A 57,671-nucleotide genomic window follows, 5' to 3' on the forward strand; every position below is an offset into this window, starting at 1 on the left:
TAAAACCCTCAGCTTCTTCAATCGGGTTCAGATCTGCACGCTGCAGGTTTTCGACCAGAGCTGCAGCCATTGCGCTGACAGCATCAAGGTCGCGCACATGAACCGGTACGGTATGACATTGCGCCAGTTGTGCTGCACGCCAGCGACGCTCACCCGCGACAATCTGATAATAACCCTCTTTATCAGGGTTAGGCCTGACCAGAATGGGCTGAAGAATACCACGCAGACGAATAGATTCAGCAAGTTCCTGCAGGGCATCCGGATCGATATGCTGGCGTGGCTGAAAAGGACCAGGCTCAAGCATTTCTACCGGCAACACACTTGCCGGGGCAGACACAACAGGAGCTGCGTTTTGTTGTGCCACTGCCTCGCCTTCAGAACGCGTCATAACCGGAGGGGCTGTATCACCTAAAAGAGCTGCAAGGCCACGCCCAAGTTTAGGACGCATCTGAGGTTTACGAGACATTATTATGCCGTCCTTTTACTAACTTCCGCAGCCAGAGCACGATAAGATGCTGCACCACTCGCTTTTGGGTCATAAATCATCACAGGCTGACCATAACTCTGCGCTTCTGAAATGCGAATGTTACGCGGAATTACAGTTTCAAGAACATCATCACCAAAGAAGCTACGGGCGTCAGCACCGACCAGCTCAGAGAGATTATTACGACGGTCATACATTGTCAGCACAATGCCGGTTATACGCAGGTCAGGATTCAGTTTTTTCTGAACACGATCAATCGTTTTAACCAGGTGCCCCAGCCCTTCGAGTGCGAAAAATTCACACTGCAATGGCGCCAGAACACCATTAGCGGCAACCAGAGCATTAAGTGTCAGCAGGCTGAGGCTCGGTGGGCAGTCAATAATAATATAGTCCATCTGCCCGGTCAGGGGCTGCACAGCAGACATCAGACGATTTTCACGCTCGTCCGCATCAACCAGTTCAATTTCAGCACCGACCAGCTCAGTATTAGCTGCAATCACTGACAGGCCGTCAATCTCTGTCGGCTGTAGCAATTCTTCAGCGGGCTTTTCATGCATCAGCAGTGTGTAAGCTCCCCCCTGCCGGGCGTCATATCCAACACCCAGCCCCGTTGAAGCGTTACCCTGTGGGTCCATATCAATCAGAACGACTTTTTTGCCCGCCTCAGCCAGAGCTGCAGCCAGGTTAATGGCGGTTGTGGTTTTACCAACACCACCCTTCTGATTTGCAACGGCCAGAATGAAGCATTTGCCGTTTTTTTTGTTCATATCAGACACGTTTAAGATTGCTCACTTCCAAAATCAATCCGTCATGCCCTGTCATACCAGGGTGACAGCGAATAGTCATCTGCCAGAACGACTCAGCATCTTTAATTTCATTGATAGCGTTCTGACCTTTAAGAAAAACTGCCCGGCCTTCTTTTTTTAAAAGTGGCGCTGTCCACTCAAGCAACTTTGGCAGTGCAGCAAGGGCGCGGGCTGTCACCACATCTGCCGGGGCAATATCCACTTTCTCAATACGTTCAGCCAGCACCGTAACCGGAGCTTCAGTCAGGCGGGCAGCTTCACGCAGGAAAACTGCTTTGCGCTGATCAGACTCAACAAGCGTTGCCGGAATACCGGTTGCAATCGCGGCAACGATACCCGGAAAGCCACCCCCTGAGCCCAGATCTGTAAAACTTTCCGCTCCGGCAAGCAGAGGCACAATCTGCAGACTATCCTGCACATGCCGCTCCCACACCTGATGGATATCTTTGGGTGAGACCAGGTTAATACGCGGGTTCCACTTCAGCAAAAGCTCGACAAAACACTTCAGGCGTTCTTCTGTTTCACGTGAAACAGAGATGCTGTTACCAGACTTCATGATGCTGCCACGCGCTGACGAACGTGAACAAGCAACGCCACAAGAGCGGAGGGTGTCATACCCGGGATTCTCTGAGCAGCACTGAAGCTCTCCGGGCGAGCCTGTTCAAGACGCTCTTTCATTTCTGCACTCAGGCCACCAATAGCACCAAAATCCATCTGTGCAGGAAAGCGTATTTCACCATCAGCTTCAAGCTGCTTAATTTCTCGCTTCTGCCTGACCAGATAACCTTTATAACGGGCTTCGGTACGAACATGCTGAAACGCTCTTGGCGGCACCGTCGCCAGCCAGGGCGCTAACTTTTCAACCACATCCTCATCCGTGCCATAACCAAGAACATCCAGCAATGTTCTGCGCCGTCCATCCTGCGCCACTCTGACGCCTGACTGTGCAAGAATGTGAGCCGGCCAGCTTTCCTGCTCTGCACGCAGGGTCAGTTCATTAATAGCCTTACAGTCACTTTCAAACACAGCCTGACGTTCAGCACCAACACACCCCCACTCCACACCGGTGCGGGTCAGGCGCATGTCAGCATTATCTGCACGTAAGGTCAGACGATACTCAGCACGCGATGTAAACATACGATATGGCTCACTGACACCCTGTGTCGTCAGGTCATCAATCATCACACCAATATATGCTTTACCACGATCAAGCGTAACCGCAGCCTGCCCGCCAGCTTTGCGCGCCGCGTTTACTCCAGCCAGCAGACCCTGAGCACCGGCTTCTTCATAGCCTGTTGTTCCGTTGATCTGCCCAGCAAGGAACAGATTAGGGCATTTTCTCAACTCAAGAGAGGTCGTCAGCTCACGCGGGTCTACATAATCATACTCAACCGCATAACCAGGCTGTACGATCACCGCACGCTCAAGACCAGGAATTGTGTGAATCATCTCCTCCTGCACATCGGCAGGGAGACTGGTTGAAATACCATTAGGGTAAACAAGATGCCCGCCTTCATGATCGGGCAAGGCTTCCGGTTCAAGAAAAATCTGATGGCTGTTTTTTTCAGAAAATCTGACAACCTTATCCTCAATTGACGGACAGTAACGCGGCCCCTTACCTGAAATGGCACCACCATAAACGGCTGAAAGATGCAGATGTTTATTAATAATCGCGTGTGTTTTTTCAGTCGTAGCCGTAATCGCACAAACCATCTGAGGGTTTGTAATGGACTGTGTCAGACGACTGAAGCATTCCGGTGTTTCATCACCTTTATCTTCAGCCAGAGCCGCCCAGTCGATTGAACTCCGCAACAGGCGGGCCGGGGTACCTGTCTTGAGCCGGCTGATCGCCAACCCAAGGTTCCTCAGCCGTTCAGACAGAGCCACTGAAGGTTTTTCACCTGTACGGCCAGCAGGCTCTGAGTGATGACCAATATGAATAACACCACCAAGAAACGTGCCTGTAGTCAGCACGACAGCACCCGCATCATAACGTGTACCATCTTCACAGATCACACCTGTCACTTCACCCCGTTCATTGGTCAGGAGGTCACCGGCGGCACCTTCTCTGCACTCAAGACCCGAAGTTTCAGCCAGAAGCCCCTGGATAGCCTGACGATATAAAAAACGATCAGCCTGAGCCCGTGGCCCCTGCACAGCAGGCCCCTTGGAGCGGTTAAGCAATTTGAAATGAATGCCCGCACGGTCAGCAGCACGTGCCATAATACCATCAAGCGCATCAATCTCACGCACCAGATGCCCTTTACCGATACCTCCGATAGCGGGGTTGCACGACATGGCACCAACCGTGCTTTTTTTATGGGTCAGCAACAGTGTATGCGCACCACACCGTGCAGCAGCCGCGGCAGCTTCACAGCCAGCATGCCCACCACCAACAACAATCACATCATAACGCTGAGTCACCACATCAGGCCTTTTTCACCGCAGTTATTTTCCAATACAAAACTGCCCAAATATCGCATCAAGCACATCTTCAACTCCAACCAGACCTGTAATACGGCCCAGAGCACGCATAGCAAGCCGAATTTCTTCACCACGCAGCTCCGGCCACTGCTGCTCAAGCGCTGCAGCCAGACTCTGCTGTGCCTCCTGCACCCCAGCACGATGCCGGGCACGCGTCAGCAACGGGGCGCTCCCTGGCAGGCGGGCTGTCAGGCTTTCAACCTTACGCTCCAGAACATGCCGCAGGGCCTTCAACCCCTCTCCTGTTTTCAGACTGACGGGGATCACTTCATGCCCATGAACCTCTGAGGGAACCGGGATCAGATCAGCTTTATTTCCTATCAGTATGGCATCAGAAAAAACCTCTTCCGGTATAGTCGCTCCGGGGAACATCTGCAAAACACAATCTGCATGTTTCACGTGAAACAGTGCCCGCCTGACCCCTTCAGCCTCAATAATATCCTCAGTTTCACGCAAACCAGCTGTATCGATAAAAGTCACGCGCACACCTGCCAGTGTGCCCCCGACCTCAATCGCGTCACGCGTTGTGCCCTCTACTGAAGAAACAATCGCTGCATCGCGTTCAGCCAGCCAGTTAAGCAGGCTGGATTTGCCTGCATTAGGTGGCCCGGCAATAGCAAACACGACACCCCGACGAATACGCTCCCCTTTTTCACCATCCTGCAAATGGCTTTGCATTTCTGCAATCAGGTTACTGATCTCATCTGTTAATTTCTGCTCTGTTTCCTGTGGCAGATTCTCATCAGGAAAATCAATAAGCGCTTCCTGATAAGCCAGAATGTATTTCAGACGTTCGCGCCAGTTCTGATACAATTTGCTCAAAGCGCCATCTGACTGCGCCAGAGCCAGTTTACGCTGACTTTCTGTTTCAGCGGCTATAAGGTCAGCAATCCCCTCCGCCTCGACCAGATCCATCCGTCCGTTAGTAAACGCTCTGCGTGTAAATTCACCCGGCTCGGCAGGTCTTGCACCACTCTGCACAAGGGCTTCAGCTACCGCACTGATAATAGCAGGCCCGGCATGAAGATGAAGCTCAAACCCATCCTCCCCGGTATAACTCTCCGGGCCAGGAAACCAGAGCACAACAGCTTCATCGAGCAGGTTATCCTTCACAGCGCTGTCACGCCAGACACGCCGCAACACAGCGCGCCTGGGTGCCGGCAACGTGCCGCATAACTGCTGAAGCAAAACAGCACTCCCTGCCCCGCTGACACGCATAACCGCTATAGCTGCACGCTCAAGCCCTGTAGACAGAGCAAAAATGGTTTCGTTATGCTGATAAGCCATATTTTGCTTCATCCTCTCTACAGCCCCGTCACTGCACCGTTCATCTATTCCGGAGGCCAAAAAAGCAACATAAAATCTGACCAGACGGTATAAGATACCCAATAAATACTCTGCCTTACAGGCCTCGCTCCGTCTTACACAGGATATCTCTGATGCCTCAGCTCTCTCTTCACTCCCCCCTTGGGCCACTCACCCTCACTGAGGAGGATGGTAAGCTTATCTCTCTCGACTGGGGGTGGGGTCGTGACCAGACTGAAAACCCACAGCTCTGCGAAGCACGTGACTGGCTTGATCAGTGGTTTGATGACCCAAAAACAGCAAAGCCCTTCCCGTTACCTCTGGAACCTTTTGGTACCGTCTATCAGAAGAAAATATGGGCTGCATTATGTGATATCCCGGTCGGAACAGTCATAACCTATAAAGAACTGGCAGAGCGTGCCGGTGGCAGCCCGCGCTCTGCCGGACAGGCCGTGGGGCGCAACCCCATTCCTATTCTTATTCCCTGCCATCGTATCGTTAGTTCAACGCATCCAGGAGGCTATTCAGGGGATGGTGGCATTGATGATAAACTCTGGCTCCTGGAACTTGAAGAGGCCACCCTCCCCTTTACTAAAAAATAAAATCTCTCTTTAGCGTGGCACACAGCTCTCCGTCATTGAATTGAAAACGCGCCCTGCACTGCACCTGACAACATCTGATGGGGCAGCATAAGCCGGAGGCGCATAGGTTGAGGCCGCGGGCGCAGGGCTGCCCGCATAATAATCCGGCGTCGCGTAGTAGCTCTGATCAGCATAATAAGAGCTGTCTGCCACCGGCATAGCAGATGCCGCGACCAGCCCTCCGGCAACCAGCCCTACAGCGGAACCGACAAGAAACGGCGTTTGCCAGCCCCAGCCCCAACCCCAGCCGGGGCCTCCCCAGCCCCAGCCAGGACCAACCCAGCTCCAACCATAACCACCACCCCAGCCAGGGCCTCCCCACCGTGGACCGCCCCAGCCGGGACCAGGACCACCCCATCGAGGACCACCCCAGCCAGGGCCGGGGCCTCCCCACCGGGGACCACCGCCGTGAAAACCTCCGCCAGGGCCACCACCGTGAAAACCTCCGCCAGGGCCACCACCGTGAAAACCTCCGCCAGGGCCACCACCGTGAAAACCTCCGCCAGGGCCACCACCGTGAAAGCCTCCGCCAGGGCCACCACCTGGATGTGCAGAAGCACAAACCAGCGGCATAGCAGACGATGTCAGCAACACCAGAGAGGCCATTATATTTTTAAAAATGACTTTTTTACCCATGTCCTGCTCCTGTTCGTCTGCCATGGAAAACCATATTTTTCAGAAATAAGAAGGCAATCTCATGGCGCTGATAAGGCGGGTTACCTTCACCCCGTTCCCCCGCAAAAACTCTAAAACGCATTGACAACATCATTTATTGCGTACTAGCCAGGAGGAGATGGACTCTGCGGGTCTTCTCCTGTGCAGACCATATTTCTGAGTGTCTGCTCTGCTCAGAAAAACGTCAATCCAAAGGCAACTGCTTCATGACGCACACCGCACCAGAGAAGATGCTGGCAGCCTGTTTTTCACGTAACGTCACAACAGCTGGCCGGCAGACTATTGTGCAGGGAGACTGCCTGAAACAGATTAAACGCCTGCCCGATGCCTGTGCTGATATCATCATTACCTCACCGCCTTATAATATTGGCCTGAGCTACAACTCATATGATGACACAATGCCCCGCCTTCAATACCTTAAATGGCTGGCACGACTGAGCGAGCAGCTTGATCGTATTTTAAAAGAAGATGGATCGTTTTTTCTCAATGTCGGCGGCACCGGTGCAGATCCGTGGCTTACCCACGAAATTGCCTCAGCTTTCAGGCATGAGTTTATTCTGCAAAATAACATTATATGGGTAAAGTCGATCAGCATTGATGAAGAAAGTTTTGGCCATTTTAAACCAATTAACAGCCCACGCTTTCTCAACAATAATTATGAGCATATTTTTCATTTTACAAAAACAGGCACAAATACAATAGACCGCCTGGCAGTTGGCGTGCCTTTTAAAGATAAATCTAACATTTCCCGCTGGGGTCATACGCGCGATAAACGCTGCGCAGGGAATGTGTGGCACATCCCTTACAAAACAGTCCTCTCAAAAACACAGAAATTTAATCACCCGGCAAGTTTCCCTGAAGAATTACCCATACGCTGCATGAAACTGCACGGAGGGGACAATCTTACCGTTATTGATCCCTTCCTGGGGTCTGGCACGACACTTGCCGCAGCTGAACAGCTGGGCCACTACGGCACAGGTTTTGAGATTGATGCTGATTATATTGAAACCTGCGTTGCGCGCATAAACACAATAGCAGAGAGCCGGAGGGCTGGTATGCCAGTCAGAAAACTCAGCCGGCGCCAGCAAATCATACAAAAAAATAGCAGGGGATAATTTTACCCCCTGCTCTGCTGGCCACACGCCTTTAATCAGGCAACTCTTACCTGAATATGATGCTTTTTGCCTGACGAGAGGCGAATTGCGCCATCAACTGTATCCTGACGCGTAATCAGCTGATTTTCATCTTTCACAGCAACCATGTTAACCCGTGCACCACCACCGCGAATTAAGCGGCGGGCTTCACCGTTGGTTTTAACAAGACCAGATTCAGCAAGCAGGCGGAAAACAGGAATACCCTCTGCCAGATCAGCTTCAGAGACCGTATAGACGGGCAGATCATCTGCAACAATCTGCCCCTCCTCAAAAGTCTTACGTGCGGCCTCAGCCGCAGCCTCGGCAGCCTCACGGCCATGGCACAATGCCGTTGCCTCTGTTGCCAGAATTTTCTTGGCTTCGTTAATGTCTGCGCCCTCAAACGCAGCCAGACGCTCACACTCATCCAGAGGCAGTTCGGTAAAGAGGCGCAGAAAGCGACCTGTGTCAGCATCTTCCACATTACGCCAGAACTGCCAGTAATCGAACACCGGTAAACGCGCCTCTGACAGCCAGACGGCACCGTTCGCTGTTTTACCCATTTTAGCGCCGGAGGACGTGGTCAGCAGCGGTGTGGTCAGCCCCATGACCTGCGTCTGGTCTGTACGGCGCACCAGATCAACACCTGAGACAATATTACCCCACTGGTCTGATCCGCCAAGCTGCAGGGTCACACCATGACGACGGTTGAGTTCACGGAAATCATATGACTGAAGGATCGAGTAATTAAACTCAAGGAAAGTCAGCCCCTGATCGCGGTCGAGACGATTTTTAACTGAGTCAAATGCGAGCATACGATTGATCGAGAAATGCACTCCGACATCACGTAGCAGGTCGATATAAGCCAGCTTATCAAGCCAGTCTGCGTTATTGACCAGTCTGACATCAGACGTATTTTCACCAAAGCGAAGAAACTGCCGCAGACACCCCTCAATACCGGCAAGATTGGACTGAATGATGTCCTCTGTCATCAGTCTGCGTGCTTCTTCACGGAAAGACGGATCACCAATACGGGCTGTACCACCACCCACCAGCGCCACAGGCCTGTGGCCATGTTTTTGCAGCAAACGCAGCATCATAATCTGAATAAGGCTGCCCACATGCAGGCTGTCAGCTGTGGGGTCAAACCCTATATACGCAGCCACAGGCCCCTTTGCCATGGCTTCATCAAGTGCCTGCGGGTCTGTGCACTGGAAAATAAAACCCCGAGCCGAAGCTTCCTGCATAAAAGAGCTGCTATAGCCGTTCTCAACCATTGTCTTACCTTATTCTGTCGCGCTGCATCATGCTGATATTAACAAACCATGCCCTGGCCAGGCCTATGGCTGTGTCAGTTATCAGGCTGTACCACCTACTGTAAGCCCCGTCATTTTCAGGGTTGGCTGCCCTACACCTACAGGAACCCCCTGCCCGGCTTTTCCACAGACACCAATGCCAGGATCAAGCGCCATATCACTGCCGATCATAGAAACCTGTCTCATAGCCTCAGCACCGCTGCCAATCAGTGTTGCCCCCTTAACGGGTGCAGTGACTTTACCATCTTCGATCAGATATGCCTCAGATGCTGAGAAAACAAATTTTCCTGACGTTATATCAACCTGCCCGCCACCAAAATGAACGGCATACAGACCACGCTTGACCGAACGGATCATGTCATCAACTGAAGCCTGGCCTGGCATCATAATCGTATTGGTCATACGTGGCAGAGGCACGTGTGCATAAGACTGACGACGACCGTTACCCGTCGGAGCCATATTCATGAGACGGGCATTCTGACGGTCCTGGAGGTAGCCTGTGAGAATCCCATCCTCGATAAGCACCGTGCGGCCGGCTGGTGTGCCCTCATCGTCGATAGTCAGGCTGCCGCGCCGGTCAGGAAGTGAACCATCATCAACAACTGTAACACCGGGAGCTGCAATCTGCTTACCCATCATGCCGGCGAAAGCTGATGTACCTTTACGGTTAAAATCACCTTCAAGACCATGGCCCACAGCTTCATGCAGCAAAATGCCAGGCCAGCCAGCACCAAGAACAACCTCCATCTCTCCGGCCGGAGCCGGACGCGCATCAAGAGCGACCAGCGCCTGCCTCAGAGCTTCGTCAGCAGCAGACTGCCATGTTTCAGACTCCAGCAGGCGATTGATCTCATAACGCCCTCCCAGACCATGGCTACCACTTTCACGTTTGCCATTCTGCTCTGCGACAACAGAAACATTCAGCCGCACCAGCGGGCGTAAATCAGCCACACGTGAACCATCAGCACGTATAATCTGCACGGCCTGCCATTCACCTGACAATGAGGCCATAACCTGCACTACGCGGCTATCCTTACCACGGGCATAGGCATCAATCTGTGACAAAAGCCCTGAGCGGGCTGCAAAATCGCTCTCACCTAGCGGATTAGCGTCGGTATAGAGGCGTGTATTGGTTGAGCGTGGAGGCAGGGCCATAACCCCTGACCGCCCTGCCCTGACCGCAGATACCGTTTCAGCTGCCCGTTTCAGTGCTGTCTTACTCAGGTCATCTGAGTGAGCAAAACCGGTTTCCTCCCCCAGAACAGAGCGCAAACCAAAGCCACAACTGGTATTAAAAGACGCTGAGCGGATCACTCCGTCATCAAGCGAAATGCTTTCACTTTCACGATACTCAAGAAACAATTCACCATCATCCATACCATCCAGGGCAGAATGAGTCAGACTTTCGGCCTCATTCTGTGCCAGAAGGGCCTCCGGACGCCTGAAAAACAGATCATCTGTAACAGCAAGAGCTCCGGGGCTTGAAGAATGAGACGACATGATTAACACTCCTGAATAAGGATCGTAACGACACACTGTAAAGCATCACTGATTACGAAAAAATATAGCGCGTGCAGGGGGAACATTAAACCCTTCCAAACTCTGCCCGTTTTACTCCAGGATGTGCATACTCTCTTCACCATAACTCTGATGCCGCGAAGAGACACTTTATTGCCGGGAAGACAACAGACTATGAGCATATCGCACCATAAAAAAAACCTTATAAGTTATTCCGCTCTGTCAGCCACAGGCTCTGTGTGCATCACTCTTCTTGCAATATTAAATTCTCCCGTTATGGCAGCACCGGCAGAGACGCCCTCTGCCCCGGCTACGGCGATAGAACATGCAGCCCTTCCCTCTGAACCTCCCGCAGCAGCACCTGCAACTGTTGAACAGGCTACAGGGGCTGAGGCCCCCGCTCCGGCGACGGCAATTCAGCATGCTGCATTATCTGCATCTGCCGGGCTTTCAGCCATATCTGACGAAGTTAAAGAAAGCACAACTGAGACACAGACAGCTGCGGCAGATACAACAACAGCACAGCCGTCACTGCCCTTACCTTCGCCCCAGGCGACTGCAACACCCATTATTTCTCCGATGGTTGTGCCGCAGGATTTAAGACCGCCTTCGGTCTCACTCGGAGATCTTTTTGTTGCGATACATCGTGCCAAAATCTATACAGATCCAAAATCTGCCTCTGATGCGACACCAGACCAGTCTCCTGACTCTCTGGTTGCTTTGTGGAAACAGGAAAAAGATAAACCCGGTTTTGACCTGAAAACATTCGTAACAAAACATTTTACTATGCCCGTGTTACGAACAGCATCCTATTCTCGAAAACCTGATGAAAATGTAAGAGATTATATAAATGGGATGTGGGATGTTTTAACCCGCAAAGCAGATCAGCCTGTTGCCTGGTCATCCTTACTCTCTTTGCCAAATGATTATATCGTTCCTGGAGGGCGTTTTTCGGAATGTTATTACTGGGACACATATTTTACAATGATAGGTCTTTATGAAGATCAGCATATCGACCTGATGCGTAACATGGTAAAAAATATTGCCTCTCTCATTGATCGTTATGGCTTTATGCCTAACGGTAATCGTACATATTATATGGGCCGGTCACAGCCTCCGTTTTTCTCGGTTATGCTTGATCTTCTGGCAAGTCATGACGGACAAATAACATACACCACTTTCCTTCCGGCATTGCGACGTGAATATGACTACTGGACGAAAGGAATGGCTGACCTGAAACCCGGAAACGTATCTCATCATGTTGTAAAACTTGATGATGGAAGCATTATGTTTCGCCCATGGGACGATATGGATACCCCCCGGGATGAAAGCTATATTCAGGATATTGAAACAGCCGAAAAAACAAAGCGTGATAAAGCTGACCTGTGGCGAAATCTGAGAGCCGGTGCTGAAACAGGCTGGGACTATTCATCCCGCTGGCTGTCAGATGGCAAAACACTTTCAACCATTCAGGCAACATCACTGGTCATTATAGAATATAACTGCCTTATGGTACATCTTGAGCAAACTCTTGCTCATGCCTATGCCCTTAAAAACAATAAGGAAGAAGAAGCTTTTTTCACAAGACAGGCTGTTGAGCTTACCAATGCTATTAACACGTATTTATGGAATGCTCAGAAAGGTGCTTATTTTGATTATAACTGGCAGACAAAAAAACAAAGCGATATTTTATCTGTTGCAACAACCGTGCCTCTCTTTTTTCATCTGGCGTCACAAAAGCAAGCTGATGCCGTTGCAGAAACAATTGAAAAACACCTTCTGAAAAAAGGAGGTTTAACACAAACAGATCGTGAAACAGGACAACAGTGGGACTATCCTAATGGCTGGGCTCCTAATGAGTGGATGAGTATTAAGGGGCTTGAACAATATGGTCATAGTAAACTGGCAGAAGAAATTGCACGGCGCTGGATGGAACGTGTTATTGGAACATATGAGAAAAGTGGTGTTCTGCTCGAAAAATATGATGTTGTATCTGAACAAATAAACCCTAAAGGTGGTGCCGGAGGCGGAGAATACCCGATGCAGATTGGGTTTGGCTGGACAAATGGTACACTTCTGGGACTTATGAACCGCTACCCGCAAAAAATGCGTAATATTCTTGATAAAAATCCATTAGCAGACCAGCCGGATCAACAGCCTTTGCCGCCGGTAGATGCCTGGAACGCTAAAGGGCCGGAAATTTCTATTACCGAAAAATCACCTGTTAAAGGTATGCCTCTGTCTGCTCTGCATACTGAACCATCCCCCCAGGTCGTAAATCCACCATCACCGCAGGAAAGAGTGAACTCTAAAGACCCTTCTCCTTAATGGAGAAGGTCTTAAAAACAATATTATATACCGGGAAGTTCATTAACTGTTACAACACGCCAGCCTTCATCAAGACGTTCGAGAATAGTCACAGACAAATTCTGAATTGAAAAATGTAAGGCTGTTTCTATATGAACAGACAATGCATGTGACAGAGCTGCACGAATAGCTCCGCCATGACTGACCGCAATAATGTTTTGTCCCGCATACTGGTGCGAAAGGCGATCAAGAGCGCGACCAGCACGGGCAGTCACCTCGACCATACTCTCACCATCAGGGGGGCACTCAGTCGCTGAAACAGGCCAGAACGGATGTGGCGGCATATACAGATAAGCCGTGACATCACTGTGAGGCATTCCCTGCCAGTCTCCAAGATTTTGTTCAATAAAGCCTGGTTCAACGTCTGCATGCGCCGGACCATAGCCTGCATCCCATATCGCTTCAGCTGTTTTTCTGGTGCGTGAAAGAGGCGTAACCAGCCAGTGTGCCTCCCTCGGCAGGCGTGCTGCGAGAGCTTCATACATCGGACGCTGCGCAATGAGTGTGTCCGGGCATAATGGCACATCAAGGGTGCCATAAAGGTTCATACGCGCATTCTGTTCAACCAGTGCATGCCTGATAAACCAGAAGCGCGTAATCCCCGAAGCCAGCTGTGGGGTATCAAGGAAATTTCCCTGATTAAACTGAGCGGGAGCTGATACATTTTTTTTCAAGGTTATACCACCATCGTGCTATTAGCCCTGATTATGTAGCAAGCCCCCTCTCAGCAGGCAAAGTAATAAAACGATTAAATACCATCAACGGCCTGACGACCAATAGCCGGGTCATCAGTAAAGAAACCATCAAGCCCCATATCGAGATAACGGCGCATTTCAGCAACTGAACCAGGAATATTGCGCGCTGTATCCCCGTCATTGTTACGGAGCTGAAGGGGCAGACAAATATTCTCTGGGCGGCAGGTGTAGGCATGCACCAGTAAACCTGCTGCATGTGCATCATCAATCAGGGTTGTTGGCTTTTGCCATGCACCGTGAGCATCACGCGGGATCAGATCAGTGAGAGACGGACCAATTACGTCAGCATACGTTCTGACATGCTTAAGGCCTTCTGGTGTCATCAGCTGCCCAAAAGTGGTTTTATCTCCTTTAGCCAGCAAATCAGGTGGTATCTGATTACGTTCACCCATCAGAAACATTACTCTGGCCTGAGGGTTAATCTCTTTTACAGCCTTATTGAGTTTATGCAGGTTACCTGTTTCAAAAGACTGCACTTCAAGTGGCGCCTGACGTGTATAATCATGTGCCGCAATCACTTCAAGAAACCTGGTTTCAGGATCAAGCCCCAGAGCATGAAAATGCGTTGAATTTTTTACTTCAGGAATAATACCAATAATCCGTCCGCGCGCTGCAGATTCAGCTGCAACAAAATCAATCATTTCCTCAAAAGTAGGAATATCAAAGCGCCCGTTATAACGAGTATTATGAGGGCGTAATTGCGGCAAACGCTCACGTGCACGAAGAGTTTTTAATTCAGCCAGAGTAAAGTCGGTCGTAAACCATCCGTTTTCCTCTCTGCCATCAATCACCATTGTCCGGCGTCGGTTTGCAAACTCTGGCCGGCTCGCAACATCACTGGTTTCTACAATATTACTTTCATGACGGCAAACCAGAACACCATCTTTTGTTGGCACAAGATCAGGCTCAACAAAATCAGCTCCATCTGCAATCGCTTTTGCATATGAACCCAGCGTATGCTCAGGCCTTTGTGCTGAACAGCCACGATGCGCAAAAACCAGAGGCTTTGGTGCTAAAGACGGAGTGGCCTGAGCTGAACTGGCTTTAAAACCTCTGGCAATGACAGGCATTGCCAGAGTAGCGCACAGTAAGGAACGACGTGAAAAAGAAACCATAACCACGCCCTCTCAGAATGTGCTGCTAATTGTAAGGAAATACATGCGTGGTGCAATCGGGAAAGCCGTATACTGGCCAGACGCATTGTTTGCGTTGATTGTTGACCACCCTTTTTCATTCGTCAGGTTCGTAACATTTCCCTGAATGCGCAGATTACGCACATGAGGAATACCTGTAATGTTATAACCCGCATTCAGGCTAAACAATGCATAAGCTGATGCATGAAGATCGTTTGTAAACGTTGTATAACGCTTACCGACAACATCCCCCACAAACTGCGCATCGAAATTACCCCAGTGGGTCGAAGCCACAAATTTTTCAGTCCAGTTAGGCACGTCAGCAACATTTCTGCCAGCCGTATGCACCACGGTCGAACCAGTTATATAATTATCGTTATAAACAGACTTATTGTAAGAAAGAGCGTTATAGAATGAGAAATGGTTACCAAACTGCGCGGTGAACGAGAAATCCATACCGTCGGTGGTTACTGACCCCACGTTTGTCAGGGTTGTAGCACTTCCTACGATAGAAGACAGAGTTTGTGTTGATGCTACTGCCAGCAAACGGTTTGAGAAATGAACATGATAATATTCAAGCTGACCACTGATGTTTGTCAGAGGACCAAAATGCACACGTCGGTTGGTACGCAGGCCTGTTTCATACGTCCATGATGATTCAGCTTTACCATGACGTTTGAAGTCTTCAAATGCTTCCTGGCTAGTTACACCCCAGGGGGTTGCATTACCATAACCAGCAGCCTGGAATGATCTTACGTTTTCCTGAATATTAGCAAACCACTGCTCATGTTTTGTAATATTCCACAATGCACCAAATGAGGGCAGGAAAGGTTTAACTGTTGAAATTGTACCGCCAGGAACTGTTATCGCTGTTTTAGGTGACAATGAACCCGGGATAGCAGAAACAGGCAGCGTACCATTGGTATAAACCAGCTCAGATTTAAATCCGGCATTTAACAGGAAATTTTTAGTAACCTGCCAGTTATCCTGCAAATGTGTGGTCCAGGTATTTGTATAAAAATTGTTGGTATATTGTTTAATTAACGGATTATGCTGACGGTCATAAGGTGTCGTGGGGTCAGATGCGCTAAATGGATACCAGCGACGGGCCTGCGTGTTGTTATTGCGCTCATACCAGCCACCCAGTTCGATATGATGATGACCAAGCTTATAACTCAGATTGCTGATAACGCCACCACGATTGTCCCAGTACTCTGTTGTTCTGGTCGCAATACCAGAACCACCAAATACTGTTTTCAGATCCTGTCCCGGAAAATATGAAGAAAACATTGCAGGCAGACCAGCAGCGCTGATCGGCCCTGCGACCACACCTTCACCAAGATCATGATGATAGTAAAAACTCGTGTCCCATTTTAAATTTTCACTGAAATCATGGTGCCATTTTGTATACATCAGGAAGTCTTCACGCTGTGCCGCAGAATAATAGTTGCGGTAGTTCAGACCTGCCTGTTTATACTCTGATGAATTATAGTACTGTAATGCCTGGTTAAGATTAGGATACATAAAGGGGCGCACATAAAGTGAGCCACCATTAGGCATCACAATGCCGTCTTCATTAGGCTCAACTTTATTGGACCAGTCGAAAAACACAGTGACTTTGTTTTTCTTATCTTCATGCACAAACTTGGCGTTAACCTGGTTACCACCCTGATGACCGGCAAAGTCCCACGCACGGGCGTCCTGACGGGCCCAGGATACATATGCTGAGTTACCATTGCCAAAGTCACCGGTATCAATACGGGCAAATGTACGAAATGTAGACCAGCTGCCAAAAGTCTGATTCAGCTGACCACCCGCACGGTGCAGAGGGTCCTGTGTGGTAAACTCAAGTGTTCCGCCCAAATTACTGGTTGAAGCCGTACCAAGCGCACCAGCCCCTGTCGCCACAGAAGCTGAGCCTATATTTTCACTAATCGCTGCACGCTGAGGTGAAAGGCCGTTATAGTTACCATAAGACTGATCACCCAGCGGAATACCATCAAGTGTAAAACCCAGCTGGCTCTGATTAAACCCATGTACGAACAAAGACATATTCTGTTCGTTATTACCCCATGGATCGGCATTGTTAAAAACCACACCAGGAAGAATCTGCAACGCCTTCAGCGGGTTAATCCCTGGTAAAATACGCTGCATTTCTGTGTGCCCGACCGTCTGCTCAGAGCGTGTATGGCGACCTGTCGCAATAATCTGTTCAGATCCACCTGAAGCCACCTGTGTAGCACGACGCCTGGCCTGGCGATGAGGCGCCCCGGCCACCAGAGGCATGGCAGCTGCTGGTTTTACCTGAACCTGCGAACGGTTATGTGTCGTATGCGTTGCATGTACATGACGAGTATTACCCGCAGCGTGTGCGACTGATAGTGCCAGTGGCGAGCAAAACAGCCATAGCGCAGCACGATGGAGAGACGGCGATGAAGATAAACGCATTGAAAAAGCTAAGCCTTGCAGGAAATGAAACCTGCCTCATTCATAAAAATGAAAAGCTACAAATAAGAGTTATAGTTTTATGACAACGCCTCAGAACAGGCACTTTGTGTTAAAATAAACACAATTAAGGAGAAAAATGTTTTTTCTATTGTTTCAGTTTTATGACAATAAAAAACATTACTATTAAACAATGAATGCAATGTATAACAGATCACAATAAAATTAGTTTATTATTTTATGTGATATTATTATTTTTAAAGGATTGAAAAACTGGTGGAGCCAATCGGGATCGAACCGACGACCTCTTGAATGCCATTCAAGCGCTCTCCCAACTGAGCTATGGCCCCGTGCAGTCATAAAGCTCTCACATTTGGGAATGGAGAGTTGATGACTGTCAGTTACAGGGAGTTGTAGTCGTTTGCAAGCCCCTTTTTTCAGGAAAAGATGACTTCTCTTTCACGTAGCGCCTGTAACAGCGGTAAGAGAGGCAGCCCAAGTATAGAAAAAAAATCGCCATCTATCTTTTCAAACAATTGCAGACCTGGCCCCTCCAGCCGATAAGCCCCAACCGAATGCAGGCAATGCTCCCCTTCTGTCTCCAGGTAAGCATCGAGAAATGCATCAGAAAAAAAACGCATCCTCAGATGAGACTGAGTAACATGCTGCCAGGTCACAGCGCCATCCATATATAAAGCTACAGCAGTATGCAGCGTATGCGTTCTGCCTCTCAGGGCTTTAAGCTGGTCACGCGCCTCAGCCAGCCCCGCAGGTTTATCATAACAGTCTCCCTCACATGACAGCATCTGGTCCGCACCAATTATACATCCTTCATGCAAGGCCGCGACCGCTGTGGCTTTTGCTTCAGCCAGAGACAACGCAACAGCCGAGGGGGAAAGGCCCTGCTTCATCCCCTCAAGCTTGAGAATATCCTCATCGACCTGCGCTGTATGTACACAAAAGGAGAGCCCAGCCTGCGTCAGAAGTTGTTTTCGGGCTGAAGACCCGCTGCCTAAAATCAGCCTGGCAGGTTCGTTATGCTCAGGAGTCGATGCTGAATGTGAAAATATCATAGAAACGAGTCCCTTATCGGTATGACGTGAAATCTGAGCTGTGTATAAAAAGTTGATAGCTGGGGTACGTGTGGATTGTACGATCTTCCTTTCTTCATTGTACCGAGTACCGTGAATAACAACCAGGAGTCATAAACCGGTGAATTGTACACAGCCCTTCTGTGGAGAATTCTGGATAACTTCAAAAAATGGCTATTTCCCAGTTACATAAAACTTGTACACACTGTGGGAAAGATGGGGTACATTTTTGGAATAGTGGGTACCCCATCATCCACAGTACCCTATAAACTCCACAAAAATTTCTTTTCTTTTTTATATTAAGGGAGGCCATGGACAGAGATGAAAAAGATGTGCAGGACTGCTGGACATGAATAACGAACCTCAAATCCCTTCGACGAAACGTTTGCTCAGAACCTTAAATGGTGAAGCACTCTGGCCCCCTCCTGTCTGGCTTATGCGGCAGGCTGGCAGGTTTTTACCTGAATTTCGTGCAGAACGTGCTAAGGCCGATTTTCTGACACGGTGTATGACACCTGATATAGCAACAGAATTAACGCTTCAGCCTATCCGTCGATTTGGAATGGATGGTGCTATTCTGTTCTCTGACATTCTGATTCTGCCATGGGCTATGGGTCAGTCACTTGAATTTGTAGAAAGCAAAGGTCCTCTTCTTTCTCCCATACGCTCAGAAGCAGATTTTAAGCGTCTTGATCGTCAGCGTATCGCAGATGTAACAGCTCCTGTTCTTGAAACACTTGGTCGTCTGAATAAAATTTTTAACGGCACAGACACAGTTGGTGTTGCAAAACCAGGTTCAACAACTCTGCTGGGCTTTACGGGCGCTCCTTTCACAGTTGCATGTTATATGGTTGAAGGAAAAGGCTCGCGGGATTTTGCAACTGTGCGAAAAATGGCTTTTTCTGAAACAGCTCTTTTTGATCGCTTAATTGCATTACTCACTGAAACAACCACAGAGTATCTCAGTGCGCAGATTACAGCCGGAGCTGAGGCTGTCATGTTGTTTGATTCATGGGCCGGTCTTTTACCACCTTCAGAATTCAGGCGATATGTCATTGAGCCAACCCGTCAGATTGTAGCATCGCTCAAAGCCCGTCACCCTAGGGTTCGTATAGTTGGTTTTCCGCGCCTTGGCGGCATTATGGTGCCTGAATATGCTGAAAAAACAGGAGTGGATGTTGTCGCTCTTGATACGGGGACTGATCTGAAAAAAATCCTGCCACTTCTGCCTCCTTCCGTCGGTGTGCAGGGTAATCTTGACCCGATTGCTGTTCTCGCTGGTGGTGAGGCGATGAAGCGTGAAGCTTTATACGTCAGGGAAGCCGGTAAAGGGCGGGCTCATGTTTTCAATCTTGGGCATGGTGTTTTACCTCAGACACCTGTTGAGCATGTGCAGGAACTGATCAGAACAATCAGAGAAGAGCCATAATAATGCAAACATCTTCAGTGCTGTCTTCTGAAGGCAAACTTAAACTTATTATTTTCGACTGTGATGGTGTTCTGGTCGACAGTGAGACAATTTGCTGTCAGGTCAGTGCTGAAGAGGCCCGTCTGGCTGGTATGGAGGCACCTGAAGAAAAAGCTGTTGAGCAGTTTTCAGGTATGGCATTGTCTCTTATTCAGCAAAAAATAGAGAAACAGACAGGAAAAAACCTTGGCCATGACTGGATCAGTAAAATGCAGAAGCGTTTTATTGAGGCTATGGAAGATCACCTTGAACCAGTTGATGGTGTTTATGACATGCTTAAGAGAGTTGAAAAACTCTCTGTTCCTGTAAGGGTCGGTTCAAATTCATCAGCTCTTGAGATGGATCTGAAATTTAAAAAACTGAATATGACACCTTATTTTCAGGATCGTATTCATTCTGCACAGGATATGGGAAAACCAAAGCCTGCACCAGATGTTTACATTAAAGCTGCATCAGATGAAGGCGTAAAACCTGAAAATTGTATCGTGCTTGAAGATAGTGATACAGGCGCCCGTGCCGCAGTGAATGCAGGTATGATGTGTGTTTTGCTTCGCGCGCCAGGTCTGCCTGTTCCTGACTGGCCAGGCCTTAAAGTTATCCATCATCTTTCAGAATTTTCTGATCTTATAGAAAATACTATAAATATTCAGAAAGAATGAAAAATATGTTTATGTTTCTTTTGCCGTGGGTTTCCTGGCTTCTTGCTTTTCATGTGATGTCTGTCATCGCATGGATGGCAGGTTTATTTTATCTGCCGCGTCTTTTTGTCTATCATTGTCAGGTTAAAATCGGGTCAGAGGAAAGTGCTCGTTTTAAACTGATGGAGAGACGTCTGCTGCGGGCAATTATGAACCCTGCCATGATATCAAGCCTTTTATTTGGTGCTCTTCTGACTTTAACACCCGGTCTTATAGACTGGTCATCCGGGTGGTGGTACTGCAAACTTGTTTCTCTTGTCGGTATGTTTGCTTTTCATGGGTGTTGCGCCCGCTGGAGAAAAGAATTTGACAGTGACAGCAACATACACTCTGAACGATATTATCGTATCGCTAACGAAGTGCCGACAATTTTTATGATTATTATTGTGATTATGGTAATCGTAAAACCATTCTGAATTTATTTTCTGCACATTTTATTAAAAATAAGTGTGCAGAAAATTTATGTTTAAATAAGTTTTTTTGCTTTGATTAATCCGAAAGCTGCCAGTGTAACCATGCATATGATTTCATTGTTTGATATCATATCTTCAAATTTTTCGAGTGGCAATGTTGTACATAGCATATCCTGCTCGGTTTGCTCTCTTTCAGCCACATCCTGTGTCAGTTCTGTTGCAAGGTAGATATGTCCTTTTTGAGTTGAATATCCCGCTCCCTGATAGACCGGGCCAACATAAAGCATCCTGCCTGCGATAAGACCGGTTTCTTCTTTCAGTTCCCCTGCCGCAAGGTCTTCTGGTTTTGCATCCGGCTGTGTCTCCCACATCCCCATAGGAAATTCCCACAGACGTTCCCTTACAGGATAGCGATACTGGTTAACTAATGTGAGGGTAGGTTTCCCGTCTTTTGTTCTGCCTAACGGGCAGATAACAGCAAATTGACCGCGTTCAACAACACCATACAGACCATCTTTGCCATCAGGGCGTCGTATGATGTCCTCCCGCACGCGTGTCCATGGGTTTTCATAAGCAATGCGTGAGGAGAGAACAGAATATCCTCCCGGATCTGGCAGAGGGGCAGTCATAGTTGTAGTCTCCTCGGGTTTTTTCGTTGTCCGTTCATGTTACCATGTTTCTGAAGAAGAAAAGAAAATTAAAGGTTTCTGTAATGTCGTCCGCTCAGGTAAAATCTTCTTCTGCTTTAAAGAGTATTCTGCCAGTCGTTTTGTTTACGCTGTTTTGTTATATCGTCATTGGTCTGCAAATGGCCGTGACACCGCTGTTTGTGCATGAAAAGCTTGGTTTCAGCTCTGCTATGGCTGGTTTTGCAGTGTCAGTTCAATATCTGGCAACATTTGCAACCCGGGCAGATGCCGGCCGCCGCATTGATAGTGTTGGCCCCAAAAAAGTTGTTTTAACTGGTTTGCTGACAGGGGTGTTATGTGGGCTGCTTATTGCATTGTCCGGCATGCTTGCTACCTGGCCTTATATGTCTCTGACCGCTCTTCTTGCAGGGCGTATTACGCTTGGTTTTGCAGAGAGCTGGGTAGCAACATCTGTCATAGTCTGGAACATCAGGCGCGCCGGTGCTGAAAATACGGCGCAGGTTATTTCCTGGAATGGTGTGTGTTCTTATGGTGGTATTGCCCTGGGTGCTCCTGTAGCGATTTTTTTATATTATCAGCATGCTCTGGGCCTTCTGACCGGTTTTGGAATGGTGGGTATTTTATGTGCGGTTCTGATGGGGACTGGTTTCCCTCTGGCTTTTATGAAGCCTGCAGTCCCTCCGATGACGACACAAAAAAAACAGTCATTTTTCAAAACGCTCTCACAGGTCTGGCCCTACGGGGCTACTCTGGCATCAGGCTCGGTTGGGTTCGGAGCTATTTCAGCACTGCTTACGCTTTATTTTGCCCATCGTAACTGGAGCGGTGCCGCAGTCGGGCTTTCTTTGTTTGGTACTCTTTTTGTTCTCACCCGTTTCGCATTTACCAGGCAAATTGCAAAACATGGCGGCGTAACGGTTGCTCTAGTTTCTCTTTTTGTCGAGGCTCTGGGGTTATCATTTCTGGCCTGGGCACCATCAGCTTTCTGGGCCTGTACTGGTGCAGGCCTCTCAGGCGTTGGCTTTTCTCTGTTGTTCCCGTCACTTGGGGTGGGGGTTGTTAACCGGGTTTCAGAAGAGAGCCGCGGTGCGGCTATCGGTGCTTTTTCGGTATTTCTTGATATTGCTATTGCTGTTTCAGGCCCGCTCCTTGGGTTTATTATTCCGCTTTGGGGATATGGAGTTTTGTTTTATCTGACGGCTGTTTGCTGTCTTGCAGGTGTTGGTATGTGTGTTGCTTTAAATGCACAGGCAAAACGATCATAATGCTGGCCTTTTATTGGTGAGCATGAGAGCATAGGCAGGAATAAAGTAAAGAACAAACCGAGAGGAATATTGTATCATGGCTGGTTCTGTTAGATCTGTTGCTGTATTTTGCGGGTCTCGTATGGGCAATAGCCCATTGTACCGCACTGTTGCAGAGCAGGCAGGTCAGATACTTGCAAAAAATGGTGTGAAGCTGGTTTATGGCGGAGGGTCTAATGGCCTCATGGGGGTCGTAGCAGATTCCACCCTTAAAGCCGGAGGGACTGTAACGGGCATTATTCCGCATTTTCTGCACTCGCGTGAAAATATGCATGAAGGTGTGACGGATCTGATCGTTGTTGATTCAATGCATGAACGCAAACAGATTATGTTTGATACAGCAGATGCATACTGGATACTGCCTGGTGGTTTTGGTACTTTTGATGAGACTATGGAAATTCTGACATGGAAACAGCTTCAGAGGCACGCAAAGCCTATTTTACTGGTTAATGCTGACGGCTGGGGTGATGCTCTGATTGCTATGCTTGATGCATCCGTTAAGCAGGGTTTTGCTGAGTCTACGGCCCGGGCAAAAATTGAGGTCGTACCAGATGTAGAGGCCGCTTTTGCCCGTAGCATCTCAGAAACCCGGCAGTATGCCATATCAGTCGAACAGTTCTGACAGGAGATTTTATTACCTTTTCAGCTTTAGGCTATACGGCACTTGCTAAAATAATTCTGACGTTTTATAGGCGCAGGTGTAAGTGTCGGAGTATAGCTCAGCCTGGTAGAGCACTGTGTTCGGGACGCAGGGGCCGGAGGTTCGAATCCTCTTACTCCGACCAATAAATTTCCGGTTAGTGATAAAAAAGATGCGGTCATTTTGTTGTTCTGACAAAGAATGACAGATAAAGCAGCATAGCACGGCAGGGAAACAGCCTTGTCGCTCTTTTGCCTGAGTTTACGATATGACATCTTCGCACCCCACAACCTCTTTGTCTTCTGGCAACAGCCTGACACTCTGGCGTATCGTCCTTCTGGGGTTGATTACAGGGATTGGCCCGCTGGCAACTGATATGTATCTGCCTGCCTTTCCGCAGGTTGAGCATGATCTGGTGGGGGGTGGTCCTGGTTCTGCTCAGTTTACGCTGGCTGCCTGGTTTATGGGGCTTGCTCTGGGGCAGTTTTCTCAGGGGCCTTTATCAGACAGGTTTGGGCGTCGCGCACCGTTGATTACAGGCCTGGCTGTGTTTTCTGTTGCATCAGCTGGTTGTGCCGTGGTGCAAAATTATCATCTTTTTTGCCTGCTTCGGTTTATTGGCGCCATAGGCGGCTCGGCTTCGGCTGTTATTCCCCGTGCTATTGTTAGAGATGTCGCAACCGGTAAAGCCGGGGCCAGACTGATGTCTCAGCTGACGCTGGTTTTTGGTGTGATGCCTGTTCTGGCTCCCAGTCTGGGAAGCATCATTCTCAAATTCGGCGACTGGCGGTGGATTTTCTGGACAGGCTGTCTTTATGGTCTTGTTGGCATTGCAGGCATTGTAAGCAGTCTTCCCGACACCCTTGATGAGAGTAAAAGAACTTCTCTCTCTCCGCTGCGTATTGCCGGTCGTTATCTTACTATTCTGCAGGAGCCGGTGTTTCGTTATAATGCCCTCATAGCGACCTTCTCTACCTTTGTTATGTTCTCTTATCTGAGCAGCGCGCCGGTGTTGTTCGAGCAGGTTCTGCATTTTTCTGCCTCACAGTTTGGTCTTTTTTTTGGGGTGAATGCCGCCGCGTTTATCCTCGGTACGCAGATCAATGGTCGTCTTGTGCATAAGTTCACTATGTCTTTTCTGCTCCAGACTGCTCTTGCCTGGGCGGTGGTCTCGGGGGCTGTATTTACCGTGCTGGCTTTAACAGGGTTTGCTGGTGAGCATCATGCTCTGCTGACCTGTGCTTTAATTACGAGCATTACCGGTGCTCTGGGCTTCATTGGCCCTAATGCAACAGTGATGTCATTTTACCATCATGGGCAGCATGCAGGCAGTGCTTCTGCCATGCTCGGCACCTTGCAGTTTGGTATTGGCTCGATGAGTAGCGTTCTGGTTGCGATGGTGCCCGGAGGGGGGGCTATTCCTACCGCCATCGGGATGATGACGGGTATTGTGGCTATGGGGCTGGCAGATCTGATGCGGCGCAGATTTGCCCGTGCGGGTCATATTTCAGAGTAATAGTTTTTTAACAGGACTTGTCCAGTTCGCATTGTGGCACCAACTGAGGTAAGATCTTATCATACCGACAAAGAACATCAGGATCACAAACCATGTTTATTGAAACCGCTGACACGCCGAACCCATCCACACTGAAATTTTTGCCCGGCCGCTCTGTTATGGGAGATGCCGGTACTATCGATTTCATTGATGCCGATGGGGTTGCCGGTCGCTCTCCTCTGGCGGATGTTCTGTTTGCTATTCCTGGTGTGTCGCGTGTTTTTCTGGGGCACGACTTTGTTTCTGTGACAAAAGCTGATGATGCTGACTGGTCAGAGGTACGCTCTGTTGTGCTGACTACTCTGGCAGATCATCTGGTGGCAGGTCTGCCGGTTGTAACCGAAGGTGCAGGCGTTACCGAAGATAAGATCGCCCCGGAAGACGAGGAAATTGTGAAGCAGATTAAAGAGCTGCTCGACACACGTGTACGTCCTGCCGTTGCGGGTGATGGCGGCGATATCGTTTTTCGTGGCTACCGTGAAGGTGTTGTAAGGCTGACAATGCAGGGTGCATGTTCAGGCTGTCCTTCTTCACGGGCAACGCTTAAACATGGGGTTGAGAACATGCTGCGCCACTATGTGCCAGAGGTTGTTTCTGTTGAACAGGTTGAAGACTAACCTGTTCAACCGTTTAAAAACGGGCACAGCACGGTATGTGCGCGGCAGCGGGTAAGGTGATATATTATGCTGGATAGCAGTGCACAGGATCTACTTTTTCAGAACGCAAGGACACCGCGTCGCTGGACAACCCGCCCTGTGGAGGCTGAAACCCTGCGCCGCCTTTATGATATGGTGTGCCTTGGTCCTACTTCGGGGAACTGTTGCCCTGCCCGTTTTATTTTTATTACCGGCTCAGAAGGGCGTGAAAAGCTCCGCCCGGCTTTATCTGCCGGTAATATTAACCGTGTCATGGGGGCCCCTGTTATTGCCATTGTCGCGCATGACCCTCTGTTTTTTGAACAACTCCCTTACCTCGCCCCGGGTGAGGAGCTTCGGTCCTGGTTTGCCACCGATGTAGGCCTTTCTGAAGAGACAGCCTTTCGTAATGGTACGCTTCAGGGGGGATATATGATTATGGCGGCCCGTGCACTGGGGCTTGATGTTTTGCCAGTATCTGGTTTTGACGAAACAACAGTGGAAGAGGCTTTTCTGGCCGAAACAGGCTGGCGTGCGAATTTTTTGCTGTGTCTGGGCTATGGTGACACAGATGGCTTAGCTGCACGGGCCCCGCGTTTATCTTTTGAAGAGGCCTGTCGTTTACTATGACTGATATGCGCCGCATCCTTGTTCTTGATGGCAGTGCTGCGGGAGAGTCAGCATATGGTCTGGCCGCGTGTGTTGAGCATAAAGCAGGGCGATACACTCTTCTTTCCTGCAGCAAAGTAGCTGGTAAGCAGGCTGCTGAGGGTATTGCCGGCCTTGCACACCATGCTCTTGATGATGCCGGATGGAGCAAAGAGGCTGAAACGGCTCCTCATTGTGTTGCCGTTGTCGTGGGCCCGGGTTCTTTCACAGGCTTACGGGCATCCTGCGCGGTGGCTGCTGGTTATGCTCTGGGGCTGGGTGTACCTGTTACGGGTGTTACGCGTGGAGAAGCTCTTCGTCCTTCTCTGGAGCAGACTATTCGTGAACATAGTGAGCAACCATTGCAGGGGTGGCTACTGGTTACAGCAGCTCGTAAAGGTCGTGTTTTTATTGAAACTACGGAGGGTGTTCAGGCCGTATCCCTCGCTGACTGGATCCCTCCGTCGGGAGTGTGGCTGGTCGCCGGTGATGCGGTGAGCCTTTTACCTGCCATGCCGGAGGGAGAAGTCAGCACACTGGCTATGCCCGATGCTGAGCAGATTGCTCAGGTGGCTCTGGCGAGACTGAACGGTTATCTGCCCCCGCGGGATGCACTGCCTGTCTATGTTGATCCGCCAGAAGCAAAACGTCCTGCCGGTGGACTAAGATCGGCTCCGGTCTGAGTATAAAATAATATGACTTCTGATATTATGCAGGCTGAACCATGCCATGCCGGGGTTCTTGCAGCTCTTCATGCACATAGTTTTTCAGAAGCAGACCGCTGGGATGAAGCGGCTTTCTCTGAACTTTTTACCTTGTCTGGTGTGCTAACAGGGATTGCGTTGCACCAGGATCAGCCTGCTGGTTTTATTATGGTGCGCAGTGTTGCGGGAGAAGCTGAAATTCTTACCGTGTGTGTTGACCCGGCGTACAGGCGGCAGGGTATTGCCCGTAAGCTTTTACAATGGGCAGAGCAGACTGTGTATGACAATGGTGCTGAACGCTTCTTTCTGGAAGTGTCAAAAGCGAACGAAAGCGCACAGGCCTTATATTTCTCAGAGGGGTTTGCTGAGGTCGGGGTCAGAAAACGCTATTATCCCGATGGCTCTGACGCGCTTCTGCTGTGCCGTCAGTGGGCGTATTAACTTTGCGTGTGAAGACATACACAGGGTTATGAGAATTAATCTGCTGTGTTTAAAAATTACTGCGCCTGTGGAGCAGATGGCGTGGCAGAGGTTTTTTGCTTAGGAGCATTGCCATAAACTGGCTCCTCCTGAGGAATAACCATATGGCCATCGCCCGTTGTAAGCGGACCAGAGGACGCATTCCCCGGCGCAATAGCTTCATAAGGCTGACTGGATGAAGTTTTGTATTTTTCAGGATGAAGGGCTTCAGCCTGTTCCTGGCGTGCAACATCTTCTCTCGCCCGGCGCGCTTCAGCCTCTGAGGCTTCAGGGAGAAAGCGACCTGGCCGCTCAGGCGGAATATCGATATTCTCTCCCTCAATTTCCTGATGGCAGCCTGTTAGCCATGGCGAGACCAGGAGAATCCCCAAAAGAAGGCTGACAGAAGGTTTTCTGACACAAAAATTCACCGGGCGTGCGTGACCTTGCTGCTGCGACATCAGAGAGAGAAAAGGCACAACGTATAATCCGTTGTCAGAGGGAATTAGTCTTTAAGCCGGCGGGCCTCATCTGGCAGCATAACAGGGATACCATCGCGCACAGGGAAGGCCAGACCAGCTTTTTCGCTGATGAGCTCATTTGTAAGCGAATCATAGATCAGAGGAGACTTTGTCACCGGGCAGACCAGGAGAGAGAGCAGACGCTGGTCAGGGGCGACGTGGTTATGAGGCTCAGACATCAGGAGAGGCTCCTTTAAAGAAACATCAGAAAAGAGGACTCTTATTGTCAGAGTCCGGTCAGGTCGAGCAGCCTGTGTAGCAGATTAATACGCTCACTCAGAGTAGCTGCGTCAAGCAATGCCTGTTTTTCTGTCGGAGGGAAAGGACAGATCATAGGTAAGGTAATGAGAAGAATGTCATCTTCCATCTGTTCAATGGCTGACCAGCGGACATTAATATTTTTTTTTGATAAATAGTAACGCAGCGCAGTGAGCAGTTTTTTACGATCAAACGGGGCTGATGACACCTCACTCAGGTCTCCGGCAAAGCCGGAGGCATCGATACGGGCACACCGGTAATTCCGGTGCGGTTGTGTTTCCCGCAGGGTTCTGAAGCGTATAATACCACGCAATGTGATGACAAAGGTATTATCAGGCTTTTCAGCAAATGAGATAATCCGCCCGACGCAACCGGTCTTATAAAGTGGTATCGTGGCCTGCCCGGTCAGTTGTTCAGAAGTGTGTATGTCGGGCTGAATAATGCCAATTAGCCGATGTGATGCCAGGGCATCTTCAACCAGGGCGATATAGCGTGGTTCGAAAACATTCAGTGGTAGTTTTCCATGCGGCAGCAGCACGATACCAGACAGAGGAAAAAGGCCGATTTCAGCAGGGATATCAGCCAGTGTCATGTCTGAAATCTGCGGCACCCGCCGCAGAAGGTCAGTATTAGCAGGAAGAGAGGGGGGCACTTGTCAAAATACTTATGAAAAAAGGAAGGATGAAAGTTTACGACGCGATGTTAGTGTTACCGGGTCAGTATGCCCCCAGGCTTCAAAAAAGCGCAAAAGCTGTTGTTTAGCAGCACCATCGTTCCAGGTATTATCGGTTTTGATAATGTAAAGCAGCTGCTCTGCAGCTTCTTCGCGTTTACCTGCGACGTTTAAAGCGGTTGCCAGTTCGCAGCGTGCTTCAAAATCATCAGAGTTAGCTGCCAGGCGAGCGTGAATCTCCTCGCTTTGTTCTGCGGCTTTACGTCCTTCTTTTTTCAGTTCGAGAGCGGCTCTGGCACCTTCAATATCCGGGTGTTTTGCAATGGCTTCGGGCACATCTTCCAGTGCGGCAAGGGCAGACTCTTCATCATCCAGTGCGAGCAGTGCACGAATAAGGCCGCTCCAGGCTTTCGCATTTTCCAGCTCTTCGCCGATTACAGTCGAATACAGGCCAGCTGCTTCCTCGGGCTTGCCAGCTTCAAGAGCGGTATCAGCTTCGCTCATCAGCTCTGTCGTGGGAAGAGGGCCACCGCCAGTGTTTTTAACGACATTCTCGATGAATTTTTTGATCTCGCTTTCTGAGGGCGCACCCTGGAACATATCAAGAATCTGACCTTTCCAGAAGACGGCCACCATTGGGATAGACTGCAAAGGCAGGCCAGCCTGTGCAAGCTGTGCGGCAAGAGACTGGTTCGCTTCAACGTCAATTTTAACCAGTCTGACGCGTCCTTTGGCCGATGTTACAACGCGCTCGAGAACCGGTGCCAGCTTTTTACAGATATTGCACCACTCAGCCCAGAAATCGACCAGGACAGGAACCGTTTTACTGGCCTCAATCACATCTTTCATGAAGGTGGCCTGTGAGCCCTCAGAAATAACAGGGGTATTGTCTGAATATGGGGCCCCTGCTGGTTTACCTTGGAGTGACTGGCCGATAATCTGATTCATAAAGTCGTTATCCTTGTTTTATCGCAGGGAGCCTCTCAGGTTTTCCCTGTAGTCTGGTTGGTGTGTGCCATTTCCTGTTGCTTTAGATGGTCTATCATGTGTCTGGGTGCAATGGGATATTCAAAGAGTTATTGTGTGTGTAGCGTAGCAGATCACCTTGCCGTCATGGTGCCGTGGTTGCGGGTCAGTGAAAAAGCGGGAGCCGTTGTGAAAAAGCCGACAAAAAAAACTCTTACATCTGAAAAGCCGGTTATTCGTGTACGGGGTGCACGGGTGCATAACCTCAAAAATGTGGATATAGACATTCCCCGTGATTGTCTGACCGTAATGACGGGCGTGTCTGGCTCGGGTAAGTCATCCCTGGCATTTGATACGATCTATGCCGAGGGGCAGCGTCGTTATGTTGAAAGCCTCTCAGCTTATGCCCGTCAGTTTCTGGAGCTGATGGGTAAGCCGGATGTGGACTCGATTGAAGGCCTCTCCCCTGCTATTTCGATCGAACAAAAAACAACGTCTAAAAACCCGCGTTCTACCGTTGGTACGGTGACAGAGGTTTATGACTATATGCGTCTGTTATGGGCGCGTGCAGGTGTACCTTATTCTCCGGCTACCGGGCTGCCGATTGAAGCGCAGACAGTCAGCCAGATGGTTGATCGCATAATGGCCCAGCCTGAAGGTGCACGTTATCTCCTGCTGGCCCCGGTTATTCGTGACCGTAAGGGGGAATATCGTAAAGAGCTGCTTGAGTTGCAGCGTAAGGGCTTCACCCGCGTTAAAGTGGATGGTGCGCTGTATGACATTGCTGATGTACCAGCTCTGAACCGCAAGCTGCGTCATACTGTTGAGGTGGTTGTTGATCGTATTGTCGTGCGTGAAGGGCTGGAAACGCGTCTGGCTGACAGTCTTGAAACGGCTCTGGGTTTGTCAGACGGTATTGTTTATGCGGAAGAGGCATTAAAAGACAGTGACGTAACACCTGAGCGTCTGGTTTTTTCTTCGCGGTTTTCGTGCCCGGAGAGTGGTTTTACACTCGAAGAAATTGAGCCGCGTCTGTTTTCGTTTAATGCTCCCCAGGGGGCATGCCCTGCCTGCGATGGTTTGGGAACAGAGACATTTTTTAACCCGGTTCTGGTTGTGCCTAATACGGCTCTTTCTTTACAAAAAGGAGCTGTTGCACCATGGCGTGATTCGAAAACGCCTTTGTTTGATCAGACGCTCGAAAGCCTTGCCCGGCATTTTGATATTAAAATGGATACGCCCTGGAAAGATCTGCCTGAAACAGCACAGGATGGTATTCTTAACGGGGTAAGTGAAGATGTAACCTTCACATATCATGATGAGAAAAAAAGCTATACTGTTACAAAACCTTTTGAAGGTGTTTTGCATAGTCTGGCACGCAGGCTTATGAATACAGACAGCGCCTGGGTTCGTGAGGAACTTTCACGTTATCAGTCTGAAAAAGCCTGTCATGTTTGTGATGGTGCACGTCTTAAACCTGAAGCCTTATGTGTCAGGGTTGCAGAAAAAACCATTGCAGAAGCATGTCTTTTTCCAATTAATAAAGCTCTTTCCTGGTTTGATACAGTTTTGCCTGCACTTACGCCGCAGCGTGCAGAAATTGCCCGGCGTATTTTACGTGAAATTCTTGACCGTCTGAAATTTCTTGATGATGTTGGCCTGGATTATCTTACACTGGCCCGCAGCTCCGCTACTTTATCAGGGGGAGAAAGTCAGCGTATCAGGCTGGCTAGCCAGATTGGTTCAGGGCTGACAGGTGTGCTGTATGTACTTGATGAGCCATCGATCGGGTTACATCAGCGCGATAATGAGCGTCTTCTTGGTACGCTTGAGCGTTTGAAAAAACTTGGCAATACACTGATTGTTGTTGAGCATGACGAAGATGCTATTCGTAGTGCTGACTGGCTGGTTGATATGGGGCCAGGAGCGGGTGTGCATGGTGGTACAGTAATAGCGGCAGGTACGCCTGAGCAGGTTGCAAAAGTGCCGGAAAGCATTACCGGTGCATATCTTTCGGGTCGTAAAAAAATTCCTGTACCACAGAAGAGACGTAAGGCTGACAAAAAAAGAATTTTAAAAATTGAAGGTGCTACAGGTAATAACCTTAAAAATGTGACAGCACGTTTTCCACTGGGGACGTTTGTTTGTGTTACTGGTGTTTCAGGCAGTGGTAAATCAACACTGGTTATTGATACGCTTTATAAAACATTATCCCGTGAGCTTATGGGGTCATCAACATCTCCCGAGCCCTGTAAAGCGATTACAGGCACTGATAAAATTGATAAAATCATTGATATTGATCAGTCTCCTATCGGGCGTACACCACGTTCAAACCCGGCAACTTATACAGACTTGTTTGCACCAATACGTGACTGGTTTGCCGAACTGCCTGAAAGTAAAGCCCGGGGCTATAAGCCCGGACGCTTTTCTTTTAATGTGAAAGGCGGACGGTGTGAGGCCTGTCAGGGTGACGGTGTACTTAAAATTGAAATGCACTTTCTGCCTGATGTGTTTGTAACATGCGATACCTGTAAAGGTGCACGCTATAACCGTGAAACACTTGATATTAAGTTTCGTGGTAAATCTATTGCTGATGTACTGGCTATGAGTGTTGATGAGGCACTGGAGTATTTTTCTGCTCAGCCTCGTATAAAAGACAGACTGGTGATTTTACAAAAAGTTGGCCTTGGCTATATGACGTTAGGGCAGCAGGCTACAACTCTTTCAGGTGGTGAGGCGCAACGCGTAAAACTATCAAAAGAGCTGGCTCGTCGTGCAACAGGTCGTACATTATATATTCTTGATGAGCCAACGACAGGCTTACATACTGAAGATGTTGGTAAGTTACTTGAGGTTTTGCATGTTCTGGTTGATCAGGGCAATACAGTTGTTGTCATTGAGCATAATCTTGAAGTGATAAAAACTGCTGACTGGATCGTTGATGTTGGTCCAGAGGGAGGAGATGGTGGTGGTCAGATTATTGCCGAAGGTACCCCTGAGGAAATCGTCGCCTGTAAGAAAAGCTATACAGGAAAATTCCTGAAACCACTTCTTGATAATAAGTGAAAAATAATGAAAATATTAAAAGCTGTTACATTATTTTCAGTTGTTCTTAGTGGATTTATTTCTGATACCAGTTATGGGCAAACCAGTCAGAGTGATAGTGTACAGTTTGAAAAACTGACATGGACAGAGATAGATAATAAAATTCACTCCGGAACAACGACTATTATTATCCCTGTTGGAGCAACTGAGCAGAGTGGTCCTTATCTGGCTGTTGGCAAACATAATACACGGGTTAAATTGCTGGCAGATGAGATTGCTCAAAAGCTTGGTCGTACGCTTGTTGCACCAGTCGTTTCTTATGTCCCTGAAGGTAGCACGACGCCGCGATCTTCACATATGCGCTTTCCAGGAACGATAACAGTACCTAATGATGTTTTCGAAAAAATGATGATATCTGCGGCTGAAAGTTTTCGGGTGCAGGGGTTTAAACTGGTTGTGTTTCTGGGAGATCACGGTGGTTATAATTCTGTCCTTGAAAAAACTGTAAAAACATTAAATAAATCATGGCATGATAAAAATGCCAGAGCATTTTTTGATGTGGGATATTATACCGCCGTCACACATGATTATGCACACTGGCTGGCGCAGCATGGCTATGCGAAAGAAGTTGGCATGCATGCTGATATCAGCGATACATCTCTTCTTATGGCAGCAGACCCGTCAATGGTGCGGCAGCAGGCTTTGCGGCAGTCAGGTCAGCCTCTGACCAGTCAGGGGATTTATGGTGGTGACCCCAGGCGTGCTTCTGCTGCACTGGGCAAAGTTGGCCTTGAAATGCAGGTTAATGCTGCAGTGCATGATATCAGGTCGTTGCAGCAGGAGTAATATGCTGCTTATCGTGGCAATGGACGATATCAGGCCATTATGGTAAAAATGGAGAAATGCCTGTTTTTTGTATTGTGACAGGCATCATTCAAATAATAGGCATATAAAACTATGGTATTTAAACGACATCTGACAGCGGCAACTGCTGTTTTTGTCATGCTTGGTACAGGTTATGACCTTGTGTCTGCGCAGACGGTTTCATCAGCTTCACAACAGGGTGGAGTGCCTGCGGTTCAGACTATTCCTGGCATGCCGGCTGTTACCGATGCTTCTAATTTATATAGTGAAACAGGTGTGGGGCATATTGCGCCGCAGATCGCAGCTGATCCTGAACGGGTTTATGTGCCCAATCTGCGTTCAAACAGTGTTTCTGTTATTGACCAGCATACGAACAAAGTTGTTGAGACGATTAAGGTCGGTAAAAGTCCACAGCATGTTGTACCTTCGTGGGACCTTAAGACCCTGTGGGTGACGAATAATGCTGAGGGCACATTTGACGGCAGTCTGACCCCGATTGATGCGCAGACTGGTAAAGCTGGTGCGGCTGTTGCTGTTGATGACCCTTATAATATGTATTTCACACCAGATGGTAAGTCTGCCATTGTTGTTGCCGAGGCACGTAAACGCCTTGATTTTCGTGACCCGCATACAATGGAACTGCAGCAGTCTGTGCAGACCCCTGACTGTAAGGGGGTGAACCATGCTGATTTTTCAATTGATGGTCGCTATGCCATTTTCACCTGTGAGTTTGGCGGACATCTGGTGAAAGTTGATACAGTTAATAAAAAAGTATTAGGATATCTGAAGCTTTCAGGTGGTGGTATGCCACAGGATATTCTGATTTCACCTGACGGCAAGACATTTTATATTGCTGATATGATGGCCGATGGTGTGTTCCTCGTTGACGGGGATAGATTCCGCGAGATCGGATTTATTCATACTGGTGTTGGCACACACGGGCTTTACCCCAGCCGTGATGGAACAAAAATGTATGTTGCCAATCGTGGTTCGCATAAAATTCATGGTAACCCTCATAGTAAAGCAGGGGGTGTGACGGTTATTGATTTTGCGACGAATAAAATTGTTAATAACTGGCCTATTCCTGGTGGCGGCAGCCCTGATATGGGTAATGTCAGCGCAGATGGTAAATATCTCTGGCTCTCTGGTCGTTTTGATGATGTCGTATATAAAATTGATACAGAAACCGGAGATATGCAGAAAATTCCTGTTGGCAAAGAGCCTCATGGTCTGACGGTATGGCCTCAGCCTGGTCGTTATTCAATCGGGCATACAGGTTTGCTCCGGTAGTTTTATAAGTTCAGAGCAATACAGGCGCTGTTATGCTTAAAGCTAAGGTCAGCTATTAAATTTTTGTATTGCTCTGGAATTATCTGATATTTTTGTCTTTATAGAGACAAATCTAATAGGAAATATCAGATGAAACTATACCATCGGGCAGCCTTGCTCTGCTCTGTTTTTTTAGGACTGGATTTGTGTGCAGTAGCTGCACAGGCACAAACAGCTGCGCCACAGCAGGTGCCCGTCCCCTCCCCTCTCCCTCAGCCTCAAGATATCCCCTACCCAGGCAAAATGCAGATCAGCGTTGACGCGACTGATTTAAGCCGTCGTATCATGAGTATAAAAGAAGTTGTTACTCTCCCGCCTGAACTGTCTCAAAAAGGTGGTGATTTTATTCTGCTTTACCCTATGTGGCTGCCAGGTGATCACTCTCCTTCCGGCACGATTGACCAGGTGGGTGGATTAGAAGTGCGCTCTGGTAAAGAGGTTCTGCCGTGGCATCGTGATACAGTTGAAGTAAGTGCTTTTCATATTACAGTTCCTGCCGGTACGCGTGAACTGAATGTGTCATATCAGCTTCTTTCACCGGTCTCTCCTGATGAGGGACGCGTTGTGATGACGGATGTGATGGAAAACATACAATGGTCAGCTGTTTCCCTTTATCCTGCTGGTTATTATACACGGCAAATACCGGTTGTATCCCAGGTTATTCTTCCTGAAGGCTGGCAATATGGTACGGCTTTGCGTGCTGATGGCCCGCAAAAAGGTAATACAGTTACCTTTAAATCAGTTATGTTTAACACGCTGGTGGACTCCCCCATTTTTGCAGGGAAATACTTCCGTAAGTTTGACCTGACACAAGGTGACCAGGTGCCTGTCACACTTAATGTGATGGCTGATAAACCGCAATATCTGAACGCCACTCATGACCAGATTGCTCGTCATAAAGAGCTGGTCAGACAGGCAACGCTGCTGTTCCGTTCTCATCATTATAAGCATTATGACTTTTTGCTTGCTCTGACCGAGCATCTGGGACGCATTGGTCTGGAACATCATGAATCCAGTGAGAATAGTGGTCCGCTGGGTTACTTTACAAAATGGGATGAAACTGCTGCAGCACGTGATCTTCTGGCGCATGAATTTACTCATTCATGGAATGGTAAATATCGTCGTCCGGCTGACTTGTGGGCTGCAAACTTTAACACGCCACAGCGTGGAAGCGGGTTGTGGGTTTATGAAGGGCAGACTCAATACTGGGGTTATGTTCTGGCTGCCCGTTCAGGTCTTATGACTGTGCCTCAGACAGAAGAAGCTATAGCTGATGTTGCGGCAACCTACAGTGCTCAGGCAGGTCGTAAATGGCGCCCGCTTATTGATACGACGAATGACCCGATTATTGCGCAGCGTGCACCTTTGTCATGGAGGAACTGGCAACGTAGTGAGGATTATTATTCAGAAGGGCAGCTGATATGGCTTGATGTCGATACACTGATCCGCAAGCTGTCTCATGGTGAAAAATCGCTCAATAATTTTGCCGGAGATTTCTTTGGTACGAATAACGGGCGGGTTATGCCCAGCACATACTGGATCAGTGAAGTTTCCAGCACGCTGAATAGTGTACAGCCTTATGACTGGACAGCTTTTCTGCATCAGCGGGTTGATCAGATTAATCCAATGGCGCCTCTTGATGGTTTAACACGTACAGGTGCTAAATTAGCTTTTTCAGATAAGCCAACTGATTTTATTAAATCTGATTCTTTATTGCGACATACAACAGATTTCAGGTTTTCTCTTGGTTTTCAGGTTAATAAAAAAGGTATCCTGACGAATGTGCTGTGGGATGGTCCGGCCTGGAATGCAGGTATAACCCGTGATCAGCAGATTATCGCTGTTAATAACGAAGCCTATAGTGAAGATGTGCTTAAAGAAGCCATTACAGAAGCTAAAGGTAAAAATAGTCAGCCAGTTGTACTGCTACTGCGTGACAGCGATAATTTTCACACAGTTTCATTACCGTATCATGACGGGCTGCGTTACCCTTATCTTTCCGGAAACCTCACTGAAATTAAAGAAATTCTCTCACCTCTTGAACCTGAAAAATCAGATATAAAACAGTAAGAGTGTAGTATGTGTTATCCGCCCTGCATAAGCAGGGCGGATGGTGTGTGGTATATTAGTGTAAAGACTCATTTGCTGCTGGTGCATCAGGTGCCATTTTTCCAGGTGATGTTGAGTGTTCGACATCATAGGCTGTAGCTTTTTGTGCATAAGTTCCTTTTGCACCAGGGTGCTCTTTGTCATAAGCAGCAGCTTTTTCTTTTTCTTCTTTACGAAATTCATGTCGCTTGTACATGCCGGTTACACATCCGCCGGTAGCACCAAGAACACCGTGACCAACCATGTGTCCACCAACGGCACCAGCAGTGCCATATTTCAGGCAACCGCCAGGCTCTGCATAAGAGACAGAGCTGGTTGCCAGAGCAAGAGTTGCTGTCGCAGCCAGAAATTTCATATGACGTTTCATCATTTCCAATCCTTATCTCAATGACCAATAAATCATGAATATCATGACTTTATGGTCGTATTATGCCGTTTCTTTTAAAAAAGAAAATGACTGGAAATATGAAAAAACCGGAGAGATATGATCTCTCCGGCTGTAGTTTTTACTTGCTGGTAAATTTGTTTTTGATGCGCTGACCAATATCTTTATCGATATTTGACCAGTATTCAAAAACTCTTGAGAGAACAGGTTCCTCAACGCCATTTGACAGATGTCCGACCACATTGCTGACCAGACGGTCTCTCGCGGCATCGTCCATGACTTTTGTTACAAGCGCACGTGCCTGAGAGTAATCATCATCATCCGGGCGCAGGGTATAAGCTGAGCGCACAAATTCGCCATCTGCACTCCATACAGCATTTTCAGGGAACCTTACCCCGTCTGCCACCGGCCCGCCTTTCGAGTTAGGGGTGTAAACCGGGTCATGAGCATTATTGATGCGCATAGCCCCCCCTTTGTTGTAGCCATGAACAGGGCATTTCGGTGCATTGACGGGAATTTGTTTATAGTTGCCCCCCAGTCGCGCACGGTGAGCATCAGCATAAGCAAATGATCGGCCCAGCAACATCTTATCAGGTGAAAGACCTGTACCAGGTACAAAGTTATTTGGCTCAAAAGCAGCCTGTTCGATTTCAGCAAAGAAATCAGCCGGGTTACGATCAAGCACAAGCTTGCCAACTTCAATCAGGGGGTATTCGCCCTGAGGCCATACTTTTGTCAGATCAAACGGATTGATGTGATATTTTTTTGCATCATCATAGGGCATGATTTGCATTTTGAGCGTCCAGCCTGGATACTCTTTACGTTTGATGGCCTGGTACAGGTCACGACGGTGATAATCTGCATCTGAGCCAGCAAGGCTGTCTGCCTGCTCCTGTGTCAGGCATTTAATACCCTGATCCGTTTTGAAGTGATATTTGACCCAGAAGCGCTCTCCCTTTGCATTGACCCACATATAAGTATGGCTGGAGAAACCATCCATGTGGCGCCACGATGCGGGAATGCCCCTGTCACCCATGAGCCAGGCAACCTGATGAGCTGTTTCGGGATTCAGTGTCCAGAAATCCCACTGCATGTCGTTGTCTCTCAGACCATTATCGACACGTCTTTTTTGTGAATGAATAAAGTGCTGAAATTTGATCGGGTCACGAATGAAAAATATGGGGGTATTGTTACCCACCATATCGAAATTGCCTTCTTCTGTATAAAATCTGACAGAAAAGCCCCGTGGGTCACGCCAGGTGTCCGGGCTGCCACCCTCACCCGCAACTGTTGAAAAGCGGGCTACAACTTCTGTTTTTGTACCCTTTTGTAAAAATTTTGCTGATGTATAGCGGCTGACATCGTGAGTGACGGTAAAGTGACCAAATGCCCCGCCTCCTTTTGCATGTGGCTGGCGGTCAGGGATCATCTCGCGGTTAAATGCAGCCATTTGCTCGATCAGAACATGATCCTGCAACAGAATAGGACCATCATTTCCGACAGAAAGAGAAAACTGGTCGTTGGAAACGGGAATGCCTGAATCAGTAGTATGAATTTTATCTGAGTGCTTACTCATAAAAAACACCTTATTTAATATGTGTTGTTTCAGAACATATGAAGCGTAGGTTTGTTTTTTTTTGAGATCAAGAAAAACATAAAAAGTAAATTTTATTTGTTATTATTTCGTGAAAATATTTTTTGATATATGTCATTTTTTAAATATCCAGAGACATAATGTGTGATTACTTACATGGCCCGGCTGAAAGTGCGGGCATGGGTTTAGTTGGCAAGAAAATACAACCACATGTATAGGTAAGAAAATGACATAGAACGAAAGTCAGGCATCACACTGATGCTGACTATGATTGCCTTAAGGTAAGTTAGATGAGAGTTATGATGCGGACAGGCGGAATTTTCCTGTCCGGTGTTGTGTTCCTGTGGGGTATGTCGACACAGGCTTTTGCAACCGAGGGTTGCCGTGCATTGTTTTATAAAGGGCTTGTTCCGGCTGTTAGTGGTGCACTCAGTCATGGGCAGCTCCTGTGTAATAAAGCTTATGCAACACTGAATTCACCCATGACACGAGGTCCTGTCTGGTCAGCGGAGTGGCTGGTTGAAGAAAACCTTGAGCAGGCTTCCAGAACAAAGCGTGAAGGCTCTTTTTATCCTGATACCCGGGTGCCATATGGCCAGAGGGGAGAATTATCTGACTGGGAGAAAAGTGGCTGGGACAGAGGGCACCTTGCACCATCCGGTGACTTTGCAGGTATTGCAGCTCAGCAGGAATCTTTTGCCCTTTCTAACATCGTGCCACAGGCGTCGGCTTTAAACAGAGGGGCCTGGGCAGGTATAGAAAGTGTTGTCAGAGGGCTGACATATCAGGATGGTGAACTTTATGTTGTGACAGGTGTTCTGTTTCCGCAAACAGGGCAGAAACGAACCGGGCGTGATGGCGTGATGGTTCCTTCTGCATTATGGAAAGCTGTGTTTGACCCGGTGGCGGATGGAGCGGCTGTATATTTATGCTTAAACAGCAATACACCGCAGTGCCGGCTCATCTCTTTGTCTCAGTTACAACAAAGAGCCGGGATTGATGTTTTCCCCTCTCTGCCAGAATCTGTTAAAACTCATATTATGGCTATGCCTGCAACAGGTACTAATGCTTATGCCCGGCGGGTACGTAACAAACAATCTGAAAAACCAGGATTCAACTGGAACAGCCGTGAAACACGCTGGGTTTTGCGTCAGCTAAGGCGGGCGTTAAAACAGTCCCTGCAATCTTATGGACGTGGGTGATATAAACTTTAAAAATTAAATATGGATTGTCAGTCTGGAATAAGAAGGCTGGCAGATTTTTACCGGGTTAAGCTAAGGCCATAGTCACATTATAACCCGGTAAAATTTAGATATTTATTTTCATTTACGTATATTTTTTATTTTCTGCATGACGATCCATCAGCAGGGATGTAACGGCTCTTTTAAAAGGAGGGAAAGAGTCCGCAAGCTTAATGCCGGTTTCACGAATTTTTTTGAATGGCGCTCCATCGTGGGTGTAGAGAGAGGCGAGGCCATTTGTACCAGCAAACAGAAAAGCCGTTGCCAGTCTGTGCTTTTTTTCAAAACGTCTTAAACCCGCAGCGGCTCCGGCATCAGCTGAGAGTGACAGGTTCCATGCGACGGCATCTGCAAGTGTCTCCTGCCCTTTCAGGCCGAGGTTAAAACCATGAGCAGTGATAGGGTGCATACCTACTGAAGCATCACCCACCAGTGCCAGGCGGCGTGAGGCAAAACGATGGGCATAAACCCCTTTAAGCGGGTAGACATGCTGTGTGCTGACCAGGCGCATCGTACCAAGTCTGTTTCCAAGTCGTTGCATAACAGCAGCATTAAAGTCATCACGTGGCAGAGCCAGAAGCTGACGCATTTGCTCTTCAGGTAATGTCAGAACAAGTGATGATGCACTTCCGTTAACAGGCAGGAGTGCTACGGTCTGGCCTTCATCAAACCATTGTGTTGCAATGTTATGGTGCGGTGAGGTGTGAAACATATGACACACCATCATCACACGTTTAAAGTCGTGCACAATGGCACCTATGCCGCAGCGTTCGCGTGTTTCAGAAAAACGACCATCTGCTCCGACAACAAGCTGAGCTTTTATCTCTCCGCCTGTGTGCGAAATAGCAGCGTGGTCAGCACCCTGATTAATGGCCGTTACGGCCGCGCCTGGCATCAGTGTAATCTCTGGTCGCCGGGCAGCTACAGTATAGAGGGCGCGTTTGATCTCATGGTTAGAAACAAGCCAGCCCAGAGCATCGACACCTCGTCCGTTGGTCGTGAAGGTAAGCGGGTGACGAAATTTACCGGTTTCAACCCGTGCCTCACGAAGCGGGCAGATAGCTGTTTCAGGAATAAGGTTCCAGGCATTTAGTTTTTTAAGAATATTGACGGAGTGGTGTGTCAGAGCAATCTCCCGGCCGTCAAAAGCCGGATCTTCCCATGCGCTGAGAGGTGCCCGTTCGAGCACAACACTTTTCAGGCCAATATCAGCTAACGATAAAGCTGTTGCCAGCCCGACAGGTCCACCACCTGTTATGACAACATCAGTTTGTATGCTGTCTGACATAATGATTACTCCTTACTGTCAGCAGTAAAAATCACAGGGCTGCCAAGCCAGCGTGCGGTGAACTGCTCAGGGTCAGGGCGACGGGGTAAGGGGGTGTTCTGCCCGGCTGGTGTGCCGACAAAAAGAAAACCTGCCAGTTTATGGGGGGCTTCAAAACCGATCTCGGCTGCGAGAACGGGATCCTCCGTGATATCACCAGAGACCCACACGCCGCCAAAGCCTGTTGCTGAAAGTGCATTGAGGATGTTCATAGCCCCCGCAGCGACAGTCATTTCCTGCTCCCATAAAGGAATTTTATTATCAGGCCGTAAATGCATACCCAGAGCAATGATCATGGGCATATTTGAAAAACGATCGCGACGTTTGTCAATTTTTGCCTGAGGAGCATGAGCATCAAGACGGAGCATGCTGGCTACTATACGCTCTGCAGCAAGCGGGCGGGCTTCGCCTTCAATGATAACATAACGCCACGGTCTGAGTTTGCCATGGTCTGGTGCGCGCATAGCTGTCGCCAGAATGTCTGAAAGTTCTGACGCAGATGGTGCAGGTGCAGTAAGGGAGTCCTGAGATGCACGGTTAAGGAGCATTTCCATTGGCGTCATGTTATTATGGTCCTTCTGATCAGTAAGGCGAAAACTTTATGCCGATTAGCCAGGGAAAGCAGGGAGAGCTTTGCCACCCATCAGATGCAGATGAAAATGCGGGACTTCCTGTCCGGCATTATGGCCTGCGTTGGTTATGACCCTGTAGCCACCCTCTTCAAGGTCAAGGCTGGCTGCAATGTGCCCTGTTGCCTGCATTATGGCAGCGATTTCTTCAGCGGATGCTGTTTTGCTGAAATCAATAAAAGAGACATAAGGTTTTTTAGGAATTATCAGCACGTGCACCGGCGCTTTTGGGCTGATGTCATGAAAGGCGAACACATAGTCATTTTCAAAGACTTTATTGCAGGGAATTTCGCCTCGTAAAATTCTGGCAAAAATATTGCCAGGCTCATAAGTTCCGGTGCCGCTGACAGACATTATTTATCCTTTTTTAGAAAGGTTTTTTTTAGGACGTGATGCTTTTTCTGCAATGCCGCTGATTCCTTCCCGGCGATGCAGTTCTGCCCAAATGTCGTTAAGCTGCACGCCGCTGTCTACCAGCATGACGATAAGATGGTAGAGTACGTCAGCACTCTCACTAATCAGTTCATCTTTACGACCGGCTACTGCTTCGATCAGGCACTCAACAGCTTCCTCGCCAAATTTCTGCGCGATTTTGCTGGTCCCGCGAGACAGCAGGCGGGCAGAGTGACTAAGTGAAGGGTCTGTCCCTTTCCGGCTTTCGACGAGTGTAAACAGACGTTCAAGAATATGCACGTCTGCCAGCTGTTCAGCCGTGACCGTGGGCACAGCTTTTGGCTTCGCAGTCACCTTTTTCTTCGCAGGTGATGTCGCTGCTGCTTTTTTGTCCTGTTGTGTGACAGGAGGCGTTTTTGTGCTGACTTTCTTAATCATATCGATTGGCTTGCCTGAAATGGAGCGGGAGAAGGTCTGACCGGCAGACCGGCTGCAGCCAGTGCCGTTTTAACCTGAGAAATGCTGAACTGCCCAAAATGAAATACGCTGGCAGCGAGCAGACCTGTTGCCCCGGCGTGTGCGCCTTCGGCAAAATGTTCAAGCTCGCCAACGCCACCTGAGGCAATAACCGGCAGACGAACTGCCTGAGTAACAGAGCGCAGTAAGGACAGGTCGAAACCTGAACGGGTGCCGTCTCTGTCCATTGATGTGAGCAGAATTTCGCCTGCACCACGTTCTTCAACTTCGCGTACCCAGTCGGTTACATCGCGTCCTGTCGGCGTGCGTCCTCCATGGGTATACACCTCCCACTTCCCCGGTGCAGACTGCCTGGCATCAACGGCAACAACTGTGCACTGACTACCGAACTTATTGGCGGCTTCGTTAATCAGCTCAGGGCGTGAGACCGCCGCTGAGTTCATAGCGCATTTATCAGCACCGGCCAGCAGAAGGCGACGCATATCATCTGTTGTGCGGACCCCTCCGCCCACAGTCAGAGGTAAAAAAATGCGTCTTGCTGTGCGGGTCACGACATCAAGGATAGTATCACGGTTTTCATTGCTGGCCGTAATATCGAGGAAGGTCAGCTCATCGGCACCGGCGGCATCGTAAACAACAGCCTGCTCAACCGGGTCCCCTGCATCACGCAGAGAGACAAAGTTAACCCCCTTAACAACCCGGCCATTTTTAACATCAAGGCAGGGAATAACGCGCAGCTTCAGCATGACCCAAGTACCCTAAGTGCTTCCTGCGGTGACACTCTGCCGTCATACAGGGCCCGGCCAACAATCACCCCTTCTATACCAGGAGCCTGTGCTGCGGCTTCGCGTAAGGCGGCAAGATGCCCGACTGACCCAACACCACCGCTGGCAATAACCGGAATGCTCACAGTGTTTGCCAGCTCGACGGTTTGTTCCAGATCAAGGCCTTCGAGCATACCATCACGGCTGATTTCCGTAAAGATAATGGCACTTGTACCGGCATCCTGCATTCGCAGGGCCAGGTCACGGGCCTGCATTTCTGATACTTCAGCCCAACCCTCGGTTGCAACAAAGCCTGAGCGTGCATCAATGCCGGCTACAATCTGACCAGGAAAGAGACGACAGGCTTCGCGTACCAGTTCAGGGTTTTTGACTGCGACTGAGCCCAGAATGACGCGGGTAATGCCGGCTTCAAGCCATGAGGCTATAGCCTGAATGTCACGCAGGCCTCCTCCCAGCTGCATCGGTACTGTCGTATTTTCAAGAATGGCGCGCACGGCAGGGGTGTTAACTGATTTGCCGCTGAAGGCACCGTTCAGGTCAACAGCATGCAGCCATTTAAATCCGGCATCACACCATGCACGGGCCTGCGCAGCCGGGTCATCAGAATAAACGGTTGCATCATCCATCTCACCCCGACGTAGCCGAACGCAGGCACCGTCTTTCAGGTCAATGGCCGGATACAGAGTGAGAGGACGAAGAGCGGTATCAGTCTGAGGCATTGGTGTTATTTCTGCTGCTGGAGAGGGAGGGAGGTCAGGTCGAGTCTTTTTGAAAAGAATAACCCGCGAACCGGGCACTCATCGACCTGCGCATAATGAGGGTGTGTGCCCCAGTGCTCAAAACCTGCACGGATAAAGAGCTGTATGGCGGCTCGCTGCGTTTCGGGTACATCAGCATTGATGACGCGATAACCCATGCTGCGTGCTGCCTGCTCAACGGCACTTAGCAACTGCAGGCCAAGTCCCTGCCTTCGGGCATAAGGGGCAACAAACAGACTTTTCAGAGCAACACACATAGCCTGTGCTTCGTTATTGCGAGGCTCGCGAACAAGCTGGGCAGAGCCTACAATAACCTCTTTATGGCGTACGCCAAAAAGCATGCGTTCAGGTACGAGCAGAAGCCCCTGAAAATAGCGCTCGAGCACCTGTGCGCCCTGAGGGCGTACCCAGCCAAGCCCTCCGCCATCAATTGTTGTGGCGTTAACGGCTTCGCATAGTGCCTGCAGGTCGTCGTCTTCAAACTCCAGGATCCGACTGACTGTTTTCTTTTTTGACATCAGGCCCACCGGGGTGACTCAGGCTGCCAGGACAGAAAATTTGCTATAATACGCAGGCCGACAGTCTGACTTTTTTCAACATGAAACTGAGTGCCTGCCATATTTTTGTGACAGACTATAGCCGGCACAGCACCACCATACTCCGTTGTAGCCAGAAGTGTATCGGCAGATGTGTTGCGCAGGGCGTAGGAGTGCACAAAATATCCGTGCGGGTCATTGCCCAGATGTTCAGTTAACGGGTGTGGGCGAGTGAAGGAGAGAGAGTTCCACCCCATCTGGGGAAGACGCAGGCCTGGTGCATCAAGAGGAGCGACTTCACCTTTGATCCATCCAAAGCCGGGGGTTATGCCATGCTCAAGCCCCTGCTCGGCCATGAGCTGCATGCCAACACAGATGCCCAGAAACGGTGTTCCTTCACTTACAGCTTTAAGCAGGGCCTGTTTCAGGCCTGGTTGTGCAGCAAGCCCCCGGGCGCAGTCGGCAAAGGCTCCCTGACCTGGCAGAATAATACGATCAGCTTTGAGAACCGCGTCGGGGTTGCTGGTAATCTCAACAGAAGCAGTAAGACCTGAAAGCTCTGCTGCCCGCTCTGCTGCGCGGGCAGCAGAAGCCAGATTGCCGCCGTCATAATCAATTACGGCAACGGAGAGAGAGTTGGGCATATGACCTCGTACGTTCTCGGCCTGCAGAGGGCCAGCGGAGAAAAAGCTCCGGGATGGAGGGAGCCTGGGGGAATTGCAGACGCTTTACAGCTTTCCCTTGGTTGAGGGGATTGCATCCTGAGCGCGCGGGTCCGCTTCTACCGCCATGCGGAGTGCCCTTGCCAGTGCTTTAAAGCCGGCTTCAGCAATATGGTGGCAGTTTTTCCCGGCTTTTTGTGTGAGATGCAATGTTAGCAGGCCAGACATTGCGAATGCACGAAAAAATTCTTCGACCAGTTCTGTATCCATTTCGCCAATGCGGTCACGGTCAAAGGTTGCGTCAAAAGCGAGGAAGGGGCGACCGGACAGATCAACAACCGCTTCACACAGGGCTTCATCAAGCGGTACAAGAGCGTGACCAAACCGGCGAACACCGCGTTTGTCACCCAGGGCCTGTCTGAGGGTCTGCCCTATGGCAATGCCGGTGTCTTCAACGGTATGGTGTCCGTCAATATGCAGGTCTCCCTGCACTTTAACTGACAGATCAATCAGGCTGTGTTTTGAAAGCGCTGTCAGCATATGGTCAAAAAAACCAATGCCTGTGTCAATATTCGCTTTACCTGATCCGTCGAGATCCAGGGTCACCGTAATATCTGTCTCGCTGGTTGCGCGATGGGTTGTGGCCTGACGTTCTGTCTTCATAATGGTGTCCTGTATAACCTAAGCTGCGGTATCACGCTATGATGCGTTACCATGCCTGCTGCTCAGAATTTGGTAAATCTATCTTAAGTCTTTTTCAGGTTTTTTCAGGGCACGTTGCGTTCAAGCTCATCGAGCCAGAGTCTCGCGTTGCCATCAGAGGGAGCGCGCCAGTCGCCACGTGGTGAGAGACTGCCACCGGCCATAATTTTGGGGCCGTTGGGCATGGCCGAGCGTTTAAACTGACTGGTGGTGAAAAAACGGTAAAGAAATTTACCAAGCCAGTGTCTGATCGTTACAAGGTCATAGGCCTTGCGCTCTGCATCAGGAAAGCCCGGTGGCCAGCTGCCTTCCTCTGCATTTTGCCAGGCCTGCAGGGCCATAAAGGCGATACGTGATGGTGGCAGGCCATAGCGCAGTATATAAAATAGGGTGAAGTCATGCAGGGCATAGGGGCCTATTGTATCTTCTGTGCTTTGTATTTTTCCATTCGTTGCGGGAATGAGTTCGGGAGAGATTTCTGTATTAAGAATTGTGGTCAGAACCGGGGAAACTGTTTGTGAAAAATACCCTGAGGTAATTGCCCAGCGGATGAGGTGCTGAATAAGCGTTTTGGGCAGGCCGGCATTCACATTATAGTGCGACATCTGATCGCCGACACCATAAGTACACCAGCCAAGAGCCAGTTCAGAGAGGTCTCCTGTGCCGATCACAAGCCCGTTATGTTTGTTAGCCAGCCTGAATAAAAAGTCTGTGCGCAGGCCGGCCTGAACATTTTCAAAAGTGACATCATGCACAGCCTCGCCTTTTGCAAAGGGGTGATCAATGTCACGCAGCATCAGAGAGGCTGCTGGCCGGATATCGAGAACTTCGTGTGTGGTACCCAGGGTCTCCATTAAAATATTGGCGCTGGCCAGGGTTTTATCAGTCGTACCAAAGCCCGGCATGGTGTAGGCCAGCACTGATGTGCGGGGCCAGCCCATTTCATCGGCAGCGCGTACAGCGGTCAGCAGTGCCTGGGTCGAGTCCAGCCCTCCCGATATGCCAATGACCATGGTTTTTACGCCGCTGTTGCGCAAGCGTTGTTTGAGTGCCGAAACCTGAATGGTAAAAGCTTCAAAGCAGTCCTGTTCAAGGCGGTGTGGGTCGGAGGGCACGAAAGGAAAACGGTTAAGGGGGCGGCGCAGGCCCAGATTGGTCAGCGGCGGTGTGAAGGTGCTTGTAATACGCTGCCAGGCGGATGTATCGCCAGCAACAGCACGGGCATTTGCGGTGAATGACCCCATGCGCATACGCTCCTGAGCCAGTAGCATGAGGTCGATATCAGCAGTGATAACGCGACTGCCAGAGGGAAAACGTTCACTTTCTGCCAGTAGCTGCCCATTTTCAAAAATAGAGATTTGCCCGTCCCAGGCTACATCTGTCGTGGATTCCCCCTCTCCGGCGGCGGCGTAAATATAAGCAGAGAGGCACCGGGCTGACTGTGAGCGGCATAAAAGATCGCGGGTTTCAGCTTTGCCAACGGTGATGTCACTGGCAGAGGGGTTGGCGAGAATGGTGGCTCCGGCCAGTGCAGCGACTGAACCGGGTGAGACGGGGACCCACATATCCTCGCAGATTTCGATAGCGACGCAGAAATGTGCGATGTCGGCAGCTTCAAATAAAAGGTTTGTGCCAAAAGGCACCGCATATTTCCCTATGCGGATCGTTTCGTTGCGGAGCTGTGCACAGGCTGTGAACTGCCGGGCCTCATAAAACTCTCTGTAGTTTGGCAGGTAGCTTTTGGGTACTACTCCGAGAATTTTTCCGCGATGCAGCACCACGGCACAGTTACATAAGGCTGAGCCGTGGCGCAGGGCGGCTCCGACAATGAGCATGGGGAGCAGATCAATGGTAGCTGCAGCGAGCTCAGTCAGTGCGGTTTCTGTCTCGGTGAGAAGTACTTCCTGCTGGCGCAGGTCATCAAGAGAATAGCCTGTCAGGCTGAGTTCAGGAAAAACGCAGAGCGAGCATCCCTGCTCATCGCTGTTTTTTGCAGCCTCAAGGATACGTTCTTTGTTGGTGGCAGGGTCAGCCAGAGCGACAGGAAGGGTGCAGGCGGCAACGCGGGCGTATCCATGGTGGTATAGTGCGTAAAAAACAGAATCTGGCATGATGGTTTTGCGCCCTTCCTCTTATTTTGAGCCGTCAGGAGTGAACCTGAGCTATGGCAGAATAGTCGTTCTGCCTGGCAGGAAAAAATTTTCAAAAAAAATTATAAAAAAGCAAAATACCCTATTGTGTAATTTTCATCATCAGAATATATAGTCCTCAGTCTGATGCGGGCGTAGCTCAGGGGTAGAGCACAACCTTGCCAAGGTTGGGGTCGTGGGTTCGAATCCCATCGCCCGCTCCAGACTTTTCTCCGAAAAATATAATTAAACCTTAAGTGTTTTGATTGTAATTTTCGTCGAGTTTTTTTTCCTCATCACAGATTGCTGTGTTTTCAGACTCCTCTCCTGAGTTTGAATATGATTTTTTTTATGCTGCGGCGTAATTGGTCCATCCTGTTCAAAACACATTAAATTTTTGCACAGATAACAGAACGAATTCGAAATATTCTGAAGTTAGAATAATTTTAATTGCATGAAGCGGGCCTTTGTGGTCACTATCAGTAATACGGTTTTGTAAATTCGTATTACTGGAGCTCTCATGCGTCTGCCATCACTTCTTCGCAAAAGCGTGTTCGCTGGTATCTGTGCGGCACTTTCCTGCACGTCAGTTTCTGCGGCTTCCCTCAAGGTTGGTTATAGTGACTGGCCAGGCTGGGTCGCCTGGCAGATTGCTATTGATAAAGGCTGGCTGAAAGAGGCGAAGGTTGACGCTGATTTTCAGTGGTTTGATTATGGTGCCTCGCTTGATGCTTTTGCTGCACATAAGCTTGATGCTGTTATGGCGACAAATGGTGACGCCCTGATGATGGGGGCTAATGGCCATAAGGGCGAGATGATTCTCGCGACCGATTATTCCGATGGCAACGATATGGTTGTTGCACAGCCTGGCATTACCAGCATGCAGGAGCTTAAAGGCAAGTCGATTGCGGTTGAGGAGGGTCTGGTCGATCATCTTTTGCTGCTTAAAGCGCTTGAACAGTCAGGCATGTCTGAAAAAGATGTGAAGCTGGTTAATACCAAAACTAACGAAATGCCTCAGGTTCTGGCTTCTGGTGAAGTTGCTGCCGTTGTCGCCTGGCAGCCTAACTCAGGTCAGGCGCTGCGGGCTGTGCCTGGCTCTCGCCCGGTTTTTACATCACATCAGGTGCCTGGGCTAATTTACGATACCATCGTGGTTGATCCGCAATCGGTGCACGATAACCGTGAGCAGTGGCAGCGCCTTGTCGGCGTATGGGATCGTGTAGTGACGTATATTCAGGACCCCAAAACGCAGCCTGATGCTTTGCGTATTATGTCACATCTCGCAGGGGTCACGCCTGTTGCCTACAAGCATTTTCTTAATGGTACGCACCTTCTGACACTCTCAGATAATAAAGCTGTTTTTGTAAAAAAAGAGGGGCTTTCCTCTCTCTACGGATCAACAGAAGTTGCGAATACATTTAACCTTCAGCAGGGGGTTTATAAAAAGTCGCAGAATGTTGACAGTTATATAAATCCGTCTTTTACGGCATCCGTTAAATAAAAGTGCGGCAGGAGAGCATCATGCACAGCTTCAGGGCTTCATGGCGGCTATATGGCCGGACTGACCGGGTATCTCGCCAGATATTTGGTGTTCTGGCAGTTCTCCTGCCTTTGCTGATCTGGAGTTCAGTCAGCTACCTTCCTTTTGTCTGGCATCCGCAGATCATGATTACTGACCCGGGAGGGGAGGAGTATCTTGAAGCTGGTATGCGGATGAATAAGAGCGATTTTGCCCGTGCTGTAAAAGAAATGCAGGATCAGCATCAGGCTGTGCCAAAAGGTGTCGCATCTAATCCTGTTTATCTGCCTTCACCGGGGCAGGTGTTAAAAGCTTTTGTTAATGCCTTTACATCTACAGCTTCTGTCGGGGCAGAGCACTCTATTCTTCAGGCTTTCTGGCACAGTATTCGTATTATTTTCTGGGGTTTTTTAATTTCGTCAGTGATCGGCGTGCCTCTGGGTGTATTTTGTGGTGCAATTCCCGCTCTTTCCAGATTGCTTGAGCCATTTGTCGATTTCTTTCGTTATCTTCCGGCACCGGCTTTTGGCGCTCTCGCCGTTGCTATTTTGGGTATTTATGATGCTCCGAAAATTGCCATCATTGTAATCGGAACATTGTTCCAGCAGGTTCTGGTAATAGCCAATACAACACGCCAGCTCGATTTCTCACTGGTTGAGGCATCACGTACGCTGGGTGCAAAAGGTTTTCGTTTATTATTTCGTGTTGTTATTCCTGGTATTTTGCCAGATCTTTATAAAGATCAGCGCATTTTGCTGGGCTGGGCCTGGACGTATCTGATTGTCGCTGAGCTGATTGGTACATCATCTGGCATTACATGGTTCATTACACAGCAGGCGCGTTATCAGCATTTTGACAATGTTTTTGCTGCTATTGCCCTGATTGGTGTCGTTGGCCTTGGAACTGATATTGTTCTGGGTCTGCTCGGTCGTAAACTGTTTACATGGAAAAGGGAGAATGGCTGATGACTGATAAAGCAGAACATACCCTTCCTGATTATCGTGATCTTCCGCCTGATGTTGCAGAGCGTATGGCACAGATTAAAAAACGAGATTATGTTTTAAAAATTGACCATGTTACAAAAGAGTTTGTGCAAAAACGTTCCCGTGTCAAAGCGCTTGATGATATAGAATTTGGTGTGCATCGCCGCGAACTGGTGTGTGTTGTCGGGCCATCAGGATGTGGAAAATCAACCCTTATTCGTATCCTGGCAGGCCTGGAAGATCCGACAAGCGGTCATATTCTGATGGATGGCAAGTCGGTACACGGTCCAGGTGCAGACCGGGGTATGGTTTTTCAGAAATATACACTCTTTCCATGGCTGGATGTTTGTCAGAATGTCATGTTTGGTATCGAAATGGCTGGTGTCAGCCGTCTTGAGGCCCAGCGCCAGGCACTGCAATGGTTACAGATGATTGGTCTGGAGCAGTTTGCAAAGGCTTATCCGCATCAGTTGTCAGGTGGTATGCAGCAAAGAGTTGCAATTGCGCGTGCTCTTGCGGCTTCACCTCGTGTGCTGCTGATGGATGAATCCTTTAGCGCTCTTGATGCCCAGACCCGCACAAAAATGCAGAATTATCTGATGGAGATCTGGCGTAAAATTGACATAACAATAGTCTTTATCACGCATGATCTTGATGAAGCTATTTATCTTGCTGATCGTATCCTTGTTCTTAAACCTAACCCTGGTCGGGTTGAAGAGGTCATAGAAGTACCTCTGTCACGGCCACGCAGGGCAGAGCAGATGACGTCAGATGAGTTTCTGGCAACTAAAGCTCATCTTGAGGAACTTATTCGTTCTTTCGGTGTGCCAGATGAGAATGCAGAGGACGAGGATGTAAAAATTGATCTCCCCCTCCTCACGCTTGTGACAGATAAAGTAGAGTAGGAGAGACCGGAATGAGCGGCAAAGAACCCAAAGAGCAAATCAGCCGTATCAGTGTATCGCTGTCGCCGGTTATTCTGCGTGAGCTGGATGCTATGGTTGAGGCAAAAGGTTATGCCAGCCGGTCTCAGGCTATTCAGAATATTGTGCATCAGGAGCTGATGTCATGTCGCCAGGAAAGCGGTGATGAGCTTTCGGCTGGTGTTATCATTCTTTTTTATAATAACACGGTTGCAAATCTTCCGCAGAGACTAGCTGATCTGCAATATGAAAATCTGGCTGAGGTTATTAGTTCTCTGCATGTTAACCTCATTCGTCGTCAGACACTCGAAGTTTTGCTCGTTCAGGGTAAAGTAAAAAAACTTCAGGAAATAGCTGATCAGTTTATCACATTGCCTGGTGTTATATCTGGTCGCCTGCACCTGATTGCTTCACTTATTCCTCCCGTTCACGAAACAGGTCGTGAGCTTGAACTTAATGTCGAAGAACCCTGATATTTTTTATCTTCCCTGAATAATACAGGAGAGTTTTATGCAAATTGATCAACAGTCACCAGAATGGTACCGTGCGCGTTATAATCAGCTGCGCGATCAGGCCCTTGAAACAGAAAACAGCGTGCGTGCTCCGGCAGCGCCTGTTGAGATGAAAGAAGAAGATGTTCTCCATCGTGAGACTATTCCGGGTGGATGGTACTGGAGCACGTTTCTGCCGCGTGGTCAGGCTCTCCGGCTGCTGAATACATCAGGTAATAATGGTGTTTCAGTTGCCTTGTGGAACGCCGATGATCTGAGTGAGCGTTATAATGCGGGTGATACTATTAAGCTGCAATGGACAACCTGCCTGACAACCGGGCGTGTATTATTTTCTGATATGGGGCGGGTTCTCGCTTCTGTTATTGCTGATACATGTGGTTTCAGTGACACCTTGGCCGGTGGCAGTACACCACAAAGCAATATGCGTAATTTTGGTTCTTCATCCCTGCGTAATACGCGTAATAATTTTCGTCTCACTGCCGGAAAATATGGCATGTCGCAGCATGATGTGACCTCCTGCATTACGTTTTTCTCGCATATCAGTACACAGGCTGATGGAAGCTTTAAGTGGGTTGAGGGTGATGTAAACCCAGGTGATTATGTTGATCTGCGCGCTGAAATGAACCTGCTGGTCGCAGTTTCAAACTGCCCGCACCCATTTGCACCTGATGCAGATTTCACACCTGGTCCGGTTGAAGCTGTGCGCTGGCAGGCGCCGAAGCCAGCGGCAGATGATCTGTGCCGTAATTTCTGTGAAGAAGCCCGCCGTGGTTTCGACAATACCGATATTCTGTTTGCCTGAGCGGAGTCAGACCTATGACAGAGCATGAAATCAGCAAAGTTTTTTCAACTGTAGTTCTCGATCACGTCATTCCTGCGCGTACACCATGGTCTGGTGTTGTGCGTAAAGGTCAGGTGATCCGGATTATAGATCTTGAAAGTCAGCAGGCTGTTGATGCACTTTTTTATAACGCCCATGCTTATCATGAGCGCTACAGTGCGCAGGATACACTGGTAAACCAGGGTGCCGCTTATATCAGTACAGGTACCAGCCTTTATTCAAATGAAGGTAATGTACTGATGACTGTTGTGGCTGATACCTGCGGTCGTCATGACACACTGGCCGGTGCCTGCAGCTGTGAATCAAATACCGTGCGTTTTGGGCATGAGACGAAATATATGCATGCCTGTCGTGAGAACTTCCTTCTTGAAGTTGAAAAATACGGTATGAGTAAAAGAGATATCGTTAATAACGTTAACTTTTTTATGAATGTTCCCATTTTGCAAAATGGTGAGCTGGTTATTGACGATGGCCTTTCTGATCCGGGTGGATACGTCGATCTGCGCGCAGAGATGGACACACTGGTCGTGATCTCCAACTGCCCGCAGGTAAATAACCCCTGCAATGGCTTCGTGCCGACCCCGGTTCGCGTCGTTATCGGCGATCCTGTTTCTCTTTGACGCTAAGGGCAGCCTGTCATGTTCACAAAGGTATTGATTGCTAATCGCGGAGAGATCGTGCGTCGTGTTGGTCGTACGTTAAAGCGGATGGACATAGCATCCGTCGCTGTCTGCTCTGAAGCTGACCGTTTCACGCCGCCTGTTCTTGAGGCAGATGAATCTGTTCTCATTGGCCCTGCTGCGGTTAGTGAAAGCTACTTGAACATGGACGCAATTTTGCAGGCCTGTATCAGTACAGGAGCGCAGGCTGTTCATCCTGGTTATGGTTTTTTAAGTGAACGTGCAGAGTTTGCTGAAAGGCTTGCTCAGCATGGTATTAAATTTATGGGTCCTCGCCCTGAGCATATGCGTGCTTTCGGCCTTAAGCATACAGCCCGCGACCTGGCACGACAGAATAACGTCCCACTTTTGCCAGGCACTGATATTCTTGAGAGTGCTGACGCAGCCTTAAAAGCTGCTGCTGAAATTGGCTATCCGGTCATGCTGAAAAGCACAGCCGGTGGCGGTGGCATTGGTATGCAGATATGTCATAACGAGGCTGAACTGCAAGAATGTTTTGCTGCTGTTTCACGTATGGGGGGTAATAATTTTGGTGATGCCCGCGTCTTTTTAGAAAAATTCATTGCCTGTGCACGTCATGTTGAAGTTCAGATTTTTGGTGATGGACGTGGGAATATTCTTACACTGGGTGAGCGTGACTGCTCCCTTCAGCGTCGTAATCAGAAGGTTATTGAAGAGACACCAGCTCCAGGTCTTTCTGATGAAACGCGCGCTGGTTTGCGCGAAGCCGCACGTGCTCTCTGTGCTGCTGTGGCATATGAATCAGCAGGTACAGTTGAGTTTATTTATGACACAGAAAGCGGAGATTTCTACTTCCTTGAAGTGAATACGCGTCTTCAGGTTGAGCACTGTGTGACTGAAGAAGTGTTCGGGATTGATCTGGTTGAATGGATGGTACGCCAGGCTGATGGCAGTCTGGTTCTTCCTCCGCAGGAGAGTCTCATACCAGAAGGTGCTGCCGTCGAAGCTCGTATTTATGCCGAGAACGCGGCAGAAAATTTCCGTCCTTCTACAGGGCGTCTTACTGAAGTCAGTTTTGCTCCTGGCGTGCGTGTTGATGGCTGGGTTGAAACCGGCACTGAAGTCACCCCCTATTATGACCCCATGCTGGCAAAAGTGATTGCCCGAGGTGCCTCGCGTGAGGAGGCATTTGCGAACCTTAATGCAGCACTGACTGAAACACGCCTTAGCGGCCTTGAAAGCAATCTTGATTATCTGCGCGCTATTACTGCCGATGAGACGGTAAAAGAAGGTAAAGTTTTTACAGGCCTGCTCAATAGTTTTGCATATATGCCTGCAACAATCGAGGTTGTTGCTCCAGGCCTGCAGTCTACAGTGCAGGACTGGCCAGGTCGTGTTGGTTACTGGGATGTCGGCGTGCCGCCAAGCGGCCCGATGGATGACCATAGTTTTCGTCTGGCAAACCGTATTGTTGGTAATGCAGAAGGTAAACCTGCGCTTGAGTTTACCGCTACGGGGCCGGTATTACGTTTTAATGCACCGGCTCTTATCGGTCTTTCAGGGGCGTGGATGCCCGCCACGCTGGATGGGGAGGAGGTGCCTTACTGGCAGCCCGTAGAAGTTAAAGCTGGTCAGGTTCTGGCTCTGGGGCAGATCAAGGGAGCGGGGCATCGCACTTATCTGGCCGTGCGGGGTGGTATTGATGCACCGCTATATCTGGGGTCAAGTGCGACCTTTATGCTGGGGCAGTTTGGTGGTCATGCCACGGGTCAGCTGCGCACGGGTGATGTGCTTCGTCTTGCAAAAGCTGAGGGTGCTATTTCTGCCCCGGTTACAATTGCAGCAGAAGACCGTCCTGCCCTCACCCGCACCTGGGAGCTTGGCGTGCTGTATGGCCCGCACGGCGCACCAGATTTCTTCCTTGAGGAGGATATAGCAACTCTGTTTTCCAGTGAATATGAGGTGCATTTTAACAGCGCCCGTACAGGTGTGCGTCTGATCGGTCCTAAGCCGCGCTGGGCCAGAACTGATGGCGGAGAGGCGGGGCTGCACCCTTCTAATATTCACGATAATGCTTATGCGATTGGCGCTATCGATTTTACAGGTGATATGCCCATCCTCCTGGGGCCAGACGGACCAAGCCTTGGTGGTTTTGTTTGCCCTGCCGTGTTGACGCGTGATGAATTGTGGAAAATGGGACAGCTGCACCCGGGTGATAAGGTGCGTTTCCGGCGGGTAAAGCCTGAGCCCGTCAGTGTTGCCTTTTTGCCTGAGCCGATTGTCGCTGATACTCCGGTTCTGTTCCGCTCAGAGGGTGAAATTCCGGTTGTTTATCGTCGTGCCGGTGACTGTTATCTGCTGCTTGAGTTTGGTCCGCCAGAGCTTGATATCGCGTTGCGCCTGCGTGTGCAGCTGATGCTCGAACGCCTTAAAGAAGCGGCTATAGACGGTATTATTGATATGACACCGGGCATCAGGTCGCTACAGGTGCATTATAATCCTGATGTTCTTACGTTATCTTCATTGCTTGAGACACTGCATACGACAGAGCAGGCTTTGCCTTCGGGTGATGATGATATTGTGGTACCAAGTCGTATAGTTTACCTGCCTGTTTCGTGGGATGATGAGCAGGCTCGTCTTGCGATGCAGCGTTATCAGGAGCTCGTGCGCCCTAATGCACCATGGTGTCCGTCAAATATAGAATTTATTCGTCGTATTAATGGTCTTTCATCAGTTGAGGCTGTGAAAGATATTATTTTCAGCGCTTCATATCTTGTTATGGGGCTGGGCGATGTTTATCTTGGTGCTCCTGTTGCAACGCCTGTAGACCCTCGTCACCGTCTGGTGACAACAAAATATAATCCCGCCCGTACCTGGACACCTGATAACGTTGTGGGTATTGGCGGCAGCTACATGTGTATTTATGGCATGGAAGGCCCTGGCGGTTATCAGCTTTTCGGGCGTACAACACAGGTCTGGAATACATGGAGAACAACAGATGTTTTTCATGAAAACACCCCATGGTTGTTACGGTTTTTTGATCAGATTCGTTTTTATCCGGTCTCGCATGAGGAGCTGATGGAAGCACGTGCAGCCTTCCCGCACGGACGTTTCTCTGTCAGAATTGAAGAGACAAAATTTAGCCTTTCAGAATACAGAAACTTCCTTGAAGCTAATAAAGTTGAAATTGGTGAAGCCTGTGCGCGTCAGCAGGCTGCTTTTGAGGCAGAGCGCCAGGAGTGGATTGCAAAAGGTCTTGATACTTTCGAGGCTGAAGATAACAGCAGTCTGGCAGATGAGTCGGTTTTGCCTGAAGGGCAGATGAGTGTTGACAGCCCCGTTCCCGGGAGTGTTTGGCAGATACAGGTGGCAGTAGGTGACCGGGTTAAAGTGGGTGACACCGTTGCGATTATTGAATCAATGAAAACTGAAATGAAAATCAGCTCACCTGCTAGTGGCGAAGTGAAAGAAATTCTTTGTCGTAAAGGCCGCGAAGTGCGAGGAGGTGAACGCATTATGGTGGTGTGCACCGATTAAAG

General features: G+C 49.1%; 52 protein-coding genes, 3 tRNA genes and 1 pseudogene (1 of these 56 only partly in view). 27 read left to right on the forward strand and 29 right to left on the reverse strand.

The features are described 5' to 3' along the window. The 5 genes in view from GOB58_RS01835 to mnmE are tightly spaced (at most 24 nt apart) and all read right to left on the reverse strand, a layout consistent with a single transcriptional unit that may run on beyond the window. Positions 1–466 carry the 5' portion of a ParB/RepB/Spo0J family partition protein gene (locus GOB58_RS01835; protein ID WP_173559156.1) on the reverse strand. Its footprint begins 458 nt before the window's first position, so 466 of the gene's 924 nt are visible here — the first part of the coding sequence; it begins with the start codon at positions 464–466; the stop codon falls past the left edge of the window. Positions 467–468: 2 nt separating this feature from the next. Beyond that, entirely contained in the window at positions 469–1,251 is a 783-nt protein-coding gene (locus tag GOB58_RS01840) for a ParA family protein (protein ID WP_173559267.1), read from the reverse strand. A gap of 1 nt (position 1,252) precedes the next feature. After that, positions 1,253–1,849: a 16S rRNA (guanine(527)-N(7))-methyltransferase RsmG gene (rsmG, locus tag GOB58_RS01845; protein WP_407651726.1), complete on the reverse strand. Its 597-nt coding sequence runs from the start codon at positions 1,847–1,849 to the stop codon at positions 1,253–1,255. Then, positions 1,843–3,714 carry a tRNA uridine-5-carboxymethylaminomethyl(34) synthesis enzyme MnmG gene (gene mnmG / locus GOB58_RS01850; protein WP_173559158.1) on the reverse strand — a complete coding sequence of 624 codons (1,872 nt, stop codon included), beginning with the start codon at positions 3,712–3,714 and terminating at the stop codon, positions 1,843–1,845. Before mnmG ends, rsmG begins: the two co-directional genes overlap by 7 nt. Before the next feature lie 24 nt (positions 3,715–3,738). Then, positions 3,739–5,061, reverse strand: coding sequence for a tRNA uridine-5-carboxymethylaminomethyl(34) synthesis GTPase MnmE (gene mnmE, locus GOB58_RS01855; RefSeq protein WP_173559159.1), 1,323 nt, complete (start codon positions 5,059–5,061; stop codon positions 3,739–3,741). Between the two features lie 152 nt (positions 5,062–5,213). On the opposite strand from mnmE, the gene GOB58_RS01860 reads away from it, so the two are divergent. Then, the gene (locus tag GOB58_RS01860; protein ID WP_173559160.1) at positions 5,214–5,681 is read left to right on the forward strand and encodes a methylated-DNA--[protein]-cysteine S-methyltransferase; all 468 of its coding nucleotides are present in this window, start codon (positions 5,214–5,216) and stop codon (positions 5,679–5,681) included. 9 nt (positions 5,682–5,690) lie between these two features. On the opposite strand, the gene GOB58_RS01865 is transcribed toward GOB58_RS01860, so the two are convergent. Further along, positions 5,691–6,356: a hypothetical protein gene (locus GOB58_RS01865; RefSeq protein ID WP_173559161.1), complete on the reverse strand. Its 666-nt coding sequence runs from the start codon at positions 6,354–6,356 to the stop codon at positions 5,691–5,693. 245 nt (positions 6,357–6,601) lie between these two features. Here GOB58_RS01865 and GOB58_RS01870 point away from each other — a divergent pair, with 245 nt between their 5' ends. Then, positions 6,602–7,510, forward strand: coding sequence for a DNA-methyltransferase (locus tag GOB58_RS01870; protein WP_233127719.1), 909 nt, complete (start codon positions 6,602–6,604; stop codon positions 7,508–7,510). 35 nt (positions 7,511–7,545) lie between these two features. On the opposite strand, the gene tyrS is transcribed toward GOB58_RS01870, so the two are convergent. Next, entirely contained in the window at positions 7,546–8,805 is a 1,260-nt protein-coding gene (gene tyrS / locus GOB58_RS01875) for a tyrosine--tRNA ligase (RefSeq protein ID WP_173559162.1), read from the reverse strand. A gap of 81 nt (positions 8,806–8,886) precedes the next feature. Continuing rightward, positions 8,887–10,344, reverse strand: coding sequence for a metalloprotease TldD (tldD, locus tag GOB58_RS01880; protein WP_173559163.1), 1,458 nt, complete (start codon positions 10,342–10,344; stop codon positions 8,887–8,889). Between the two features lie 192 nt (positions 10,345–10,536). Between tldD and treF the strand changes: the two genes are divergently transcribed. Next, positions 10,537–12,690 (forward strand): alpha,alpha-trehalase TreF, encoded by a 2,154-nt coding sequence (gene treF / locus GOB58_RS01885; RefSeq protein ID WP_242005181.1) that lies wholly within the window; start codon positions 10,537–10,539, stop codon positions 12,688–12,690. 23 nt (positions 12,691–12,713) lie between these two features. Here the strand turns inward: treF and GOB58_RS01890 are convergent, their stop codons facing one another. The 5 genes from GOB58_RS01890 to GOB58_RS01910 form a co-directional block, all read right to left on the reverse strand. Next, a complete protein-coding gene (locus GOB58_RS01890; protein ID WP_173559164.1) occupies positions 12,714–13,403 on the reverse strand; it encodes a histidine phosphatase family protein in 690 nt (229 codons plus the stop codon). 74 nt (positions 13,404–13,477) lie between these two features. Beyond that, entirely contained in the window at positions 13,478–14,599 is a 1,122-nt protein-coding gene (locus GOB58_RS01895) for a glycerophosphodiester phosphodiesterase (protein ID WP_086553735.1), read from the reverse strand. A 12-nt stretch (positions 14,600–14,611) separates the two neighbouring features. Continuing rightward, the gene (locus GOB58_RS01900; protein WP_173559165.1) at positions 14,612–17,065 is read right to left on the reverse strand and encodes a TonB-dependent receptor; all 2,454 of its coding nucleotides are present in this window, start codon (positions 17,063–17,065) and stop codon (positions 14,612–14,614) included. A gap of 271 nt (positions 17,066–17,336) precedes the next feature. Next, positions 17,337–17,412 (reverse strand) — tRNA-Ala (locus GOB58_RS01905). An 87-nt stretch (positions 17,413–17,499) separates the two neighbouring features. Further along, positions 17,500–18,135, reverse strand: coding sequence for a Maf family protein (locus tag GOB58_RS01910; RefSeq protein WP_086553737.1), 636 nt, complete (start codon positions 18,133–18,135; stop codon positions 17,500–17,502). Positions 18,136–18,502: 367 nt separating this feature from the next. Here GOB58_RS01910 and hemE point away from each other — a divergent pair, with 367 nt between their 5' ends. From hemE to hemJ, 3 genes are read left to right on the forward strand one after another with little or no spacing between them, the layout of a single operon-like run. Beyond that, complete coding sequence (gene hemE / locus GOB58_RS01915) at positions 18,503–19,582, forward strand: uroporphyrinogen decarboxylase (RefSeq protein WP_173559166.1); 1,080 nt, start codon at positions 18,503–18,505, stop codon at positions 19,580–19,582. Next, positions 19,579–20,280 carry an HAD family hydrolase gene (locus GOB58_RS01920; RefSeq protein ID WP_407651727.1) on the forward strand — a complete coding sequence of 234 codons (702 nt, stop codon included), beginning with the start codon at positions 19,579–19,581 and terminating at the stop codon, positions 20,278–20,280. The genes hemE and GOB58_RS01920 overlap by 4 nt, the downstream gene beginning before the upstream one ends. 5 nt (positions 20,281–20,285) lie before the next feature. Next, positions 20,286–20,735, forward strand: coding sequence for a protoporphyrinogen oxidase HemJ (hemJ, locus tag GOB58_RS01925; RefSeq protein ID WP_086553862.1), 450 nt, complete (start codon positions 20,286–20,288; stop codon positions 20,733–20,735). A 50-nt stretch (positions 20,736–20,785) separates the two neighbouring features. Here hemJ and GOB58_RS01930 read toward each other — a convergent pair whose 3' ends face one another. Then, the gene (locus tag GOB58_RS01930) at positions 20,786–21,361 is read right to left on the reverse strand and encodes an NUDIX domain-containing protein (protein WP_173559168.1); all 576 of its coding nucleotides are present in this window, start codon (positions 21,359–21,361) and stop codon (positions 20,786–20,788) included. A gap of 83 nt (positions 21,362–21,444) precedes the next feature. On the opposite strand from GOB58_RS01930, the gene GOB58_RS01935 reads away from it, so the two are divergent. The 8 genes from GOB58_RS01935 (at position 21,445) to rimI (ending at position 27,309) form a co-directional block, all read left to right on the forward strand. Next, the gene (locus tag GOB58_RS01935; RefSeq protein ID WP_086553741.1) at positions 21,445–22,647 is read left to right on the forward strand and encodes an MFS transporter; all 1,203 of its coding nucleotides are present in this window, start codon (positions 21,445–21,447) and stop codon (positions 22,645–22,647) included. A 76-nt stretch (positions 22,648–22,723) separates the two neighbouring features. After that, complete coding sequence (locus tag GOB58_RS01940; protein WP_173559169.1) at positions 22,724–23,308, forward strand: LOG family protein; 585 nt, start codon at positions 22,724–22,726, stop codon at positions 23,306–23,308. 86 nt (positions 23,309–23,394) lie between these two features. Next, positions 23,395–23,471, forward strand: a tRNA-Pro gene (locus GOB58_RS01945). A 123-nt stretch (positions 23,472–23,594) separates the two neighbouring features. Next, entirely contained in the window at positions 23,595–24,842 is a 1,248-nt protein-coding gene (locus GOB58_RS01950) for a multidrug effflux MFS transporter (protein ID WP_173559170.1), read from the forward strand. A gap of 92 nt (positions 24,843–24,934) precedes the next feature. After that, entirely contained in the window at positions 24,935–25,498 is a 564-nt protein-coding gene (locus GOB58_RS01955; protein WP_173559171.1) for a NifU family protein, read from the forward strand. Positions 25,499–25,564: 66 nt separating this feature from the next. Continuing rightward, complete coding sequence (locus tag GOB58_RS01960; protein WP_173559172.1) at positions 25,565–26,146, forward strand: malonic semialdehyde reductase; 582 nt, start codon at positions 25,565–25,567, stop codon at positions 26,144–26,146. Next, positions 26,143–26,847 carry a tRNA (adenosine(37)-N6)-threonylcarbamoyltransferase complex dimerization subunit type 1 TsaB gene (tsaB, locus tag GOB58_RS01965; RefSeq protein ID WP_242005182.1) on the forward strand — a complete coding sequence of 235 codons (705 nt, stop codon included), beginning with the start codon at positions 26,143–26,145 and terminating at the stop codon, positions 26,845–26,847. The genes GOB58_RS01960 and tsaB overlap by 4 nt, the downstream gene beginning before the upstream one ends. Before the next feature lie 12 nt (positions 26,848–26,859). Then, positions 26,860–27,309, forward strand: coding sequence for a ribosomal protein S18-alanine N-acetyltransferase (gene rimI / locus GOB58_RS01970; protein WP_173559173.1), 450 nt, complete (start codon positions 26,860–26,862; stop codon positions 27,307–27,309). Positions 27,310–27,365: 56 nt separating this feature from the next. Here the strand turns inward: rimI and GOB58_RS01975 are convergent, their stop codons facing one another. The 4 genes from GOB58_RS01975 to GOB58_RS01990 all read right to left on the reverse strand — a co-directional run bounded on the left by GOB58_RS01975 (position 27,366) and on the right by GOB58_RS01990 (position 29,727). Then, positions 27,366–27,806 (reverse strand): hypothetical protein, encoded by a 441-nt coding sequence (locus GOB58_RS01975; RefSeq protein ID WP_086553747.1) that lies wholly within the window; start codon positions 27,804–27,806, stop codon positions 27,366–27,368. 26 nt (positions 27,807–27,832) lie between these two features. After that, positions 27,833–28,027, reverse strand: coding sequence for a Trm112 family protein (locus GOB58_RS01980; protein ID WP_086635644.1), 195 nt, complete (start codon positions 28,025–28,027; stop codon positions 27,833–27,835). A 47-nt stretch (positions 28,028–28,074) separates the two neighbouring features. Continuing rightward, positions 28,075–28,698: an LON peptidase substrate-binding domain-containing protein gene (locus GOB58_RS01985; protein WP_173559270.1), complete on the reverse strand. Its 624-nt coding sequence runs from the start codon at positions 28,696–28,698 to the stop codon at positions 28,075–28,077. Between the two features lie 72 nt (positions 28,699–28,770). After that, complete coding sequence (locus GOB58_RS01990; protein WP_173559174.1) at positions 28,771–29,727, reverse strand: tetratricopeptide repeat protein; 957 nt, start codon at positions 29,725–29,727, stop codon at positions 28,771–28,773. Positions 29,728–29,862: 135 nt separating this feature from the next. Between GOB58_RS01990 and uvrA the strand changes: the two genes are divergently transcribed. The 4 genes from uvrA (at position 29,863) to GOB58_RS02010 (ending at position 37,053) form a co-directional block, all read left to right on the forward strand. Continuing rightward, entirely contained in the window at positions 29,863–32,811 is a 2,949-nt protein-coding gene (gene uvrA, locus GOB58_RS01995) for an excinuclease ABC subunit UvrA (RefSeq protein WP_407651724.1), read from the forward strand. A gap of 6 nt (positions 32,812–32,817) precedes the next feature. Then, positions 32,818–33,636, forward strand: a complete 819-nt coding sequence (locus tag GOB58_RS02000; RefSeq protein WP_173559175.1) for a creatininase family protein — start codon at positions 32,818–32,820, stop codon at positions 33,634–33,636. A 111-nt stretch (positions 33,637–33,747) separates the two neighbouring features. Beyond that, positions 33,748–34,944, forward strand: a complete 1,197-nt coding sequence (locus tag GOB58_RS02005) for a YncE family protein (RefSeq protein ID WP_173559176.1) — start codon at positions 33,748–33,750, stop codon at positions 34,942–34,944. A 129-nt stretch (positions 34,945–35,073) separates the two neighbouring features. Beyond that, on the forward strand, positions 35,074–37,053 hold the full coding sequence (locus tag GOB58_RS02010; protein ID WP_173559177.1) for a M61 family metallopeptidase: 1,980 nt from the start codon (positions 35,074–35,076) through the stop codon (positions 37,051–37,053). A gap of 55 nt (positions 37,054–37,108) precedes the next feature. Here the strand turns inward: GOB58_RS02010 and GOB58_RS02015 are convergent, their stop codons facing one another. After that, positions 37,109–37,447 (reverse strand): hypothetical protein, encoded by a 339-nt coding sequence (locus GOB58_RS02015; RefSeq protein ID WP_086553864.1) that lies wholly within the window; start codon positions 37,445–37,447, stop codon positions 37,109–37,111. A 151-nt stretch (positions 37,448–37,598) separates the two neighbouring features. Continuing rightward, on the reverse strand, positions 37,599–39,053 hold the full coding sequence (locus GOB58_RS02020) for a catalase (RefSeq protein ID WP_173559178.1): 1,455 nt from the start codon (positions 39,051–39,053) through the stop codon (positions 37,599–37,601). Positions 39,054–39,361: 308 nt separating this feature from the next. Between GOB58_RS02020 and GOB58_RS02025 the strand changes: the two genes are divergently transcribed. Further along, positions 39,362–40,273: a DNA/RNA non-specific endonuclease gene (locus GOB58_RS02025; protein ID WP_206752254.1), complete on the forward strand. Its 912-nt coding sequence runs from the start codon at positions 39,362–39,364 to the stop codon at positions 40,271–40,273. Between the two features lie 124 nt (positions 40,274–40,397). Here GOB58_RS02025 and ubiM read toward each other — a convergent pair whose 3' ends face one another. The 9 genes and pseudogenes from ubiM to GOB58_RS02070 form a co-directional block, all read right to left on the reverse strand. Further along, positions 40,398–41,600, reverse strand: a complete 1,203-nt coding sequence (gene ubiM / locus GOB58_RS02030; RefSeq protein ID WP_173559180.1) for a 5-demethoxyubiquinol-8 5-hydroxylase UbiM — start codon at positions 41,598–41,600, stop codon at positions 40,398–40,400. Between the two features lie 5 nt (positions 41,601–41,605). Then, positions 41,606–42,202 (reverse strand): nitroreductase family protein, encoded by a 597-nt coding sequence (locus GOB58_RS02035; RefSeq protein ID WP_173559181.1) that lies wholly within the window; start codon positions 42,200–42,202, stop codon positions 41,606–41,608. Positions 42,203–42,247: 45 nt separating this feature from the next. Next, entirely contained in the window at positions 42,248–42,622 is a 375-nt protein-coding gene (locus GOB58_RS02040) for a histidine triad nucleotide-binding protein (RefSeq protein ID WP_173559182.1), read from the reverse strand. Between the two features lie 3 nt (positions 42,623–42,625). Then, positions 42,626–43,099 carry a phosphoribosyl-ATP diphosphatase gene (locus GOB58_RS02045; protein ID WP_086635653.1) on the reverse strand — a complete coding sequence of 158 codons (474 nt, stop codon included), beginning with the start codon at positions 43,097–43,099 and terminating at the stop codon, positions 42,626–42,628. Beyond that, positions 43,096–43,884 (reverse strand): imidazole glycerol phosphate synthase subunit HisF, encoded by a 789-nt coding sequence (hisF, locus tag GOB58_RS02050; RefSeq protein WP_086635654.1) that lies wholly within the window; start codon positions 43,882–43,884, stop codon positions 43,096–43,098. Before hisF ends, GOB58_RS02045 begins: the two co-directional genes overlap by 4 nt. After that, a pseudogene (gene hisA, locus GOB58_RS02055) lies at positions 43,878–45,199 on the reverse strand (1-(5-phosphoribosyl)-5-[(5-phosphoribosylamino)methylideneamino]imidazole-4-carboxamide isomerase). Before hisA ends, hisF begins: the two are co-directional and overlap by 7 nt. After that, positions 45,199–45,861 (reverse strand): imidazole glycerol phosphate synthase subunit HisH, encoded by a 663-nt coding sequence (gene hisH, locus GOB58_RS02060; protein ID WP_086553762.1) that lies wholly within the window; start codon positions 45,859–45,861, stop codon positions 45,199–45,201. The pseudogene hisA and the gene hisH overlap by 1 nt, the downstream one beginning before the upstream one ends. 84 nt (positions 45,862–45,945) lie before the next feature. Beyond that, positions 45,946–46,542 carry an imidazoleglycerol-phosphate dehydratase HisB gene (hisB, locus tag GOB58_RS02065; RefSeq protein ID WP_086553763.1) on the reverse strand — a complete coding sequence of 199 codons (597 nt, stop codon included), beginning with the start codon at positions 46,540–46,542 and terminating at the stop codon, positions 45,946–45,948. Positions 46,543–46,646: 104 nt separating this feature from the next. After that, entirely contained in the window at positions 46,647–48,692 is a 2,046-nt protein-coding gene (locus GOB58_RS02070) for an NAD(+) synthase (RefSeq protein ID WP_173559183.1), read from the reverse strand. Between the two features lie 167 nt (positions 48,693–48,859). Between GOB58_RS02070 and GOB58_RS02075 the strand changes: the two genes are divergently transcribed. From GOB58_RS02075 to uca, 8 genes are all read left to right on the forward strand, one after another. Then, positions 48,860–48,934: transfer RNA gene (locus GOB58_RS02075), tRNA-Gly, on the forward strand. Positions 48,935–49,230: 296 nt separating this feature from the next. Then, entirely contained in the window at positions 49,231–50,214 is a 984-nt protein-coding gene (locus GOB58_RS02080) for an ABC transporter substrate-binding protein (protein WP_086635656.1), read from the forward strand. Positions 50,215–50,234: 20 nt separating this feature from the next. After that, positions 50,235–51,197, forward strand: a complete 963-nt coding sequence (locus GOB58_RS02085; RefSeq protein WP_173559184.1) for an ABC transporter permease — start codon at positions 50,235–50,237, stop codon at positions 51,195–51,197. Next, positions 51,176–52,120 carry an ABC transporter ATP-binding protein gene (locus GOB58_RS02090; protein WP_086553767.1) on the forward strand — a complete coding sequence of 315 codons (945 nt, stop codon included), beginning with the start codon at positions 51,176–51,178 and terminating at the stop codon, positions 52,118–52,120. The genes GOB58_RS02085 and GOB58_RS02090 overlap by 22 nt, the downstream gene beginning before the upstream one ends. Before the next feature lie 11 nt (positions 52,121–52,131). After that, entirely contained in the window at positions 52,132–52,611 is a 480-nt protein-coding gene (gene nikR / locus GOB58_RS02095; RefSeq protein WP_086553768.1) for a nickel-responsive transcriptional regulator NikR, read from the forward strand. Positions 52,612–52,648: 37 nt separating this feature from the next. Then, positions 52,649–53,452, forward strand: a complete 804-nt coding sequence (locus GOB58_RS02100) for an urea amidolyase associated protein UAAP1 (RefSeq protein WP_086553769.1) — start codon at positions 52,649–52,651, stop codon at positions 53,450–53,452. A 14-nt stretch (positions 53,453–53,466) separates the two neighbouring features. Further along, on the forward strand, positions 53,467–54,111 hold the full coding sequence (locus GOB58_RS02105) for an urea amidolyase associated protein UAAP2 (RefSeq protein ID WP_086553770.1): 645 nt from the start codon (positions 53,467–53,469) through the stop codon (positions 54,109–54,111). Between the two features lie 18 nt (positions 54,112–54,129). Next, positions 54,130–57,669 carry an urea carboxylase gene (uca, locus tag GOB58_RS02110; protein WP_173559185.1) on the forward strand — a complete coding sequence of 1,180 codons (3,540 nt, stop codon included), beginning with the start codon at positions 54,130–54,132 and terminating at the stop codon, positions 57,667–57,669. Positions 57,670–57,671: the final 2 nt, after the last annotated feature.

The organism is Acetobacter thailandicus, assembly GCF_011516655.1.
Classification (GTDB): Bacteria; Pseudomonadota; Alphaproteobacteria; order Acetobacterales; family Acetobacteraceae; genus Acetobacter; species Acetobacter thailandicus.

Excerpts from the sequence above, each read along its gene's own strand:
- GOB58_RS01840 (WP_173559267.1), bottom strand. The coding sequence starts at position 1,251 with ATGAACAAAAAAAACGGCAAATGCTTCATTCTGGCCGTTGCAAATCAG.
- GOB58_RS02085 (WP_173559184.1), top strand. The coding sequence starts at position 50,235 with ATGCACAGCTTCAGGGCTTCATGGCGGCTATATGGCCGGACTGACCGG.
- hisH (WP_086553762.1), bottom strand. The coding sequence starts at position 45,861 with ATGCCCAACTCTCTCTCCGTTGCCGTAATTGATTATGACGGCGGCAAT.
- GOB58_RS02105 (WP_086553770.1), top strand. The coding sequence starts at position 53,467 with ATGACAGAGCATGAAATCAGCAAAGTTTTTTCAACTGTAGTTCTCGAT.
- GOB58_RS01955 (WP_173559171.1), top strand. The coding sequence starts at position 24,935 with ATGTTTATTGAAACCGCTGACACGCCGAACCCATCCACACTGAAATTT.
- GOB58_RS01935 (WP_086553741.1), top strand. The coding sequence starts at position 21,445 with ATGTCGTCCGCTCAGGTAAAATCTTCTTCTGCTTTAAAGAGTATTCTG.
- GOB58_RS01940 (WP_173559169.1), top strand. The coding sequence starts at position 22,724 with ATGGCTGGTTCTGTTAGATCTGTTGCTGTATTTTGCGGGTCTCGTATG.
- GOB58_RS02040 (WP_173559182.1), bottom strand. The coding sequence starts at position 42,622 with ATGTCTGTCAGCGGCACCGGAACTTATGAGCCTGGCAATATTTTTGCC.
- nikR (WP_086553768.1), top strand. The coding sequence starts at position 52,132 with ATGAGCGGCAAAGAACCCAAAGAGCAAATCAGCCGTATCAGTGTATCG.
- hisF (WP_086635654.1), bottom strand. The coding sequence starts at position 43,884 with ATGCTGAAGCTGCGCGTTATTCCCTGCCTTGATGTTAAAAATGGCCGG.
- GOB58_RS01985 (WP_173559270.1), bottom strand. The coding sequence starts at position 28,698 with ATGACACTGGCTGATATCCCTGCTGAAATCGGCCTTTTTCCTCTGTCT.
- hisB (WP_086553763.1), bottom strand. The coding sequence starts at position 46,542 with ATGAAGACAGAACGTCAGGCCACAACCCATCGCGCAACCAGCGAGACA.
- GOB58_RS02010 (WP_173559177.1), top strand. The coding sequence starts at position 35,074 with ATGAAACTATACCATCGGGCAGCCTTGCTCTGCTCTGTTTTTTTAGGA.
- GOB58_RS01900 (WP_173559165.1), bottom strand. The coding sequence starts at position 17,065 with ATGCGTTTATCTTCATCGCCGTCTCTCCATCGTGCTGCGCTATGGCTG.
- GOB58_RS02090 (WP_086553767.1), top strand. The coding sequence starts at position 51,176 with ATGGAAAAGGGAGAATGGCTGATGACTGATAAAGCAGAACATACCCTT.
- GOB58_RS01950 (WP_173559170.1), top strand. The coding sequence starts at position 23,595 with ATGACATCTTCGCACCCCACAACCTCTTTGTCTTCTGGCAACAGCCTG.
- GOB58_RS01910 (WP_086553737.1), bottom strand. The coding sequence starts at position 18,135 with ATGATATTTTCACATTCAGCATCGACTCCTGAGCATAACGAACCTGCC.
- GOB58_RS01870 (WP_233127719.1), top strand. The coding sequence starts at position 6,602 with ATGACGCACACCGCACCAGAGAAGATGCTGGCAGCCTGTTTTTCACGT.
- GOB58_RS02000 (WP_173559175.1), top strand. The coding sequence starts at position 32,818 with ATGAAAATATTAAAAGCTGTTACATTATTTTCAGTTGTTCTTAGTGGA.
- GOB58_RS01895 (WP_086553735.1), bottom strand. The coding sequence starts at position 14,599 with ATGGTTTCTTTTTCACGTCGTTCCTTACTGTGCGCTACTCTGGCAATG.
- GOB58_RS02005 (WP_173559176.1), top strand. The coding sequence starts at position 33,748 with ATGGTATTTAAACGACATCTGACAGCGGCAACTGCTGTTTTTGTCATG.
- uca (WP_173559185.1), top strand. The coding sequence starts at position 54,130 with ATGTTCACAAAGGTATTGATTGCTAATCGCGGAGAGATCGTGCGTCGT.
- GOB58_RS01980 (WP_086635644.1), bottom strand. The coding sequence starts at position 28,027 with ATGTCTGAGCCTCATAACCACGTCGCCCCTGACCAGCGTCTGCTCTCT.
- GOB58_RS02080 (WP_086635656.1), top strand. The coding sequence starts at position 49,231 with ATGCGTCTGCCATCACTTCTTCGCAAAAGCGTGTTCGCTGGTATCTGT.
- tsaB (WP_242005182.1), top strand. The coding sequence starts at position 26,143 with ATGACTGATATGCGCCGCATCCTTGTTCTTGATGGCAGTGCTGCGGGA.
- GOB58_RS01960 (WP_173559172.1), top strand. The coding sequence starts at position 25,565 with ATGCTGGATAGCAGTGCACAGGATCTACTTTTTCAGAACGCAAGGACA.
- treF (WP_242005181.1), top strand. The coding sequence starts at position 10,537 with ATGAGCATATCGCACCATAAAAAAAACCTTATAAGTTATTCCGCTCTG.
- GOB58_RS02070 (WP_173559183.1), bottom strand. The coding sequence starts at position 48,692 with ATGCCAGATTCTGTTTTTTACGCACTATACCACCATGGATACGCCCGC.
- tldD (WP_173559163.1), bottom strand. The coding sequence starts at position 10,344 with ATGTCGTCTCATTCTTCAAGCCCCGGAGCTCTTGCTGTTACAGATGAT.
- hemJ (WP_086553862.1), top strand. The coding sequence starts at position 20,286 with ATGTTTATGTTTCTTTTGCCGTGGGTTTCCTGGCTTCTTGCTTTTCAT.
- GOB58_RS02025 (WP_206752254.1), top strand. The coding sequence starts at position 39,362 with ATGAGAGTTATGATGCGGACAGGCGGAATTTTCCTGTCCGGTGTTGTG.
- GOB58_RS02045 (WP_086635653.1), bottom strand. The coding sequence starts at position 43,099 with ATGATTAAGAAAGTCAGCACAAAAACGCCTCCTGTCACACAACAGGAC.
- GOB58_RS01865 (WP_173559161.1), bottom strand. The coding sequence starts at position 6,356 with ATGGGTAAAAAAGTCATTTTTAAAAATATAATGGCCTCTCTGGTGTTG.
- GOB58_RS01860 (WP_173559160.1), top strand. The coding sequence starts at position 5,214 with ATGCCTCAGCTCTCTCTTCACTCCCCCCTTGGGCCACTCACCCTCACT.
- ubiM (WP_173559180.1), bottom strand. The coding sequence starts at position 41,600 with ATGTCAGACAGCATACAAACTGATGTTGTCATAACAGGTGGTGGACCT.
- mnmE (WP_173559159.1), bottom strand. The coding sequence starts at position 5,061 with ATGGCTTATCAGCATAACGAAACCATTTTTGCTCTGTCTACAGGGCTT.
- tyrS (WP_173559162.1), bottom strand. The coding sequence starts at position 8,805 with ATGGTTGAGAACGGCTATAGCAGCTCTTTTATGCAGGAAGCTTCGGCT.
- rimI (WP_173559173.1), top strand. The coding sequence starts at position 26,860 with ATGACTTCTGATATTATGCAGGCTGAACCATGCCATGCCGGGGTTCTT.
- GOB58_RS02020 (WP_173559178.1), bottom strand. The coding sequence starts at position 39,053 with ATGAGTAAGCACTCAGATAAAATTCATACTACTGATTCAGGCATTCCC.
- GOB58_RS01930 (WP_173559168.1), bottom strand. The coding sequence starts at position 21,361 with ATGACTGCCCCTCTGCCAGATCCGGGAGGATATTCTGTTCTCTCCTCA.
- GOB58_RS02100 (WP_086553769.1), top strand. The coding sequence starts at position 52,649 with ATGCAAATTGATCAACAGTCACCAGAATGGTACCGTGCGCGTTATAAT.
- hemE (WP_173559166.1), top strand. The coding sequence starts at position 18,503 with ATGAATAACGAACCTCAAATCCCTTCGACGAAACGTTTGCTCAGAACC.
- GOB58_RS02015 (WP_086553864.1), bottom strand. The coding sequence starts at position 37,447 with ATGAAATTTCTGGCTGCGACAGCAACTCTTGCTCTGGCAACCAGCTCT.
- GOB58_RS02035 (WP_173559181.1), bottom strand. The coding sequence starts at position 42,202 with ATGACGCCAATGGAAATGCTCCTTAACCGTGCATCTCAGGACTCCCTT.
- GOB58_RS01990 (WP_173559174.1), bottom strand. The coding sequence starts at position 29,727 with ATGAATCAGATTATCGGCCAGTCACTCCAAGGTAAACCAGCAGGGGCC.